General features: G+C 53.8%; 53 protein-coding genes, 1 tRNA gene and 1 pseudogene (2 of these 55 cut by a window edge). 53 read left to right on the top strand and 2 right to left on the bottom strand.

Annotation, left to right across the window (positions count from 1 at the left end):
* On the bottom strand, positions 1-408 hold the 5' portion of the coding sequence (locus I2E77_RS04385) for a phosphatase PAP2 family protein (RefSeq protein ID WP_243252522.1). The gene continues 123 nt to the left of window position 1, outside the view; the window shows 408 of its 531 coding nt (coding positions 1-408); its start codon is at positions 406-408; its stop codon lies beyond the left edge, outside the window.
* Between the two features lie 330 nt (positions 409-738).
* On the opposite strand from I2E77_RS04385, the gene I2E77_RS04380 reads away from it, so the two are divergent.
* On the top strand, positions 739-3,369 hold the full coding sequence (locus I2E77_RS04380) for a calcium-translocating P-type ATPase, PMCA-type (protein WP_195450683.1): 2,631 nt from the start codon (positions 739-741) through the stop codon (positions 3,367-3,369).
* Between the two features lie 75 nt (positions 3,370-3,444).
* Here I2E77_RS04380 and I2E77_RS04375 read toward each other — a convergent pair whose 3' ends face one another.
* Positions 3,445-4,443 (bottom strand): SDR family oxidoreductase, encoded by a 999-nt coding sequence (locus I2E77_RS04375; protein ID WP_087230922.1) that lies wholly within the window; start codon positions 4,441-4,443, stop codon positions 3,445-3,447.
* A gap of 145 nt (positions 4,444-4,588) precedes the next feature.
* Here I2E77_RS04375 and I2E77_RS04370 point away from each other — a divergent pair, with 145 nt between their 5' ends.
* The 52 genes and pseudogenes from I2E77_RS04370 to I2E77_RS04115 all read left to right on the top strand — a co-directional run.
* A complete protein-coding gene (locus tag I2E77_RS04370; protein WP_140400321.1) occupies positions 4,589-5,104 on the top strand; it encodes a hypothetical protein in 516 nt (171 codons plus the stop codon).
* A 43-nt stretch (positions 5,105-5,147) separates the two neighbouring features.
* Positions 5,148-6,836 (top strand): cadherin-like beta sandwich domain-containing protein, encoded by a 1,689-nt coding sequence (locus tag I2E77_RS04365; protein WP_087230928.1) that lies wholly within the window; start codon positions 5,148-5,150, stop codon positions 6,834-6,836.
* A 70-nt stretch (positions 6,837-6,906) separates the two neighbouring features.
* Positions 6,907-6,983: transfer RNA gene (locus I2E77_RS04360), tRNA-Met, on the top strand.
* 356 nt (positions 6,984-7,339) lie between these two features.
* A complete protein-coding gene (locus tag I2E77_RS04355) occupies positions 7,340-8,032 on the top strand; it encodes a hypothetical protein (RefSeq protein ID WP_087233670.1) in 693 nt (230 codons plus the stop codon).
* 72 nt (positions 8,033-8,104) lie between these two features.
* Positions 8,105-8,800 (top strand): hypothetical protein, encoded by a 696-nt coding sequence (locus I2E77_RS04350; RefSeq protein WP_087327425.1) that lies wholly within the window; start codon positions 8,105-8,107, stop codon positions 8,798-8,800.
* A 2-nt stretch (positions 8,801-8,802) separates the two neighbouring features.
* Positions 8,803-9,996, top strand: coding sequence for an antirestriction protein ArdA (locus I2E77_RS04345; RefSeq protein ID WP_071434940.1), 1,194 nt, complete (start codon positions 8,803-8,805; stop codon positions 9,994-9,996).
* Positions 9,993-11,114, top strand: a complete 1,122-nt coding sequence (locus tag I2E77_RS04340; protein ID WP_071430801.1) for a DUF6329 domain-containing protein — start codon at positions 9,993-9,995, stop codon at positions 11,112-11,114. Before I2E77_RS04345 ends, I2E77_RS04340 begins: the two co-directional genes overlap by 4 nt.
* A gap of 263 nt (positions 11,115-11,377) precedes the next feature.
* Entirely contained in the window at positions 11,378-12,388 is a 1,011-nt protein-coding gene (locus I2E77_RS04335; RefSeq protein WP_071430800.1) for an LPD28 domain-containing protein, read from the top strand.
* Positions 12,389-13,486, top strand: a complete 1,098-nt coding sequence (locus I2E77_RS04330; RefSeq protein ID WP_139193380.1) for a DUF4314 domain-containing protein — start codon at positions 12,389-12,391, stop codon at positions 13,484-13,486.
* Between the two features lies 1 nt (position 13,487).
* On the top strand, positions 13,488-14,657 hold the full coding sequence (locus tag I2E77_RS04325) for an antirestriction protein ArdA (protein ID WP_328245464.1): 1,170 nt from the start codon (positions 13,488-13,490) through the stop codon (positions 14,655-14,657).
* Positions 14,657-15,694: a hypothetical protein gene (locus I2E77_RS04320; protein ID WP_071430796.1), complete on the top strand. Its 1,038-nt coding sequence runs from the start codon at positions 14,657-14,659 to the stop codon at positions 15,692-15,694. The genes I2E77_RS04325 and I2E77_RS04320 overlap by 1 nt, the downstream gene beginning before the upstream one ends.
* Before the next feature lie 149 nt (positions 15,695-15,843).
* Positions 15,844-16,182 (top strand): hypothetical protein, encoded by a 339-nt coding sequence (locus tag I2E77_RS04315; protein ID WP_071430794.1) that lies wholly within the window; start codon positions 15,844-15,846, stop codon positions 16,180-16,182.
* Positions 16,179-17,159 (top strand): DNA adenine methylase, encoded by a 981-nt coding sequence (locus I2E77_RS04310; RefSeq protein WP_207738183.1) that lies wholly within the window; start codon positions 16,179-16,181, stop codon positions 17,157-17,159. The genes I2E77_RS04315 and I2E77_RS04310 overlap by 4 nt, the downstream gene beginning before the upstream one ends.
* A gap of 2 nt (positions 17,160-17,161) precedes the next feature.
* Positions 17,162-17,605 (top strand): hypothetical protein, encoded by a 444-nt coding sequence (locus I2E77_RS04305; RefSeq protein WP_071430792.1) that lies wholly within the window; start codon positions 17,162-17,164, stop codon positions 17,603-17,605.
* Positions 17,598-18,323: a DUF3849 domain-containing protein gene (locus I2E77_RS04300; RefSeq protein WP_071430790.1), complete on the top strand. Its 726-nt coding sequence runs from the start codon at positions 17,598-17,600 to the stop codon at positions 18,321-18,323. Before I2E77_RS04305 ends, I2E77_RS04300 begins: the two co-directional genes overlap by 8 nt.
* Before the next feature lie 22 nt (positions 18,324-18,345).
* Positions 18,346-18,705, top strand: a complete 360-nt coding sequence (locus I2E77_RS04295; RefSeq protein WP_076944460.1) for a SpoVG family protein — start codon at positions 18,346-18,348, stop codon at positions 18,703-18,705.
* 80 nt (positions 18,706-18,785) lie between these two features.
* Positions 18,786-19,292 (top strand): YodL domain-containing protein, encoded by a 507-nt coding sequence (locus I2E77_RS04290; RefSeq protein WP_071430788.1) that lies wholly within the window; start codon positions 18,786-18,788, stop codon positions 19,290-19,292.
* Positions 19,293-19,435: 143 nt separating this feature from the next.
* Positions 19,436-19,690: a DUF6133 family protein gene (locus tag I2E77_RS04285; RefSeq protein ID WP_071430786.1), complete on the top strand. Its 255-nt coding sequence runs from the start codon at positions 19,436-19,438 to the stop codon at positions 19,688-19,690.
* A complete protein-coding gene (locus I2E77_RS04280; RefSeq protein ID WP_071430784.1) occupies positions 19,690-20,094 on the top strand; it encodes an A24 family peptidase in 405 nt (134 codons plus the stop codon). Before I2E77_RS04285 ends, I2E77_RS04280 begins: the two co-directional genes overlap by 1 nt.
* Before the next feature lie 10 nt (positions 20,095-20,104).
* Entirely contained in the window at positions 20,105-20,935 is an 831-nt protein-coding gene (gene cpaB / locus I2E77_RS04275) for a Flp pilus assembly protein CpaB (RefSeq protein WP_071430782.1), read from the top strand.
* Entirely contained in the window at positions 20,932-21,738 is an 807-nt protein-coding gene (locus I2E77_RS04270; protein WP_195450682.1) for a ParA family protein, read from the top strand. Before cpaB ends, I2E77_RS04270 begins: the two co-directional genes overlap by 4 nt.
* A complete protein-coding gene (locus I2E77_RS04265; protein WP_195450681.1) occupies positions 21,738-23,234 on the top strand; it encodes a type II/IV secretion system ATPase subunit in 1,497 nt (498 codons plus the stop codon). Before I2E77_RS04270 ends, I2E77_RS04265 begins: the two co-directional genes overlap by 1 nt.
* A complete protein-coding gene (locus I2E77_RS04260) occupies positions 23,231-24,160 on the top strand; it encodes a type II secretion system F family protein (RefSeq protein ID WP_071430776.1) in 930 nt (309 codons plus the stop codon). The genes I2E77_RS04265 and I2E77_RS04260 overlap by 4 nt, the downstream gene beginning before the upstream one ends.
* Before the next feature lie 4 nt (positions 24,161-24,164).
* Positions 24,165-25,037, top strand: coding sequence for a secretion protein F (locus I2E77_RS04255; protein ID WP_071430774.1), 873 nt, complete (start codon positions 24,165-24,167; stop codon positions 25,035-25,037).
* Between the two features lie 11 nt (positions 25,038-25,048).
* A complete protein-coding gene (locus I2E77_RS04250; RefSeq protein WP_071430772.1) occupies positions 25,049-25,444 on the top strand; it encodes a DUF4320 family protein in 396 nt (131 codons plus the stop codon).
* A complete protein-coding gene (locus I2E77_RS04245) occupies positions 25,441-25,974 on the top strand; it encodes a hypothetical protein (RefSeq protein ID WP_235396415.1) in 534 nt (177 codons plus the stop codon). The genes I2E77_RS04250 and I2E77_RS04245 overlap by 4 nt, the downstream gene beginning before the upstream one ends.
* Before the next feature lie 86 nt (positions 25,975-26,060).
* On the top strand, positions 26,061-26,648 hold the full coding sequence (locus I2E77_RS04240) for a DUF6550 family protein (RefSeq protein ID WP_071430768.1): 588 nt from the start codon (positions 26,061-26,063) through the stop codon (positions 26,646-26,648).
* A 77-nt stretch (positions 26,649-26,725) separates the two neighbouring features.
* Positions 26,726-28,480 (top strand): hypothetical protein, encoded by a 1,755-nt coding sequence (locus I2E77_RS04235; RefSeq protein ID WP_071430766.1) that lies wholly within the window; start codon positions 26,726-26,728, stop codon positions 28,478-28,480.
* A gap of 24 nt (positions 28,481-28,504) precedes the next feature.
* Positions 28,505-28,852 carry a DUF3852 domain-containing protein gene (locus tag I2E77_RS04230; protein ID WP_071430764.1) on the top strand — a complete coding sequence of 116 codons (348 nt, stop codon included), beginning with the start codon at positions 28,505-28,507 and terminating at the stop codon, positions 28,850-28,852.
* Between the two features lie 9 nt (positions 28,853-28,861).
* Positions 28,862-29,287: a hypothetical protein gene (locus I2E77_RS04225; RefSeq protein WP_071430762.1), complete on the top strand. Its 426-nt coding sequence runs from the start codon at positions 28,862-28,864 to the stop codon at positions 29,285-29,287.
* A 95-nt stretch (positions 29,288-29,382) separates the two neighbouring features.
* Entirely contained in the window at positions 29,383-30,282 is a 900-nt protein-coding gene (locus I2E77_RS04220) for a conjugal transfer protein TrbL family protein (protein WP_071430760.1), read from the top strand.
* A gap of 98 nt (positions 30,283-30,380) precedes the next feature.
* A pseudogene (locus I2E77_RS04215) lies at positions 30,381-32,331 on the top strand (DNA cytosine methyltransferase).
* Positions 32,332-32,448: 117 nt separating this feature from the next.
* Positions 32,449-32,784 (top strand): hypothetical protein, encoded by a 336-nt coding sequence (locus tag I2E77_RS04210; protein WP_071430758.1) that lies wholly within the window; start codon positions 32,449-32,451, stop codon positions 32,782-32,784.
* Between the two features lie 60 nt (positions 32,785-32,844).
* Positions 32,845-33,102 (top strand): hypothetical protein, encoded by a 258-nt coding sequence (locus tag I2E77_RS04205; protein ID WP_071430756.1) that lies wholly within the window; start codon positions 32,845-32,847, stop codon positions 33,100-33,102.
* A 1-nt stretch (position 33,103) separates the two neighbouring features.
* Positions 33,104-33,505, top strand: coding sequence for a hypothetical protein (locus I2E77_RS04200; protein WP_195450680.1), 402 nt, complete (start codon positions 33,104-33,106; stop codon positions 33,503-33,505).
* On the top strand, positions 33,502-34,083 hold the full coding sequence (locus I2E77_RS04195) for a hypothetical protein (protein ID WP_071430752.1): 582 nt from the start codon (positions 33,502-33,504) through the stop codon (positions 34,081-34,083). The genes I2E77_RS04200 and I2E77_RS04195 overlap by 4 nt, the downstream gene beginning before the upstream one ends.
* A gap of 13 nt (positions 34,084-34,096) precedes the next feature.
* The gene (locus I2E77_RS04190) at positions 34,097-35,929 is read left to right on the top strand and encodes a VirB4 family type IV secretion system protein (RefSeq protein ID WP_071430750.1); all 1,833 of its coding nucleotides are present in this window, start codon (positions 34,097-34,099) and stop codon (positions 35,927-35,929) included.
* Positions 35,929-37,122 carry a hypothetical protein gene (locus tag I2E77_RS04185; RefSeq protein WP_087233696.1) on the top strand — a complete coding sequence of 398 codons (1,194 nt, stop codon included), beginning with the start codon at positions 35,929-35,931 and terminating at the stop codon, positions 37,120-37,122. The genes I2E77_RS04190 and I2E77_RS04185 overlap by 1 nt, the downstream gene beginning before the upstream one ends.
* A gap of 14 nt (positions 37,123-37,136) precedes the next feature.
* Entirely contained in the window at positions 37,137-37,394 is a 258-nt protein-coding gene (locus I2E77_RS04180) for a DUF6103 family protein (protein WP_071430746.1), read from the top strand.
* Positions 37,391-38,425, top strand: a complete 1,035-nt coding sequence (locus I2E77_RS04175) for a hypothetical protein (protein ID WP_071430744.1) — start codon at positions 37,391-37,393, stop codon at positions 38,423-38,425. Before I2E77_RS04180 ends, I2E77_RS04175 begins: the two co-directional genes overlap by 4 nt.
* Before the next feature lie 310 nt (positions 38,426-38,735).
* Positions 38,736-39,140 carry a hypothetical protein gene (locus I2E77_RS04170; RefSeq protein ID WP_071430742.1) on the top strand — a complete coding sequence of 135 codons (405 nt, stop codon included), beginning with the start codon at positions 38,736-38,738 and terminating at the stop codon, positions 39,138-39,140.
* 3 nt (positions 39,141-39,143) lie between these two features.
* Positions 39,144-41,102, top strand: coding sequence for a MobP3 family relaxase (gene mobP3 / locus I2E77_RS04165; RefSeq protein ID WP_071430740.1), 1,959 nt, complete (start codon positions 39,144-39,146; stop codon positions 41,100-41,102).
* A 12-nt stretch (positions 41,103-41,114) separates the two neighbouring features.
* Positions 41,115-42,038 carry a DUF3991 and toprim domain-containing protein gene (locus tag I2E77_RS04160; RefSeq protein WP_071430738.1) on the top strand — a complete coding sequence of 308 codons (924 nt, stop codon included), beginning with the start codon at positions 41,115-41,117 and terminating at the stop codon, positions 42,036-42,038.
* Positions 42,020-43,870 (top strand): type IV secretory system conjugative DNA transfer family protein, encoded by a 1,851-nt coding sequence (locus I2E77_RS04155; RefSeq protein ID WP_071430737.1) that lies wholly within the window; start codon positions 42,020-42,022, stop codon positions 43,868-43,870. Before I2E77_RS04160 ends, I2E77_RS04155 begins: the two co-directional genes overlap by 19 nt.
* Positions 43,867-44,124, top strand: a complete 258-nt coding sequence (locus I2E77_RS04150; protein ID WP_071430735.1) for a helix-turn-helix domain-containing protein — start codon at positions 43,867-43,869, stop codon at positions 44,122-44,124. The genes I2E77_RS04155 and I2E77_RS04150 overlap by 4 nt, the downstream gene beginning before the upstream one ends.
* Before the next feature lie 384 nt (positions 44,125-44,508).
* Positions 44,509-44,751: a helix-turn-helix domain-containing protein gene (locus I2E77_RS04145; protein ID WP_071430733.1), complete on the top strand. Its 243-nt coding sequence runs from the start codon at positions 44,509-44,511 to the stop codon at positions 44,749-44,751.
* Positions 44,752-44,757: 6 nt separating this feature from the next.
* Positions 44,758-47,247, top strand: a complete 2,490-nt coding sequence (locus I2E77_RS04140) for a hypothetical protein (protein WP_087233699.1) — start codon at positions 44,758-44,760, stop codon at positions 47,245-47,247.
* A 1-nt stretch (position 47,248) separates the two neighbouring features.
* On the top strand, positions 47,249-49,609 hold the full coding sequence (locus I2E77_RS04135) for a phosphoadenosine phosphosulfate reductase domain-containing protein (RefSeq protein ID WP_071430729.1): 2,361 nt from the start codon (positions 47,249-47,251) through the stop codon (positions 49,607-49,609).
* A gap of 13 nt (positions 49,610-49,622) precedes the next feature.
* Positions 49,623-53,828 (top strand): hypothetical protein, encoded by a 4,206-nt coding sequence (locus tag I2E77_RS04130; protein ID WP_071430727.1) that lies wholly within the window; start codon positions 49,623-49,625, stop codon positions 53,826-53,828.
* A gap of 11 nt (positions 53,829-53,839) precedes the next feature.
* Positions 53,840-56,170: a BREX-4 system phosphatase PglZ gene (gene pglZ, locus I2E77_RS04125; protein ID WP_071430725.1), complete on the top strand. Its 2,331-nt coding sequence runs from the start codon at positions 53,840-53,842 to the stop codon at positions 56,168-56,170.
* Between the two features lie 12 nt (positions 56,171-56,182).
* The gene (gene brxL, locus I2E77_RS04120) at positions 56,183-57,634 is read left to right on the top strand and encodes a BREX system Lon protease-like protein BrxL (protein ID WP_076944459.1); all 1,452 of its coding nucleotides are present in this window, start codon (positions 56,183-56,185) and stop codon (positions 57,632-57,634) included.
* On the top strand, positions 57,624-57,671 hold the start of the coding sequence (locus I2E77_RS04115; protein WP_071430723.1) for a hypothetical protein. 150 nt of this gene lie beyond the right edge of the window; the window shows 48 of its 198 coding nt (coding positions 1-48); its start codon is at positions 57,624-57,626; the stop codon falls past the right edge of the window. Before brxL ends, I2E77_RS04115 begins: the two co-directional genes overlap by 11 nt.

Genomic DNA, 57,671 nt, shown 5'->3' with positions numbered 1-57,671 from the left:
AATACGGCTGAAAGCAATCAGAAAAGCCAATACAAGAGCCGCAATTCCAGCCTTTTTGTGGTGAAAACACAGCATGGTTGCCACAGCAAAGGAGGAAGAAGAATGGTTGGATGGGCAGGAATAGCCGCTTGGCGGAGGGATCAGCAAAAGGACGTTGGGGTTGTCCACAAAGGGACGGGGACGCGCGATGATGGGCTTCAAAATGAATTCCCCTAGAAGAAAGGTGGCTGCCAATGTTAACAGCAGCATCCCACCACAACGGCGGTATTTTTTGGTCAGAAGTAGGGCGGCAATTAGGCATAGCCAAACCAGCCCATGGTTTCCTAGCATTGTAACAATGGGAAAAAAGACGTCGGTAAAAGCGGTGTGCAGGTTTTGCTGCACAAAATTCATGATGGCATAATCCAACCCCTCGCCCCCTTTTAAGGATTTCTTTTGTTCTGAAATAGGGACACGATCAATAGCCCCTGTGTAATGCTTTCTTTTGAAAGGATTAGAAAAGGCAGCAGGCAAATAAGGGACTCTAGAAATTTCAACCATAAAAAGGAAAACGTGCCAACCGCTGCGTTTTAAAAATCCTATATAGGCATTATAGCATACCCTATTTGGGATGCAACAGCGAATTTATGGGGGAATTGCCCGGATCGGAGGATAATAGTTTGCATACCCCCCGCATAGAATGAAAAGAAAGGCAATGAAACGTTACGCGCCGCCCGGCGGCGATAGGAGGGAGAACGGTTGGAGTGGCAATGCTTAACAAGGGTAGAATGTGAAAAACGGCTGGGAACCAGCGCGCAAAACGGGCTTCCTACCCGGGAGGCCAGAAACCGGTTAAAGGAATTTGGGAAAAACGAATTGGAACCACCGAAAAGAAAAAGCCTTTTGCGGCGGTTCTTGGCGCAATTTTCGGATTTTATGGTGATTGTCCTGCTGATTGCAGCGGGAATATCGTTTGTGACCTCGTATTTGCAGAAAGATCAAGATTATATCGATGCCATTATTATATTAGCAATTGTTGTCATCAATGCGATTACCGGCCTGGTTCAGGAAAGCCGTGCAGAAAAGGCAATTGAGGCGCTGAAAAAGATGAGCAGCCCACACGCCCGCGTGATACGGGATGGAATCGAACGGAACCTGGCTGCCGCGGAGATCGTCCCCGGCGATCTTGTTCTATTAAAGGCAGGGGATTTGGTCCCGGCCGATCTGCGGTTGACAGAAGCGCATGATTTGAAGGCGGAGGAAAGTGCTTTAACCGGGGAGAGCCTTCCGGTGGAAAAACATGCGGGACGGACGTATCCCCCTGACACGCCGCTGGGGGACCGGCGGAATCTGCTGTATGCCAATAGTTCCATTACCTCGGGCCACGGGAAGGGCCTGGTGACGGCAACAGCCATGCAAACCGAGGTTGGGCGCATTGCGCATATGATTTCGGACCAGGAAGCGCCCCAGACGCCGCTTCAGCGCAAGCTGGAACAGACGGGAAGATGGCTGGGGATTGGCGCTTTAATCATCTGTGCGGTGATCTTCCTGATGGGGCTGTTCCAGCATATCAAGCCGTTGGAGATGTTTTTGATCTCCATCAGTTTGGCAGTTGCGGCAATTCCGGAGGGCCTTCCGGCGGTTGTGACCATTGTATTGGCCATCGGTGTCCGGCGGATGGCGGCAAAGCGCGGGATTGTGCGCCGGATGCCGGCGGTTGAGACGCTGGGAAGCGCCAGCGTCATCTGCTCTGACAAGACGGGGACCTTGACGCAAAACCGGATGACGGTGGTGGAACTGGCAACCGCCTCCGGGAAGCTGCGTATGGATTCGGCCGAGGGCCAAAACCTTTTGAAATTGGCCGTGCTGTGCAATAACTGTACCGTCTCCGGCGGCGCTGTACACGGCGACCCCACTGAGGCCGCACTGGTGCATGCCACTCCTGTTTCAAAAACGGAACTGGATGCGCTGTATCCGCGGGTTTTGGAGATCCCCTTTTCCTCCGAGCGCAAGATGATGACCACTGTACATAAAATTGGGAATGGGAAATACCGGGTGGTCTCCAAAGGGGCGCCGGATATCCTGATGGCCCATTGCACCAGCCGGTCAGCCGCGGCGCAGAACGAAGCGATGGCGCGCCGGGCGCTGCGTGTGTTGGGCGTTGCGTATAAAGATCTTCCGTCGCTGCCAACCGATCGTGCCAGCTTGGAAAAGGACCTGATCTTTTGTGGGTTGATCGGGATGATGGACCCACCGCGCCCCGAAGCGAAGGAGGCGGTGGCGCTCTGCCGGAAAGCCGGGATCCGTCCCATTATGATCACAGGGGACCACGCTGCCACAGCAGCGGCTATCGCAAAGGAGCTCGGTATTTTAACGCCGGGGACTTCGGTAATGACCGGGGAGGAGCTCAACCGGATTCCCCAGCAGGAACTGACGCGGGATATTTACCAGTATGCGGTTTTTGCACGTGTATCGCCAGAACACAAGGTGCGCATTGTGCAGGCATTCCAGGCCCGCGGCGAAGTGGTCGCCATGACCGGCGATGGCGTCAATGATGCGCCGGCTTTAAAGACCGCGGACATCGGATGCGCGATGGGGCAGTCCGGAACCGATGTGGCGAAAGCTGCGGCGGATATGATCCTGGCGGATGACAATTTCGCCACCATTGTTTCGGCTGTGCGCGAAGGGCGCGGCATCTTTGAAAACATCAAGAAGACAGTCCATTTTTTACTTTCCTGCAATATCGGGGAGATCTTGACCGTGTTTGTCAGCTTCCTGCTGCATTTGCCGACGCCGTTGCTTGCCATCCAATTGCTTTGGGTGAATTTGGTGACGGATTCATTGCCTGCTCTGGCTTTGGGCGTGGAACCGATCGACCGGGATATTATGGAGCGCAAGCCAGTAAAGCCCACGCAGAGCATCTTTGCCGGAGGGATGGGGTACAATATCCTCGTAGAGGGATGTCTCATCGGCGCGATGTCCCTCTTGGCTTACAGCATCGGGCGGATCTTTTTCGATATCGACCCTGCGTCCCCGGTCATTGGGCGTACGATGGCATTCGCCGTGCTCAGCTTTTCCCAAGTGGTACACACGTTTAATATGCGGTCGTCACAGTCCGTTTTTCGAGCGGGGATTTTCCGCAACAAAAAGTTGGTTTTGGCGGCAGTCGTGTGTGTTGTTTTGCAGCTGAGCGTCATCGTCATTCCGCCATTGGCCCAGATTTTCAAGACGGTTGCCCTGGTACCCCAGCAATGGCTGATTGTCACAGCGCTGGCCTTTGTCCCACTGGTTGTTGTGGAACTGGAGAAGGCGGTTGGGCGTGCAGCGGAGAAGAGAAATGAACGCCGCAGAAAGGCCAAAGGGCATTCTGCACCGTCGATCCATATATAAACAGCACACAATGGCATGGATGATAGGGCAAATAGAAAGGGCGGCCTAACCATACGTTAGGCCGCCCTGATCTTTTTAAAAGCTCCGTACACAAGAGGAATATGCCTTAATGACGCGGTCGCACCAAGCGTCGAATTCTGGGTCTGCCTTTTGGCATTCCGGATGGGAGCGCACATATTCCACCGTGCGCCTTACGCCTTCATCAAAACGCACCGTGGCGAAAAAGCCCGGCACAAGCCGTTTGATTTTGGAATTGTCAAAGATCACCGAGTTTGCTTTATCCCCCAAGAGCGTCCCTAAAAGCTCCGGACGGAGCGCAGACAGCAGGTCGGACGAGATATGCTGCAAAATAGGCTCAACGCCGAGCGCACGCCCGATCGCTGCAAATGCTGCATTCCATGTGAGCGTCTCATCGCTGGTGATATGGACCGCTTCCCCAATCGCATGAGGGTTCCCCATCAGGCCATAAAACCCTCTGGCGAAATCCGTATTGTGGGTAAACGTCCACAGGGAAAGCCCGTCGCCATGCACAATGACCGGCTTCCCCTCCAGCATCCGGGCAAGCACCTGCCAGCTCCCTTGCGCGCCATGGATGGCGACAGGAACGCTGCAGTCCCCATAAGTATGGCTGGGGCGGACAATGGTGACGGGGAAGGCGGTGGAACGATAGGCTGCCATCAGCAAAGTTTCACAGGCGATTTTGTCGCGCGCATACTGCCAATAAGGGTTGTACAGCGGGGTACTCTCTGTAATAACCGGGTGTGCCAGCGGCTTTTGATAGGTGGAGGCGGAGCTGATAAAGATGTATTGGCCGGTCCGCTCTTGAAAGAGGCGGATATCGCGTTCCACCTGTTCTGGACGGAATGCAACAAAATCCACGACGACGTCGAAGGAACGGCCCTTCAAAACGGAAAAAGCGCGGTCTTCATCGTTTACGTCACAAATCAGGCGTTCAGCGCCTTCCGGGCCATTTCCGCTGCGTGTGAGAAGCGTGAGTTCTACGCCCTTCTCGATGGCCAGGGAGGAGATGGCGCTGCTGATGGTTCCTGTCCCGCCGATAAAAAGTGCTTTCATGTTGCATGCTCCTTTTCTTTGTATTATAATAGTAACGATATTTTTACGTATATTTTCGACCTCATTGCCCATGGTAACATAAATACATGATAGAATCCATCGCTTTTTAAAAGACAGTGATGATTTTTCGAAGGAAGGAATGTTCGTGCTAAGAGATTTGTCGGGCCTCCAGATATTCCTCTGGAGTGTAATTATCATTGCAGCATGGCACGTGGCGGTATTCTTAGCTTGCGTTAAGATCCCCACCGCTTTTTTTGATGCCACTAAGTCGCGCTACTTGCCGAAAAAATGGGAGAAGGGCGGGCGCTGGTATCGGGATAATTTGAAGATTCAACTTTGGAAGGATAAATTGCCGCAGCATATCGGGAAAGGCGGCTTCTCCAAGGCACATTTGACAGATGTCTCTATTGAATATCTGGATGAGTTTATTATGGAGACCTGCCGCGGGGAGTGGATGCACCTTACCAACTGCCTGTGCGGAGTCGTGATGCTAGTGGTCAATTCCCTAGGGATTGGGCTTCTGTTTGCGTTTTTGATTTTGTTGGGGAATTTGCCGTTTGCCGTGATCCAACGGTATAACCGGTTCCGCTTGCAGATCCTCAGGAAACGCCGCTTGCGGGAATTGCGCACGACGGAGGCCATGGAAACAGTGACGGCCTGATTACCGGGAAACGATAGGAAACAGAAAATGGAGGAGGTACACAATGCTGCAACGGGTATTGGGACTCCTCCTTTCAGTTATTGCCCTTTTTCATTTAGGAACGGTGGCGGCTGCAGCTTCCTTGGAGACGGAAACACCGTTTGTATTCTCGGTAGATAGGGAGTCCTACTATGGTGGGGAACGCATAGAATTGACCGTGGATACCACAACGGCCCAAAAGGACATTGCGGGCTTTTGCGTTTCCATCGCGTACGACGATACCCGCCTTTCCTTTTTGCGTGTAGAACCGTCCAGCCAGATCAAAAATAAAACCTTGCAGACAGATGGGACGAACAATCCTGTGCGTAGCACGTATGTGTGTAATGTGGATTTAGGCCATGCACCCGCTCTGTCCGGAACCATTTTAACTTATGTTTTTGAGGTGAATGAGGGGGCTCCGGCTGGCGAAACAGAATTGGAGGTCGTGGTCGATCAAGTTTGTAACTGGCAAGGGGAACAGCTGGATTCCCGTTGTGAAGGGAAGGCGCCGCTTGAAGTGCTCCCGCCAAAATCGGACAGAGCATTTTTGGAGAGTTTGGAGCCATCCTCGGGAAAGCTGTCCCCATCCTTTTCAGCCGATATCTATCATTATACCTTGGATGTCCCATATCGGGTGTCGAGCGTTACATTTGACGCGCAGGCAGGGGAGAATGGAACGGTCAGTGTCAGCCGGAAAACGCTGCAAAAAGCCGGATCAACGACTTCGATTACCATTACCGCCACTTCGGAGAATCAAAAACAGAAGACGCAATACCTTGTGGACGTCAACCGGGCCGAAGAACCGGAGGAACCCGAATGGGAAGCTTATTTGGCCGAACTGATCCCATCGGCCGGGGAGCTGCGTCCAGCCTTTTCGCCAGACGTGACCGAATATGCGTTGGATGTCGGCGCGGACGTACAGTCTTTGACCTTTCAGGCAAGGGCGGGAGAGGACGGTTCGGTCAGTGTCAGCCGGGAAAAGCTGAATCGCGCGGGGACTTCGACGGAAATCAAAATTACCGCTGTGTCATTGGACAAAAAGAACCGGCAGGTGTATACGGTTACTGTGAACCGGGCGTTGGAAGAATCCGCTTCCGCCGCATCATCCCCGTGTTTTCTCACCGCGTTACAGCCGTCCGAAGGGACTTTGGAGCCGCCATTTTCCCCGGACATTTTGGAATATACATTACCCGTGGATTCGGATGTGCAGTCCGTGACCTTTCAGGCGAACGCCTCGGAAGGGGCAACAGTTTCCATCAATCGAAAGACGCTCTATAAGGCGGGAAGCACCACGGAGATCGTTGTAACCGTACGTTCGGAGGATCGCAAAACAACAAAGCAATACACGGTGTCCGTTGTTCGTGCGGAAGAAGGCGGTTCGGCTTCGGAAAGGGCGGGGGCCGGCGGCACAGGGATGGCGGGCGGCAATTCCGGCTCGAATGTCGCTGCAAAATCGAATGATGGGGAGTCCCCACAAAGCGGAGAAGAGCCTTATATTCCTTTCAAGGTGGGCGAAACAGAGGAAGCGGCAGAGAGCGCTGCGGAGGCTGGCGTCCCTTTGGGCCAAACGGAAGAAGGAACAAGGGAAACCGTTTTTCGAGAAAATAACCAATTTTCGGCTTTTGTGGCAGGAATGGTTGCCGCAGTTATCTGTGTTGCATTGGGGATGGGGCTGGTTTTCCTCTATGAAAAGGGGAAAACGAAAAAATTATAAAAAAGACTTGCATTTTATATGGAAGTGTAGTATAATAATTTCTGCACTCACAGAGAGGGTGCGGAAATATCGCGGAGTGGAGCAGTCCGGTAGCTCGTCGGGCTCATAACCCGAAGGTCGTAGGTTCAAATCCTGCCTCCGCAACCACATTGTGCGACCAAAAAAGATATCGCACCGAAAAAGCCCGGAACCATGCGGTTTCCGGGCTTTTTTCGTGTCCAAATTTTACTGCACAAGAAAAAGATATCATCCGGCCTTTCCCCTATGGGGTGAGGACTTGAACTAAATCCCGGCGCTTTTCAGCCCGCTTTCGAGGTGAAAATACGGAAATAATTCGTGTTCTCCAAAAAATATTTTGTTAATTTTTTGTGAACGAAGTGGATTGTACCAAAATGTAGTACAATCCACTTCGTTCTGAAGTTCTGTGGCCGTCACCTATATTCAGGTGGCGGCTTTTTTTATTTGCGCGGGCGTATAAATTGAAATGACTGGAGGTCTTTCTGATGGAGCATCACAACAAGATGGATAGAGAACAATTTTACCGAGAACTTTGCACGGTGCTTGGCCGGGAAGGCTTCACCACGCAGCCGGAGCAGGATGATCTTCTCCCGGTGGAATGGGATGGTCTCCCCCTCTGCCGGATCACAGAGGGCGGAGGGGTTCGCTACTGGCAGGAGGATGTGGCAACGGCGGAACGGGAACGAGCCTGTGAGCGAGTCACTGATCTGGCCTGCACAGTGCGGGAGTACATGACGCTGCTGGAACAGGCTCCGCCCCTGCAGGCCCAAAGCCTGACCGGCGACTACCGCCTGCTGGCCGACTTCAACGGCACAGTGCTGGCTGCCCACCCCACCCGGCTTGGCGTCCATTTCGTCACATGGGACTGGAGCTGTGACCGCACAGGTCTCAACCAAGGCCATTACTTTCAGGATAACTATACGGGAGCCAAGCAGGACTTCGCCATCCGTGCCGGTCTCGTCTCCAAACAGCTGATTTTTAACGAAGCACAGCTCACCGAAATCTATCGATGCTGCACCGACACACTGGATGCCGGAGTTGATTTGACTGTCGACCAGGAACAATGCATTAAAAGTGTTCAGGAACAGATCCTACGTGGAATGCCCAACATCCTGGAGCGCATGCGAGAGCAGGAGCAGCACTCCTTGGATTCTCAAAGCCAGGAACTGACCATGTAATACACCGAGCGCCGGAGTTTTAGAAATAAGACTCCGGCGCTTTTTTATTTCACCGAAAGGAGCACACCACCCATGACGCGCTACTTCATGAGAGATACCCCCTTATACCAGATGGAGCAGATGATGATGACCCCGCCCCATTTCAAGCCCAGAGGTCACGGCCTACGCCGACCTACATTTCACTATCAGTCTGAAGATGTCGATTGCCAGTACTGCACAAACTACTCAAAGGAAAATCCCTGCCCGCTGTGTGAATGCACTTGCCTGGGGGAACGAATCGAGACCGGGTCGCTCAGCCTTGCGAAAGTAATTGAGGACTGCCTCCGTGGCAAGCTGAGAATGAGGCTTTGGAAACGGTTGGCACAGGAGATCTACCCATATCCTCTGCAAGCCTTCCATTCTGACGAACACCGTAGCCGTTGGATGCACTGGCGAACACGTTGCCGCCGATTGTCGCAGCGCAACCAGGCCGCACTGTTTCTCCTGACAGCCTACGACGATATCTGGCGCAGGATGATCTGGAAGTTTGATGCCTGCGGATTTGATTTCCAGTCCCTCCGGCTGGCCGGCATCCAGCCGGAGCTTTACAGCGTTTATCAGGCGGCCAAAGCCATTTCCACCGGCAGCCAAAACATTACCATTGCCGATCTCGCATCCCCCGAATTGGTCACAGATGAGGCGTTCCACCTGATTATCTGCGCTCTGCTTCTGGCCAAGTACGGTGATGCGATTTTGAATTTTGAGAAAAAGAAAGGTGATGCAAATTGATCATGAAAGCAGTTCTGAGCAACGCCGACCACCCGGAATATGGTGTTGCGACGATCCCCCTGCCCATTCCCAGAAATCAATACGACCACTGCGTTGCGCTGTTGGAGTCACTGGAAATCGGCCATGTATCGGATGCCGACTGCCATGTGGACGCACTCGACAGCGCCTGGCCTGTGCTGTATCGGCTGGAAGGTGCCAGGGTCAATCTGGACGAGCTGGACTATCTGGCTAAGCGGCTGGACAGCTTTGATGTGGGCGAGTTTTCGCAATTTCAGGCCATGGCCGAAAAACTGCAGCTCACCAGCATGAAGGATCTCATCAACCTGACCTTTTGCTGCCAGCAGGCAACGGTGATCACGGACTTCACAAATTTGAAAGAGGTTGGCCGTGATCACTACATGAACATCCATGGCGGGTGTGCCAGCATGGAGGAACTGGAGCAGTTGGACGGAGAGGAAACCGCCATCTTGCTGATTGAGGGCAACGAGGGAACCATCACCCGCTACGGTGTGGTCTATGACAACGGTATGCAGCTCTCGCAGCTCTACGATGGAAAGCACCTGCCCTGCTATCACTATGAGGCCGATCTGACCGCTATCGGAATATCTTCCCGACAGGAACCGGAGAACACCCAAAATGTCACCTGGATATACCTCCCTGCCTCCAAAGGCCAGATTGAACGCGCCATGCAGCGCAGCGGCATTGCGCCTGAGAATAGGTGTCTTTGGATGAGTGAAAGCTCATTTCCCGAGGAAGTGGATGTGGTACTGGACTTCCGGTGCGAAAACATACACGAGCTCAATGAGCTGGCGCTGGTCATGGACAAGCTTTCATATGACGCCCGTGAGAAGCTGGGGGCCGCAGTCAGCATGGCCAAGCCGGAGTGCGCCGGTCAGATCCGGCATCTGGCGGAAAACCTGGATCTCTTTGCATTTGCCCCCGGCGCACATACCCCTGCGGAATACGGAAAATACATGATCCAGAAATCCGGTCATTTTGAGTATGACCCCAATCTGGACGAGTTCTATGACTACGAGCGGTATGGCCTGCAGCACATGGATCAGGAGTCCGGCGTGTTTACTGACCGCGGCTATATCGCCTACCAGGGTGCGCTGAGTCTGGAGGAACTGATGGCGGATGACCCGGCAGAAGCCTATCAGCGGGAACAGGACTTTCAGATAGGGGGAATGGCATGATCCAACTCTTCATGAAACGAAGCGGCAGTCCGGCCATTGTCCCGCTCCATTTTCCCGCATCGCATGACGCTATGACAGAAGCGGTCAGCCGGCTTGATGAGGCCAGCAGAACGGGCAAAACAGAGATCGTCGAGATCAAAAGCGTGATCGCTAATCTGCCGTCGTACCTCAGCGGGCTTGACCCCGATTCCAGAACGCAGCTTGCACAGCTGAATCAGCTTTCCAGCATCATTGCCAAAATGGACTCCCGTGAACGGAACATCTATGCCGGCGCATTGGATGGCAGCAGCATCAATGACCTGAGTGATATGATTCGTGTGGCGGAACAGGTGCCGGACTACATCCTCATTCCCAATGTCAATTCAGATGTGACACTTGGCCGTTATGTCGCTGTTGCAGGCCAGATTCAGGGCGATCCCAGATTCCCTGAAGCCGCCTGGCCCTACCTGGACTTTGCGAAGATCGGCGCAGAATACTATGCCGACCATGGCGGCGCCTATACCCATGCAGGCTATGTGCTCCGCAAGCAGGATGATGCGCTTGTCAGAGAGAAAAAGTCGAAGGTCCAGCTCGACCTCTCCTCCGCTAAGGCGCAAGCGATCGTCTGCCTTCCGGCAACGAAAGAGGAATTGGAGCGAGTAAAAAGAACACTGGGCATCGATTGTTTTGCCGAGGCAGCAATCACCAGAGTGTCGTTTTCTGTTCCCTATATGGACGAGCATATTCCCACTACAGGGGTCTGCGTGGAAGACGCAAACGAATTGGCCTGGGCCATTGAGGGGATGCAGTGTGACGATGGTGAGCTGCTGAAATATCTGTCGGTTCTTTCTGTGGAACAGCCAGGGACCATGCAGGAGGCGCTCCGCTATGCCATGAATCTGGACGACTACGAGCGCATCCCGGAGGACGCCTATGAATACGGGCAAACGGTCCTTCGGCGCATCGGTGCCGATGATGAACTGATCGATACCATCGACGGGTATATGGATTTCGAGAAGCTGGGCGAGGACGCCATGGTGGAGGACGGAGTCCGGCGCACGGAATTTGGCCTGATTCGCCGGTGCAGCAGCCCCTTTGCTGAGGAAACGCAGGCGATGGAGATGGAAGGGCTTTCCTGATGCCCCACGAAACCGAACTGCTCTGCGTAAAGCTGGCGGCGTATTCTCTCCTCGATATGCAGGTGACCTGAACAACACGATCCAATGATTGGGAGGAATGTGAATGAAGAAGAAAATAATGATCACAATAGCATCTATGGCGGCACTGGGAGCCGCTGTCGCCGGGTATCTCCACTTTTCCGGCAAGATGCCTTTTGGCCATAGCCATTTCCGCTGAGCTGTGGTATGTTGTGTAGCTATACCAAGGGGAAAGAGGTGAAATAATGAGCGTCAATGCGATGACTGAGGAGTATGAGCATATCGAGCTGTTTGGGAAGCCTGCCCTGTTCACCAATGCGCGAGTAGACACCCACACTGTGCCGGACGGTTGGCATGTATATGATCTGCGAGGCAGTGACAATGATCCGGGCTCACCCTGTACGCTGGAAATTCTGGTTGTGGTTAATCACGCTGGTTCTATCGTTGTGCCGGAACCGATTTCCTTTCCGGATAATCAGGACTACCGTGAGATTGGTGATGCGCTGGATTTTCTCGGCGATGAGATCACACTCACGGAATTTTGCAAACAGTATGGGTTGAAGACTCCACCCAAATATAAACTCAGGCCCGCTTCCCGTGAGGAGGCGGGCCTGTTCTATTCTCAGGTGGAAGAAGAACGGGACCTTCAGGCCGGTACAGTGGGCCATGTGCGGATGGATTTCGGTTCTTCCGGAAAAGGATTTCACCATTCCTGGTGGCCCCATAACGAAGACCAATTCAACACCGGGGAATTTAAGGATGACCTTCAGGAAGTGGTGGACACCCTTCGTGCCGATGGCCCGTTGAAGGACCTGGCATCGATGAGAGCCTACTGCTATCGGAACGGCGGGGCCATCACCGAGGACGGCCGGAGTTATGGCTACATCGCAGAAACGGAGCATTACCGCTACTGCCTGCGCTGCACCCCGTTTCCCGGCGACTACCAGGGGTATCTCTACTGCTATGACCTGCGTCAGCAGCAGATGGCCCAGCAGAACAGGGCCGTGGGGCGTGCGACCTTTGCCAATGGGGAACAGCGGGAGTATCACGATCCCCAAACCTATCTGGCTGCCATCCGGCAGGAACTGCCGTATCGGGATGTGACGGGTTTCCGGTATGAGACTCTGACGGATGACCCGGCTGTCCGCAAACAGGTGGATGACATCCTCTTCGACCTTTATGGCGAAGAAAATCCCCATTCTCTTGCGGACTATGAAAACAATCCCGGCCAAAATATGAATATGGGAGGAATGTAAATGTCAGCACCAAAAGAATGGCTGGACTTCCTGCGGGAACAGTTCCCCGCAGGTTCGAGGATCAAGCTCAGAGAGATGAAAGACCCGTATGCCCCGCTGGAGCCGGGCAGCACAGGGACTCTGGACTACATCGACGATGCTGGGCAGTTCCACATGAAGTGGGACAACGGCAGAACCCTGGCGCTGATCATCGGTGAGGACAGCTTCACCGTTCTGCCGCCCGAGCCCACCACCCTGAAGCTGTATATGCCCCTGACCGCCGATCTCTACACCCGCAACGAGTATGGGGAGATGGAGGACGACAGCACCCCGCTGGACGGAAGGCTGCTGCGGTGCTATGAGGGCGAGATCCTCAGAGCCCTGATCAACAACCGGATGCCGGAAGAAGCCGAGAGCGGCATCATGCACTGGTATGGCAAGGATGACAGCGTCAACCAGAAGGTCAAATCCGCCGTGTTCACCGTCGAGGAGCGGAACGGCCGGCTATGGGGCGTGGCTGAGTGCCGGGTGGTCGGCGCCCTCACCCCGGAAGATCTGACCACCCTGAAGGAGTACGTCTCCGGCCAGGCCTCGGATGGCTGGGGCGAGGGTTTCGAACAGCGGGAGATCTGCGTCGGCGACGACGAGCTGTATGTCCACCTGTGGAGCATGGAGGACAATTGGGACATCCGAACCGAGGCGGAGCAGTTCGCGCCCAGAGTGGCAGACGGCCTGCCGGAGATGTGCTTCTCCACCCTCAGGTCCACCGGCGATCTCATCTGCATCCGCCGGGGCGAGACCGGCTACTACCCCTCCGATTGGGACACCGGCGACAAGGAGAAAAATGTGGAGCTGGCGGACGAGCTGAACGAAAAACTGGGAGTCAGCCCCATTCAGCGGCAGGCCATGGAGGTGGGCAGTATGTGCGGCTGGGATGCCCCCGGCGCTGACCCCGCCAAGTACCAGGAAGACTATGTACAAACCGGGGCCCCCGCCGAAGCCCGGCACAGCGGGTTCGGTGGGGAGAGGAGTTCCGGCAAAATGAGTGAGCCTTGTCCCCCGGACGAGGCGAATGATATGGAGCATGGAACGACGATGGGAGGGATGACCCTTGGATAAAGTGTTTCGTGTGGAGCTGTTCGGGGAGAAGACGAACCGGTGGTGCGAGCTGGAGCTTCCGGCTACCTACTACGGCCTTCTGGATGCGCTGGACAAGCTTCAGATGACGCTGGGCGAAAAGCCGAGATGGGAATTCCTCGAACACCATGGCTTTGTCTTCCTGCAAGACCATTTGGCCCATGAATGCGATCTCTATCAGCTTAACGCTTTGGCAACCTGTCTGGGACAGATGAACGGCAGAGAAAAGACTGCCTTTGAAGGGCTGTTCAACATGGAGGTGGCCAAAAAGTACGGCCCCATCAGTGTTGCCACCATGATCGATCTGGCCTACAGCACAGACTGCTGCCACGTGGTCAACGCCTCAACGGATGAGCAGCTGGGCAGATTCTACGCCGAGAATGATTTCATCCCCGCACTTGACAAAGTCCCCGACCCCATCTTCGAGTACCTGGACTTTGAGAAGCTCGGCAGAAACGCCCGATTTGAGGAGGGCGGCGTCTTTGCAAACGGTGGTTATGTCACGCAGCACAACGAGCTGAAGCAGGTATATGACAGCCTGGCCTTGATCCCCGAAGCGCCGGAATATGGCATCCGCCTGACGGTCGGCAAGTGTCCCTCCCACTCCGATGAGCAGCCGGACAACAGGATGTGCCTGGATCTGCCCGCTACGCAGGAACGGCTGGACGCTGTTCTGGAGGCTTACGGAGGCGCCTCATGGTCGGAAATGTCTGTCCAGGTGGAGGACAGCGCGATGCCCGCGCTTCTGGAAAGCATGGACTGCAATGATGTTCACGAACTGAACGAGTTGGCCAAATGCTTCAAGGAGATGGTCGCGCAAGGAGACCTCTCCACATACAAGGCGGTTATCCTTGCGGCGGATTGTCACGATATCGCTGCCGCTGTCCGAATTGCGGAAAATCTGGATGACTACCTGATCGAGCCGGATCAGCGGACCCCCGAGGAGGTGGCCGTAGAGGAGCTTCGCTTCATTGTGGATGAGCATTCCCGGTCTATTTTGCAAAAGCACATTGTCCTCTACAGCTACGGCAAGGATGTCATGGCGTCAAACAACGCACTGCTGACCCCCTATGGGCTGGTCCAGCGCAGGGATGGCGAGCCGATCCGCAGCGAAGAAATGCAGGCAGAGAAGGCCGGAATGGAGATGATGTGATGGCAAATCGGCAAACCAGGCGGCTCCTTGATCTCCTGGACGGCTTTGAAATGACCAAGTCCCAGCACGACTGGCTGGAGCGGCGGTTCGAGAACATGACGGTCAAAGAAAGTCTCCTGTTCCGAGGGGCCATGCAGATCGAGCAGCCGAGGATGACCTGCGATGTGATGCTGATTGCCAGTCAATTGGATCACTACGACCTGTTCTACGGCGCCGGGGACGATGCCCGACTTGGCAAATTTATCATGGAACAGATCCAGCGCCCTGCCTCCCAGGCACGTGCATTTCTTGACCCGGAGAAAGTGGGGGCAGCTTACCGCCAGAAAGGTGGGAACACCTTCTGCGACGGGCACTTCATCAGGGTCACCTCCCTGATCGATCCGTTTCTGGATGGCGCCCCGACGCTGAATCCCGACAAAGGCGACTACGGTATCCGAGTCAGGCTGGCAAGCCGCTTCAATACGGACGGCGTGTGGGTGGGATTCCCGGACACCGGCGAGTATATGGATGCCGCACACCCGGACGAGCTTCTCCTGGCGCTGGACGCACTGGAGGTGGAGTCTTTGAGCGAGTGCATTGCTGTGGATGTGGGCTGCTGCCTCCCGCAGCTGAAGGACATCCTCTCTCAGTACGGCTCCGCAGCGGAACTCGTCCGTCACGCCATCGACTTCGGCTATGTCTGGGCGGAACAGGGGCAGGGAGGACCCCAGTGGCTGGATAAATGGCAGGCTGTGATGGAGCTGGAGGATTGCCACCGTCTGGATTACGCCCTGGATCTGGCACAGAACCTCCACTGCTATCACTTCATGCCCCGTGACATGGAACTCGCCGATTTCGGAAAAGAGCTGGCGAAACGGGACGGCGTATACCCCAGGGACGAGCTGCTTGCCTCCTGCTTTGATGCGGAGGGGTATGCCAACCAGAGGATGAAGAACATGGGTCTGTCCGCCGCTGCGCATGGCTTCGTATCCTGGAACGGCACAGAGCTGGTCTATGAGTACAGTCAGCCGGATATGGAGCCGACCATGTCCATGTGAAAAGCCACCCACAGACCAGCCGCCGCAACGGAGGTGATGAAATAAGAAATGAAATAGCCTGAACACCACAGGGGCCGTTACCCGAAAGGGACAAACGGCCCCTGATTTTTTGCGCTCTTTTCGGGTGACAGCCCCGGAAAGGAGCCCGCATGACCACGACAAACCCCATCGCTGCGTACCTGAAGACCTATCACAAGGGAGCGGAAAGGGTCGTATCCAGCCGGGAGCTGGAGGCAGCTTTCCAGATCCGCGGCCCCGACCTGCGCCGGTTGATCAACAGCCTGCGTGGGGATGGCGTCCCCATCTGCAGCTCGGCTTCCGGCTATTATTACGCCGGTACTGAGGAAGAACTGCGCAGAACGATCCGGCAGCTCCGGAGCCGGATCAAGAAGATCGCCCACGCGGAACGCGGTCTCACCAAGGCGCTGGAGCAATCCATCGACAGCGGACAGATATCCCTTCCGCTGGAGGGCGGTGATACCGCTTGAAAAGCTTCATCCCCTGGGTGGGCGGTAAAAGCAAGCTGCTGTGGCTGATCCGAAAGCTGTCTCCCTCGCGGTATTCCCGGTTTATTGATGTGTTCGGCGGCAGCGGCACAGTGACCCTGAGCCGCCCCATCCAGCCGGGATGTATGGAGGTCTACAACGACTTCAACAGTGACCTGACCAACCTGTTCTGCTGTGTCAAAAACAGGACCATGGCGCTTCTGCTGGAGTTGGGTTTTCTGCCGCTGAATACACGCGACGATTTCAATGTGCTGTATAAGTTCTTCTCCAAAGAGGAATTCACCGATGACTATCTGGACGAGGAGATGGAGCTGACGGAGCGGTATCTGGAGCCGCCGGATGCCGAGACCATCCGAAGGATGATGCTGGAACGGGCGCCTCGCGGCGATGTGCGGCGGGCCGCCGACTTTTTCAAGCTGATCCGATACAGCTTCAGCGGCGGTGCCAAGTCCTTTGCCGGAAAATCCTGCGACATCCGCCGTTTCTTCTACCTGATTTGGGAGTGCTCCCGCAGGCTGGCAAATGTCGTCATCGAAAACAAGGACTGTGTGGAGGTCGCCCGTCAGTACGACCGGCCAGACGCATTTCTGTATTTTGATCCGCCCTATTACGATGCGGAGGACTGTTATGCGGCGGTGTTTCCCAAGGAAGATCATCAGCGCCTCCACGACGCCCTTCTGGAGTGCCAGGGGTATGTGATGGTGTCCTACAACTACTGCCCCTTCATCGTGGAGCTGTACAAGGAGTTTTACATCTTCCACACCACTCGCCCCAACAGCATGTCGCAGAAGGCCGGAAGCGAGTATGAGGAGATCGTCATCACCAATTACGACCCCCGCCGCCACAATTCCGCAAGGCATTGGCAGCTCAACCTTTTCAACCTGTCTGCCGCGGATGAGGAGGAGGGAAAATACACCCTGATCCATGAACCCACAAAAGAACTCAAACAGGAGGAATGAACATGACATTTATCAAGTACACAAGCGACGGCAAGGCCGTCATCCAGCCCGCCGCCCTGACCTTAAGCGGGCTGGACAGGGAGGAAACGCTGGAGCTGCACACCCTGGAAAACGCCATCGTCCTGCTCAAGCAGGAGATGGAGCCTGCGGAGAAGGCTGCCGCCACGACAACTCTGCTGCGACTGGCCCACAGCCTGATGGAGGATATGCTGGCCGACTGGGAGGCCCAGGAGGACGATGGGGATATGTGCGACGGCTGCCACGGCTGCGATGAAGATATGCTCCCCATCCCCGCCGAAGCCTTTGCGGATGCCGGCATCCTGTACGATAACCTCTGTGTGTTCAGCGTGGACGGCGCTGTTCTGGTGGTATCCGATGACCACAAGACCACATGGAGCGATGCGCTGACCAAGGCGATCCTTGAAAGTGGGAAAGCCAATGACTAAAGACCACGCCTACCTCTATCTCAGTTCCTTCGCCGAGGCCAAACGGCAAAACGAGGTGGCCCTCTGGCGGGCAAGCCACTTGGAGAACATCGCCTGTAAGCAGGCCATCGAGGAATCCATCCGCCGGGGCTTTGATGGGATGCACCTGGACCGTGACTGCGCCAGAAGTGTCATCGATAATTTCGGATTCAAACGTGTGGGGTGGGTGCTGTCCGCCACGCTTCAGCAAAAGCAGTACGACGGACGATTCAGCCCGCAAAACAAAGCGTGGGCCGCCTCCACCTTCATCCCGCCCAGCGACCGCAATTATGAGTTTACCGTGGAGAGCCACCCCGCCGTGCTGGACGGCTTCGTCAACGACTTCCGCAAGGCACAGGCAGAGCTGAAGCTGTTCACCGGCTCCCAGTGCGACGATATGACCGGCCAAAATCTGGAGGGCAAGGTGCTGGTCATGAGTCCGTTCACACTGAAGGAGTCCTGCTGGGCGCCGGAAAATCAGCTCTGGCTGGCCACCGGCGGCTTTGGCTGCGTCCCCACCGCCGCAGGCAGAGCGGTATACGCCACCTGTCTTGGCGATGGAGAGCAGACACGCTGGAACCGCAGCGACTTTATCGGCATTCTCCGGGAGGAGCATCTGCCCGACTGGGCCAGAGAGCGGCTGGAGCAACTCCGGCAGGAATCGCCCGCCGGTCTCGAAATGAGTCATCCATCCATGTAAAGAAAGAAAGGAGATTTGTCACATGGCAACACAGAAGAAAAAGCAGCAGGAAACCCCCACGCCCCAGGTGGAGGCGCGAATCGACCGTATGGTGGATGGGGACTTCAAGACCAAAGCCTATGCCAGCGCCACCATCGGCGGCGCCTTTGCCGTCCACGGCATCCGGGTCATTGAGTCCGACAAGGGGCGCTTCATCTCCATGCCCCAGGAGTCCTACAAGAAAAATGGCGAAACCAAATACAACGACACCTTCCACGCCATTACCGCCGAGGCACGGACCGCGCTGGTGGAGGCGGTCAACGACGCTTACGAGCAGAAGCTCCAGGAGCAGCAGGAGCAGAAAAGCGACGCTCCCGAGCAGGCTATGAGTCAGCAGATGTAAACCGGTTGTCCGGAAGGAGGTGATGCACCCTGATTCGTTTCACAGTAGACAACCAAAACCGCCTGATCTTCTATGGCAATATGGTGGGCTATGTAAAGGACAGCACCGCCGTTGTGGACGAAATGTTCCAGACCGATGAGCTGTCCCGTTATCTGGCCAGAATGAACCTGGCTCCCCAGTGGGAGGAGGGCGTATTCGACCGCCTGACTGCCGGTGAGGTACCCGGTGAGGAGCTGGGTCAGCCGCAGAAGGGCTGCCGCATCTGGCAGCTCCGAAAAGATGTGGATGTCACCATGCGTTTCATCGGATATGAGGATCTGGTCAAAAAGTTCGGAGAACCGGATGCCGGCAACTATACCCAGGTATTCGAAGGGAATCTGGGAACCAATGATCTGGAGCGGATCTATGCCATCTGCAGGGATAGCCCTCCTCCCGGATACCGGGGATACCGAATGGCACTGTCCGATGTGGTGGAGCTTTACGACGCTTCCGGCAGCGAGTTTTATTACTGCGACCGGGTGGGCTTTCGTCCCATCCAGTTCAGCCAGAGTCAGGAGCAAGCAGAATGTATTGAAATGACCATGTAGGCCGGACGTTTGCCCATCGTCCGGCCTTTACCTTGTCAGGGCGTAGCCGCAGCCCTCCCGCATCAGGAAGACTGTGACCGAACCTACATCATCAAGCCATCCACAAACAATCAAAATTGATTTACTTACAGGAGGTATTTTTCATGAAGAAGCTGTTTAAGAACATCGCCAACACCGCCAAGACCACCGCCGCCAGCTACAAGTCTTCCATCGCCGCCTTCCACAGCCGGGCTGTCAGCGGCAACGCCGGCGAGGGCTACATCGATACCGCCGTCAAGGTGCTGATCGCCGTCGTTCTGGGCGCCCTGGTGCTGGCCGGTCTGTACGCTGTGCTGGACGACACCGTCATGCCCACCGTCACCCAGCGGATTCAGGAGATGTTCAACTACGCGGGCTGATGCTCTGGGTACAGGCACTGGTCTTCTGCGGCGGTCTCATCTATGCCGCCGTGGATGACCTGAAAACCAGAACGGTCTGCGACATCGTCTGTATCATCATTGCTGCGGCGGGGCTGATCACCATCAGCCCCGCCTCCCTTTTGGGGGCGCTGCTGGCAATGGCCCCATTTTACCTCTGTGCAGGTCTCGGCCTGATGGGGGGCGGCGATTGGCGGTTAGCCGCCGCCGTTGGATTTGTTCTGGGAGTTGACCGGGTAATCACCGGCTTGTGTCTTATGGCCGCTGCGCTCCTTTTCGTTTCCTTTGCCATGCGGGTGATCCCGGCACTGCGGGAGGGCGCATCGGCAAAGCAGCCGCTGGTTCCGTATTTCGCGGTGGCTTTCATCCCCGCATATTTCTTATAAGGAGGCTCATATGAAAATCTTTCGCAACCGCACCGTGGTCGGTGTGCTGTGTATCCTTCTTGCGCTCCTCATCTGCTTTGGGGTGACGCCCCTGTTCAGCCGCAGCGCCAGCGAGAAGACTGAAATCGTCCGCGTCACCGCCGACATCAAGGAGGGCGACGAGATCACCGCCGAGATGGTGCAGACCGTGGAGGTGGGCGCTTATAACCTGCCCTCCGGCATTATGACAGACAAGGATGACGTCATTGGCAAGTATGCCACCGCCGACCTGAAGATGGGCGACTACATTCTGGACAGCAAGCTCTCCTATGAGCCCGCCGCTGAGAACGCCTATCTGTACAGTCTGGACGGGAACAAACAGGCCATCTCGGTCACTATCAAGAGCTTTGCCACCGGCCTTTCCGGCAAGCTGGAGAGCGGAGACATCGTCTCCGTCCTTGTGGCCGACTACAAGGGTATGGGCGAAACCGTGATCCCGCCTGAGCTGCAGTATGTAGAGGTCATCTCCGTCACCGCTTCCTCCGGTTACGACGCCAACACCGGCGAGGCTGTTGAGGATGAAAAAGAGCTTCCCTCTACCGTAACGCTTCTGGTGACCACCGAGCAGGCCAAGGTGCTGGCCGGACTGGAACAGGAAAGCGAGCTGCATCTGGCCCTGGTCTACCGCGGCGCACCTGAGAATGCCGATGAATTTATCGCGGCGCAGGACGCTCTGATCGAGGAACTGTACGCCGAGCCGGAGGCTGAGGCGGCGGAGGGCGCTGAAAATGCGGAAAGCGCTGAAACCGAGGAAAGCGAGGGCGCTGATCCTGCCGCAGAGAGCGAGGCGGCTGGAGAATGAACTTCATCAAAGGAAGCCTGTTTCGTCGAAACACGGAGCCGGAGGAACTGGAACCTGTTGTGGAGTCCGGCGGTGGCGTTCTCGCCGTGTGGGGAAGCCCCGGCTGCGGTAAAACGGTTACCGCGGTGAAGATCGCAAAGCATCTGGCCTCCCAGAAGAAAAATGTGGCGCTGCTGCTCTGTGACATGACCGCCCCCATGATGCCCTGCATCTGCCCGCCCTCCGAGCTGGAGTGCGATAAATCCCTGGGCAGCATCTTTGCGGCCCAGCGCATCTCCGTCAACCTCATCAAGCACAACCTGACCACCCACAAAAAGCTGTCCTATCTGACCATACTGGGGCTGCGAAAGGGCGAGAACGAGTATACCTACGCGGCCTGCACCAAGCAGCAGGCCGAGGAACTCATCCGCGGTCTGCGTGAGATCGCCCCCTATGTGGTCATCGACTGCTCCAGCTATATCGCCAATGACATCCTCTCCGCCGTGGCGCTCATGGAGGCCGACAGCGTCCTCCGGCTGGCCAACTGCGATCTGAAGTCCATCGGGTACCTGTCCAGCCAGCTCCCGCTCCTCCGGGAACTGCACTGGGACGAGGACAAGCAGTATAAAGCTGCGTCCAATATCAAGCCTCTGCAGGCTGCCGACCGTATCGGTCAAGTGCTGGGCAGCGCTGCTTTCAAGCTGCCGTACTCTCAGGAACTGGAGGAGCAGTATCTGGAGGGGACGCTCCTGAATGACCTCTCCATGAAGGACAGCAAGGCGTTTCGCCGGGAGATCGAGAAAATCTGCAAGGAGGTGTTCTGATGCTTGGCGACAAGAGAAGCAATTCCATATTTGCTGCGCACCCGGTCGCCGCCCCGGTGGAAGCCAGGCCAGAACCGGCCGAGGTGCATGATATCGCCTTTGAGGAGGATACCGGACGGTCCATCTTTGCGGAAGCCAAGGTCGCCCCCAAGGCAAGCGAAGTCTTCTTCGCTCCCCAGGCCGAGGGGATGCCCTTCGGGGAGGTACTCAGTCAGGTGCAGTCCTACCTCTCCGGCGCCTATGCCACCCTGATTACCGACAGCGGGGATGAGGCCAAGGAGCAGATGAAGCGCCGCATCGCCCGGTATCTGCAGGACAACCGAATGGCTGTGGACGGCATGACGCAGGGCGAGCTGGTGGACGCTCTGTACACGGAAATGGCCGAATACGGTTTCCTCACCAAGTACATCTTTGCAGACGGCATCGAGGAGATCGACATCAATTCCTGGCGGGACATCGAGATCCAATATTCCGACGGCCGCACCGTCAAGCTGGAGGAACACTTTGACTCGCCGGACCATGCGGCCAATGTCATCCGCCGTATGCTGCAGAACTCCGGCAAGGTGCTGGACAACGCCAGTCCCATCATCACCTCCCGTCTGGCCAAAAACATCCGTGTTTCGGTCATTAAGACCCCCGTGCTGGACGAGGACGCAGGTGTTGCGGCCTCCATCCGAATCGTCAATCCCAAGAATCTGACCAAGGAGGACTTTGTGGGCAGCGGAACCGCTACGGAGGAAATGCTGGACTTTCTGTCCGCCTGCCTGCGCTATGGCGTGTCCATCTGTGTGGCTGGCGCCACCAGCTCCGGCAAAACCACCGTGGCGGGCTGGCTCATGTCCACCATTCCCGACCGCAAGCGGATCTTCACCATTGAGGACGGCTCCCGTGAGCTTCAGCTCATCCGGGAGCAGAACGGCAGGGTGGTCAATTCCGTCGTCCATACCCAGACCCGTGACAGCGAGAATGAGCGGCAGCGCATCGACCAGATCGCACTGCTGGACATTGCCCTTCGTTTCAACCCCGACATCATCGCAGTTGGTGAGATGCGCGGCCCGGAGGCCAATGCTGCCCAGGAAGCCGCCCGTGTGGGTGTGGCCGTTCTCACCACCATCCACTCCAGCTCCAGTGAGGGTACCTATCGGCGCATGGTGTCCCTGTGCAAGCGGGCCGTGGACACCCCCGACGATACGCTCATGGGCTATGTCACCGAGGCTTATCCCATCGTGGTCTATTGCCGCCAGCTGGAGAACAAGCAGCGCCGCATCACCAACATCTCCGAGTGCGAGATCCTGCCAGACGGAAGCCGCAGGCTTCATAAGCTCTATGAGTACAACATCACGGAAAACCGTCTGGAGGGCGACCGTTTTATCATCGAGGGACATCACCAGAAGTGTGAGGAGATGTCCGGGAGCCTGCAGCGCCGGTTCATCGAAAACGGCATGCCCCGCGGTGAGCTGGAGCAGTTTATCCAGAGGAAGGAGGAAACTGCATGACAACGATCCAACTGATCGCCTGCGTGGGCATGATCGCCGGGCTTTTTATGGTGCTGGGGATCTCCCCCGCAGAAATGAGCGACAGCATCTTTTCCCGGCTGACTGCCGCCCCCGGCAGCATCCGGGCGGACATCAATGAGACGACCAAGCGCAAAAAGGCCGGTTTCTTTCGCCGGGAGATCACAGAAGCCCAGGCGGTATTGGCCGCATCCGGGCGGGAGGGAAAATTCCCCATGGTGTGCATGGCATCTCTGGTGCTGTTTGCCCTGGGCGCCTGCATCGCCATTCTTGCCGGGAACGCCTTCCTCGTCCCCGTACTGGCCGTCGGCTTTATGCTGATGCCGTTCTGGTATGTCAAGCTGACGGCCGGAGGCTTCAAAAAGGATGTGGCCGCCGAGCTGGAAACGGCGCTGTCGGTCATCACCACCGCCTATCTGCGCACGGAAAACTTCCAGCAGGCGGTGGAGGAAAATGTCCGGTACCTGCACCACCCGGTGCAGGAGGTGTTCCAGCGGTTTCTCACCCGCATCAAGCACATTGACCCGGACATGGACGCCGCGCTTCATGACCTGAAATATGCCATCGACAACGAGGTATGGCAGGAGTGGTGCGAGGCGGTATCCGCCTGCCAGACAGACCGCAGCCTGAAAAGCACCCTGACTCCCATCGTCAGCAAGCTGTCGGATATGCGGGTAGTCAACGGAGAACTGGAAAATCTGGTCTTCGGCCCCCGCAAGGAATTCGTCACCATGGCGATCCTGGTGCTGATCAATATCCCGCTGGTGCGGTTTATCAACACGGACTGGTATCACACTCTGGTGGACACCATCCCCGGCCAGATGGTCATCGCCGTCTGCATCGCAGCTGTATTCGTGTCCTTTGCCTTTGTGGTGAAGCTGACGCAGCCCATCGAGTATCGGAGGTGAGGAAATGGGCGCACTTTTATTTCTGTTCGGCGCCGCACTGGCCGCCGGACTGTATTTTGTCCTTGCCGACCTGCTGAAAATTCCCCGGCTGGCTGCGGAACGGGCGCTCATCTCTGCTGGGCGGCGGGAACGCAGTCTGGTCAAATCTCTGGAGGCGCTGATCCTCGGCTGGGCATTGAAGCTGGCTCCGCTGATCCGAATGGACGAATACAAATACCGCCGTCTGGAGAGCAAGCTCACGGCGGCAGGGTTGGATATGACGCCCCAGGTCTACTCGGCTTATTCAATTCTGAAGCCCTGCCTCATCCTGCTCGGCATCATCCCGTGCCTGCTGATCCTGCCCATCCTGAGCCCCCTCATCGTGGTGCTGGCCGTTCTGACCTGGTTCAAGGAGAGCCGCCGTGCTGACGAGCTGGTCAAGGCCAGAATGGAACTGATCGAAGGCGAGCTGCCCCGGTTCGTCGCCACCATCCATCAGGAGCTGGCTGCCAGCCGGGATGTGCTGCGGATTCTGGAAAACTACAAGAAACACGCCGGGCCTGACTTTGGTCGTGAGCTGGATGTGCTGACTGCGGATATGCGGTCCTCCTCTTACGAGGCGGCGCTCATCCGCTTTGAGGCCAGAATGGGCTCAGCCATCATTTCAGACATCGTCCGCGGCCTCATCGGCATCCTCCGGGGCGACGATGGCAGGATGTATTTTCAGATGCTCTCCCATGATCTGAAAGCACAGGAGCTGCAGCGGCTCAAAGCCAAGGCCGCCAAGATCCCGCCCAAGATCCGGGTATTCAGCTTTATCATGCTCCTGTGCTTTATGATGACCTATATCGTCATCATCGTGTACCAGATCGTCAACTCCCTGGGGAGCCTGTTCTAAAGGAGGTCGCCATGAGAAAATTACTGAAACGGCGCTCCGGCGAAGGCTATATCGATGTTTGCGTCCTGGTGGTATGCGCCATGCTGGTGCTGGCGCTGGTGGTCCGTGTGCTGCCGGTCTATATCACCAAACAGCAGCTGGACACCTATGCCGTGGAGCTGGTGCGTGAGGCGGAAATTGCCGGCCGGGTCGGTACGGAAACCACTCGCCGTGCGGCGGCGCTTACCGACAGCACCGGGCTTGACCCTGACATCCGGTGGTCCGCCACCGGACGCATCCAACTCAACGATGAGGTCACTGTGACCCTGACGCTGGAAACGGATATCGGCCTCTTCGGGGGGCTGGGCTCATTCCCTATTACGCTGACTGCGGAGGCCACAGGAAAGTCGGAGGTGTACTGGAAGTGAGAAAGGCTATTTTTCGCCGTCGCTCCGGCGAGGGCGCCCCCATGATCCTGGCCATTGTGCTGGTCTTGCTGATGCTGTTCTGTGCCGTGGCGGAATTCTGCCGGTTATGGATCATCGCCCAGGGCGTGAAGGAAGCCGCACAGCAGGCAGTGATCTCCACCGTCAATGACAACTATGACGATGTGTACCACGCCGTGCGGGAGGGCTATGCCGCCGGATGGTATCCGGACGGCACAGGCCGCTGGGATGAGAGCATCGACACCGGCGATGTATACGGTCAGCTTTCCGAAACCCTGGGCCTGGAAAATACGGCACAGGGGTACCAGAAGCGTTCAGGCGGAGAGATCGAGTACATAATCTCCGGTTTGTCTGTGGAGTTGGAGAACAACGGCCTCAGTTCCGGTCAGAGCGAGGGTTACACCGCTGTGGTGGAGATTCACTTGGAGGTTCCGGTACGCTTTCTCGGAAACCTTCTGCCCTCTGCCAACATGACTTTGCACACGGAAGCAAAGTATATCCCGCTCTTCTAAAAAGGTTTCTCCTTTGCAATAGACTTCCGCGAAAAGATGTGGTATTGTCCACTTAACAAGAAAAATGTTCAAGGGAGGTATGCGCTATGACAGAAAAGACGAAGAAAATGATCCTCATCTCCATCGGCTGCCTGCTCTGTGCGGCCGTTGCGATTGGAATCGCCGCCCGGTTTGGCGGCAAAGCCGAGATTCCTTCCGGTGTGGTATCCGATGAGCCGGCGCAAAGTGGCGACCCGGATGTGAGTATCAACAGCGACGGGCAGACGGATGTGGACATCCAGGTGGAGGTGCCGGACGCATCCGAAACCGATCCCGCCCAGGGCGCCGACTCCAGCGGTTTGGAGCAGACCATCCAGGCCGACCCGGTCAAACCGGAGCAGCCTGAAAAGCCGGAAGCCCCAGATGGAACCTCGACACTGCCGGAGAACCACGACGCAGAAGATGTGCCGGAGGAGGAACGCAGGACCGAGGACGAGGAGCCGCCCACCTATGAGGAGCCGCCCACAGTCACCCCCACCGAAACAGAGCCTGCTGCCGGAAGCACCAACAGCGCCGGTCAGGTCTATGTGCCCGGCTTCGGTTATGTGGAGAACAGCGGCGAGAACACCGTCATCGAAGGAAATGATATATACGAAAACGGTAATAAAATCGGCACAATGGGTGGCGGAAACTAACCAAATATTGTAAAGAAGGCGCAGTCAATCCCGACTGCGCCTTCTCTTTTGCCCAAAAATCCGAAAGGAGGTCCTCTATGAAGCGAATTCTTGCGCTTATTCTTTCCGTCGTCCTGATGCTGGGAATCGCTGTGCCTGCTTACGCCATTGGCGATGAGAATATTGATAGCGGCGGAGGCAATCTGGGCAACGGAACATCCACCAGCTATTGGAACCCCGGCATGGACGGCGTCCGCATTTCTGTTGTTGAAACAAGTAGCCATGCGGTCATAGGAAACACGATAGATTGGAGCAACAAAATGCCGGGTACCAATGTGATCCACTTTGGAAAGATAAGCAAGCTATCTTATAACAGCGGTGCATCTCTACGGCCAATTGTAGGCGGATATACTTGCATACGTCCAGCCCAAAGCCTTCCCCGCATTATCTCCTCCGGCAGCTATCCGGCCAGCATTGATGCCATCCGCAGTTATTTTACGGATGAACAGGTCATTCGGGCCATTGCCGGGTATGTTGGGATGGATTTTGACACCCTGATTTGCGGTGATTATAAAATCGTCATTGAGCCGATTGCATACCTGGTTTACGGCGGCGCCAACTACGCTATGACCGCAACCGAAGCTGCCCTTTATGATAAGACAGTTGACGGTGATCTTCGATACTGGATGGGCTCGCTGACCCATCAGAACCTGCCGCTGGCCATCTTTCTGGAGGAAGCAGACCTGGGGTATCCCGCCTGGTCGGGCAGCACCACCAGCAAGGTGAGCAACGACCAGATCATCTCCTCTCTGGGCATTGGCATTGTCCGGTTCAACGACGAGCTGGAGCCGCCGGAGATCGACGAGTTTGACTACGAATACCGGGTGGACACAGATGTGATCACCTCCGTGGAGGTGTCCGGCGGTCAGTCTGACCCGGACAACCCGGTCACCGTGCAGTTTGTGATCGAAGGCAGCACCTATACGGTCAGCAATGTCTATTACCCGGAGGGAGACAGCCAGCTGGTCTGGGTGAAATGGCATACGCCGGAGGAACCCTGTGTCTGCACCATCCGGGTCCGAGTCCAGGGCGGCGGCACGGCCCAAAGCACCATCACTGCCAATATCGTTGATCTGGACGGGAACGATCCCCCCAATCCCGTGGCCGATGACCGAAACGATGACTTTACCCTGGTGAGCATCCCGGAGAAAGAGGAAGTGACCTCTGCCTCCTGGGGCATCTGGTCTCCCTGGTGGCAGGAGAATTGGGTGTGGGTTGAAAACTGGGAGAAGTGCTGGCACACGGACCGGTGGACGGACAGCGAGGGCAAATCCCACACGGACCGCTGGTACCACTGGGTGGACAACGGCTGGTGGGAGGATCAAGGCTGGTGGGAGTTTGATTATAGCGGCTACTCCGCCAGCCTGTCGGCTTCCATGGCCATTACGCCGGATAGCATGTCCCCCACAGCAAGCGCCACGACCGCCAAAAGCGGTTACGGCATCCAGCAGACTGTGACTGCCAATGTCAGCACGACCCAGAGCTCTGCCGTGACTGCGGCGCAAAATGCCGTGACCTATTTCCCGGAGTTCAACTACGAAGGATTCTGGCGGCTTCTGGATCGAAGCGTCAGCGGCAAACGCTCCGCCTTCGCCTTCAAGAATAATCCCTACAGCACATATAACAGGCCGACCCATTTCACCCCCATCTGGTATCCCGATGGAAGCTATACGCCGTACACCTGGCTCCTGGACTGCTGGACGCCGGCAGGCATGCTGTCCATGAACCTAACGGATTCCATTCGGATTTCGGGCGACCTATGGGAAGACTGGCATATCGCCCCCGCAAATTAACAAACTCACAATGGAGGTTCATCTATGCGTAAATATAACTGCAAACGCCTGATTGTTATGATGATCGTGGTGCTGGCTATGGTCTGCCTGACGGCAACCACGGCCTTTGCCGCAGGGACCGGGGATGTGGCCGGCGCCGTGGAGAGTACCTGGACCACCGCATCCGCTCAGATCAAGACTGTGGTCAACAACGTGGTGTTTCCCGCCATTGACCTGATCCTGGCGGTGTTCTTCTTTGCCAAGCTGGGTACCGCTTATTTCGAGTATCGGAAGTCCGGTCAGTTTGAGTGGGCGGCTCCGGCCATCCTCTTTGCCTGCCTGGTGTTTACTCTGACGGCTCCCATGTATCTCTGGGACATCGTGGGCATCTGAGGAGGGCATATGAACTTTTTTGAGCAAGAGCTTCACAGGATCGTTGCCCCGAAGTACCCTGATGCCACTTATGTAGGCCGGGCCTGCTATGTGCGTCTGAATGAGCTGAACCGGGCAAAGATCCAGTTCGTCACTGGAATTGTGGCAAATCAATACCATGCCCTTCGCATCTCCATTCTGAACCGGAACGAAGGCCAGGTGGATGCGCTGCTCCTGAACCTTTCCGACATCCTCGGGAAAAAGCAGACCAACAACCCGAACTTCAAAAACGGGATCACCCCCTACATCTGGGATGACTACGGGAAAGCGGACTGGTATGTCTACCATCCCAACAGCCGGGACTACCGGCAGCTCACGGAGGCGGTTTCCGACTACCTGGAGGTATTTCAGGAGCAGACCCAGACGGCTGACCCTCAGTGGCAGCAGACCATGTAAGTAAGTGACCCAGGGGCCGTACCAGCTGTGCGGCCCCCGGCCCTTTATCCCAGGCAGTTGGTGCGGCCTCGCCCCGAAAAGAGGTGAGCGAACCATTGTTTATTTGGGATTTTGTTGCCGACACCATCCTCGGACAGATCGTTGACTGGATCTATGGCCAGGTCATGGGCTTCCTCGGGAACTTCTTTGCCGAGATGGGGAACATGGGCGTTGAGCTGTTCGAGATGAGCTGGGTGCAGAGCGTGGTACTGTTTTTCTCCTATCTGGCCTGGGCGCTCTACGGCACCGGCCTGGTGGTGGCCTGCTTTGAATGCGGCATTGAATACTCCTCCGGCAGAGGAAATGTCAAGGAGATCGCCCTCAACGCCATCAAGGGCTTTATGGCGGTAAGCCTGTTTACCGTGGTGCCGGTTCGGCTCTATGAACTCTCTGTCACGCTGCAGGCCAGCCTCACCGCCGGAATTACCGGATATGGGACCTCCATTGGCGAGGTGGCGACCGAGATTGTCGATACGCTCAGCGGAGTGGATTCCCTGACAGGCATGACATCCGGCTCATACTTTGGGTTTGCATCCATCACCAGCCCGATCATGCTGCTGTTCTGTATTATCCTGATGGCCTATGCGGTGATCAAGGTATTCTTTGCAAACCTGAAGCGCGGCGGTATCCTTCTGATTCAAATTGCGGTAGGCAGTCTCTATATGTTCAGCGTGCCCCGCGGCTATACCGACGGCTTCATCCAGTGGTGCAAGCAGATCATCGGCCTGTGCCTGACCGCTTTCCTGCAATCCACCATATTGATAGCCGGATTGATGGTGTTTAAAGATAATGCGCTTCTGGGCCTTGGCCTGATGCTGTCCGCCGGTGAGATCCCCCGTATCGCCGGAGCCTTTGGCCTGGATACCACCACAAGAGCCAACATCATGTCTGCGGTCTACACCGCCCAGGCCGCAGTCTCCACCACAAGAACCATCGTTCAGGCGGTAGCCAAATGAGAACAAACAGCATGGGGCCCCCGCACAAGCCCGATACCGCGGCTTGTGTGGGGAGAGGAGGCGCAGCGGAGCGAGTGAATTTTCGTGTCCGCACGGAAATGAACGATGCGAAACTTGCGCCGACGATGGGCAGCCTGTTTGACGGGATCGGGGGATTCCCGCTGGCCGCCATTCACAACGGCATCGTTCCTGTGTGGGCCAGCGAGATCGAAGCATTCCCGATAGAGGTGACCCGGCTTCGATTTCCCGATATGGTCCATGTAGGCGATATCACAAAGCTTGACGGTGCGGAGCTGCCGCCGGTGGACATCATCTGCGGCGGCTCTCCCTGTCAGGACTTGTCTGTGGCCGGAAACCGCGCCGGTCTCTCCGGCGCGCGCTCCGGCTTGTTCATGGAACAGGTCAGACTTGTAAAGGAGATGAGAAATGCAGAACGATTACGAAACAGAACAGCTCTCTATATACGACCTCGATTTATGGTGTGGGAGAATGTTCCCGGAGCCTTCTCCAGCGGAACTCCCAAAGGAGAGGACTTCCGGATCGTCCTCGAGGAGATCGTCCGAATTAAAGTCGGTGGTGTTTCAGTCCCTCGACCTGACACCGGGCGCTGGGAATCTGCTGGGCGAATCGTATTGGGAACTGATTTCTCCCTGGCGTGGCGATGCCTTGACGCTCAATACTGGGGTGTCCCCCAGAGAAGAAAAAGAATCTTCCTTGTCGCAGATTTTGCAGGACGATCCGCCGGACAAATACTATTTGACCCCGAAAGCCTGCCTGGGTATCCTGCGCCGGGCCCTTGAGCGAGGAAAAGAGCTCCCCAAGAAGCTCAAACGGGCGCTGGAAATCCAATCTGGAGTCGCTCCACCGGACGGCGACGCCACCAAGTTGGAAGCGTACCATATCAACCAGAGGGATGAAGGTATCAACCTGCACGGAGTGTCCGGCGCCCTAATGGCCACTAACAATATGCAAATGCAGACCTTTGTCACACAGCCAGACAAGGATGATGTGGAAGGCTTTGATGGGTACAATGGCGATTTGACCGGCGATGTTGCGGCAACGCTTGGCGTAAACTGCGGGATGTCCACAGGCCGAAACGGTCTGCTCCAGCCGATTGCCTTTGCGGCAAATCAGAGAGATGAAGTCCGGGATCTGCACGATGTGGCCGGAGCCTTGGGCGCCCAACCGGGAATGAAGCAGCAAACCTTCATTGCGGAAGGTGTAGTGGCCAAGGGCAACGGCGATTGTTTCCTGACGCCGGAGCGCCATACATCCCTGAGTGCAGGGGGCGGTCAGGCCGGACAGGGCTACCCTTGCGTCCTGACTGCCGGTTTCTCTGCCGGTGCAGGAGCATCCGCCGGAGGCATCGGCTATGGCGAAGAACTCGCCCCCACGCTGAAGGGCAGCGCTGGCGGGAACTGCATGCCATCGGTTTTGTGCCTCAACGACCAGGGCGGCAGCGTCATGGAATGCAGTGAAAATGTGACAGGGACTCTCCGAGCCCAGGAACACGGACACCAGCCGCTGGTCTATGAGAACCACGGCATCGACTCCCGCTACACCGGTCCGCATCGGGTCGCTCCCACCATGTCCGCACGGTACGGTACCGGCGGCAACAATGTGCCGTTGGTAGAGCAGGAACCGGTATTCTGCATCACCGGCAACGCCATCGACAGGCAACCCAAAAACGGTGGGAACGGCATCGGCTATCAGCAGGACATCGCCTATACCTTGACCGCAACCGACCACCATGCGGTATTCAGCAGGCAGCGGGTGGATGTGTTCAAGGACGGCGAGGTGGTCAGCACCCAGAGTGCCCGTCAGCATAAGGATGCCACAGATCTTGTGCTGCAAGGGACAGGCCGGCCAAAGCTGATTCGCAGGCTGACCCCACTGGAGTGTGAGCGCCTTCAGGGCTTCCCGGACAATTGGACAGCCATCCCCGGCGCCTCGGACTCAGCCCGCTACAAAGCACTGGGCAATTCCGTTGCCATTCCGTGCGTGGACTATGTTCTCCATGGCATTTCGCTGGTGCTTCTGGCAAGCTGAATGTGCCTTGTTGCTTCTGCTTCGTTTACGCTTGCTTCTTTGTTGGGTTGTGTGAATAGCTATTTGTCCTTGGGTGCAGTATGCTTTGCCTGCAAAATACAGAAAGGAGAACGCTCCATGAATGCGAAAAAGAATCTCTGTGCAATGATTCCCGCAGACCTCCACGCCAAGGTCATTGCGGAGAAAGAGCAGCTGGCGCTGAGCACCTTGGGAGAATATGTGGAACTGGTACTCAAAGAACACTTCGAAGGAGGAAAAACGATCATGGCAGCAACCAAAACCTTGGCATTCCAAATCTCTGAGGAACTGGATCAGCGGCTGAAGAACTTCATCGCCGCCGAAAAGAAGCGCGGCCGGAAGATCAGCCAGAAGGAGTTCGTCATCGGACTCATCGAACAGGCGCTGGCCGAATATGAGGCGCAGAACCAGACCGAGGAAACGACCAACGAATGAGATACCGCATGGACGCCGGGGAATGAACCCCGGCGGCTTTTTTCTTGGAGGTGAACTATCCTGTACATCTATCCCGATAACCTGACCGCCAAAGCAATGCTGTGGCTTTGGGAACTCAAGGATGTGGGCGTCATCGGCGTAGGGCTTTTGCTCTCCGTCCTGGCGCTGACCCAGACCGGAATTTTTATTCCGCTGGTGCTGACGGCGGTCTACGCCTTCCTCAGCATCCGGTTTGACGGCACCAGCATTCTGGACTTTATCCGGTATGCGGTGGCCTTCCTGATCACCAGACAGCAATTTTATGAATGGAGAATGTGATATGAGCTATGACGAAACCATGTTCGGTACGGCGCCTCCTTTCTCTTTTGAGGAAACCGAAGGATACGAAAAAAAAGATCTGTCTGCTTCGCTGACCCTTCGGTGGAGCCGGAAACGCAGACGCTGGGAGTGTGACAATGCGTATTTCTGGCACGAGTCCCAAAACAAGTGGTGCTGCCGCAGTGAGGACGGCAGATATTATCACGGCTTCCGCAGTCTGCGGGCCCTTCTGAAAAGCTATGTGGGCGGACGCCTGTGTGAAAGCTCCCGCTGCGATGGTGCGAGAAATGTCCGGGCAAAATACTGGTTCCGCCAGCACCCCAAGACGGTGACCTGCCGCGTCACCATCCGCTGCACCGGCCTGTTTCCGGCGCTCTTTTCCAAAGGAGGGATCACAGTATGAGCAGAAAGAAAAAAGATAAGTCGGCCCAGTCTACCCGGCAGCTCATGGGGATCGACAGCGTCAAAGACTACTGCATCGCCACCCGCATGGGCGACCTGGTATTCTTCATCATCAAGCCCACCAACATCAGCGTCCTGCCGGACTCCAGCATCAGCGCCAGAATCTACGCTCTGCTGAATGTGGTCAAGGGACAGGCCGAGATCGAGATGCTGGCGCTCAACTCCAAGGAGTCCTTTGAACGGAACAAGACCTTCTATCAGGAACGGCAGACCTGCGAGGAGCTCCCTGCCATACGCAGGCTTCTGGAGCAGGACAGCACACACCTGGACCGCATTCAGGTGCTGATGGCCTCCAGCCGGGAGTTTTATATCATCATCCGGCTGCGGAAGGAAAAGGATACGGATGTGTTTCCGTACCTCAGCCGCATCGAGCAGAGCATCAATGACAACGGATTCACCACCCGCCGGGCCGCCGAGCAGGATCTCAAACGGATGCTGGGCGTCTACTTCGAGCAGAATGTGACCACCGAGCAGTACGAGGACTACGACGGTGACCGCTGGGTCATTGTGGGCGAATAAAGGGAGGAATTCCATGGCAAAGAAACGAGTAAACCCCGCACCTCAGGGCCGTGAGGAGGCGAACATCAAGTCCTTCCTGGACATGATCGCTCCCTCAGTGGTCAGCTTCATGCCGGACCACTTCATCTGCGGCAACACCTACCGCTGCGTCTGGGCCCTTCGGGAATACCCCACCAGCACGGACGAGCAGGCCATCCTCCGCCACCTGGGAGAAAAGGACGGCATCACCCTGCGGATCTACACCCGGCAGGTCACGCCCGCAGAGGAAAAGCGAATCATCCAGAACGCAGCCAACAAAAACCGCATGAACAGTTCCAACACCAATGACCTGCAGCAGACGGTCACCGCCGAGAGCAACCTGCAGGATGTGGCGACCCTGGTGGCCGCCATGCACCGCAACCGTGAGCCGCTGCTCCACTGTGCGGTCTATATCGAGCTGACCGCCTCGGACTACAACACCCTCAAGCTGCTCCAGACCGATGTGCTGACGGAGCTGGTACGGAGCAAGCTGAATGTCGACAAGCTCCTGCTCCGCCAGCAGCAGGGCTTCCGCTGTGTCAATCCCAGCGGTCACAATGCCTTCGGCGTCCAGTTTGAACGGGTGCTGCCCGCCTCCAGCGTGGCAAATCTCTATCCCTTCAACTACTCCGGCAAACTGGACCCCAAGGGCTTCTACATTGGCAAAGACAAATACGGCAGCAACATTCTGGTGGACTTCGACCAGCGGGACGAGGATAAGACCTCCGCCAACATCCTGATCCTGGGCAACTCCGGTCAGGGCAAATCCTACCTCATGAAGCTGCTTATCCTGAACCTGTTGGAGTCCGGCAAGTCCATCATTTCCCTGGACGCCGAACACGAACAGCAGGAGATGTGCGAGGCGGTGGGCGGCTGCTTCGCCGACCTCATGGCCGGACAGTACATCATCAATGTGCTGGAACCCAAGTGCTGGGATGACGGCGGCGATCCCAATGCCACCGACGCGCCGGAGGCCTTTCGCAAAAGCACCCTGCTGGCCCAGCACATCTCCTTCCTGAAGGACTTCTTCCGGGCCTATAAGGATTTCAGCGACGCGCATATCGATACCATTGAGATCATGCTGTCCAAGCTGTATCAGAAGTTTGGCATCACCGAGCGCACCAACTTCAGCCGGATGCGTCCGGAGGACTATCCCATTCTCTCCGATCTGTACGACCTCATCGAGCAGGAATTCAAAAACTACGATGCCGGTCAGCATCAGCTCTATACTGAAAAGCTCCTGCAGGAGGTGCTGCTTGGCCTGCACTCCATGTGCAAGGGGGCCGACGCCCAGTTCTTCAACGGACACACCAACATCACCTCCAGCCGCTTTCTGGTGTTCGGCGTGAAAAGGATGCTCAGTGCCGCCAAGAATGTCCGCAACGCCATGCTCTTCAATGTGCTGTCCTTCATGTCCGACAAGCTTCTGACCGTGGGCAATACCGTGGCGGCTCTGGACGAGCTGTATATCTGGCTGTCCAACCCCACTGCTATCGAGTACATCCGCAACTGCCTGAAGCGTGTGCGAAAGAAAGAATCCGCCATGCTTCTGGCCAGTCAGAATCTGGAGGACTTTGACCAGGAAGGCGTCCGTGAGATGACAAAGCCCCTGTTCAGCATCCCGCCCCACCAGTTCCTGTTCAACGCCGGCTCCATCGACAAGCGATCCTACATGGATATGCTTCAGCTGGAGGAGTCGGAATACAACCTCATCAAGTTTCCTCAGAGGGGCGTCTGCCTGTATAAGTGCGGCAATGAGCGATACCTGCTGGAGGTTCATGCTCCGTCCTACAAGGAGAAACTCTTCGGATCGGCAGGTGGTCGCTGATGGCTGTGCCTGCGGCAATCGCAAAAGCCGCCGCCATGCTCCTCACCAATGAAAAGACCCGAAAAGGTGTGGGCTGGATTCTGGTGGCAGTCTTTTCACCGGTCATTCTTTTGATCGCCCTGCTCTGCGCCATTGGTTCCGGCGGTTCAGAACACAACAACTATTCGGTGGAGGCGTGCTTCTATGGAGGCGAGTTCTCCGCCGAAGTCCCTGCGGAGTTCCGGTATCACATTGAGGAGATGCGCTCGGCCTTTTCTCTTCTGGACTCGGCGGTGTCCTCTGCCAATGGGCAGATGGACAGCGGCAACAGCCTTGACCCCATCCGTGTCAAGGCTGTTTTTTATGCCCTCTGCTTTGGGGAGGACGCCCCGTCCACACGGGCGGCGAACAGCTTCGTGGGGTGCTTCTACACCACCGAAACCCGAACCCGAACCGTGGAAGTGACTCTGGAGGACGGGACTACCAGTACAGAGGAAGAAGAATATACCGTCGCGGTGCCGATCTCGCTGTACCAGGCATACGCCAATCTGGAAGCCCATCTGGGCAGAGCAATCACGGAGGATGACAAAAGCAACATCGACCACATCTATACCATGATAGCCGGTGCCGTGGGTGGCGGCAGCTACAGCGGCGAGTATCTCCGAGGGGATGGGAGCAGCATTGAGCTGGACATCTCCACCTTCACCGATCCCACCACCAAGAATGCCGCTGACCTTGTGACCTACGCCATCCATGCCTGGGAGTCCGGCTGGGGTTATGTCTGGGGAACCTACGGCAGTGTCCTCACCGATTCGCTCTTCGCCTATAAGTTGGAGCAGTATCCGGATGGCGTTGGTACCTACGCAGACTTCATCCGGGCCAACTGGCTGGGAGGACGGACAACGGACTGCGTCGGTCTCATCAAAGGCTATGGCTGGCTGAATCCCGAAACCCTCACCATTGACTATGCCACCAACGGCATGCCCGACCTGGGAGCAAACCAGATGTACTACTCCGCATCGGTGTCCGGTCCCATTGATACCATGCCGGATACTCCCGGCCTTGCCGTCTGGCACGACGGACACATCGGCGTCTACATCGGAAACGGCGAGGTCATCGAGGCCATGGGCACCAAGTACGGTGTGGTCAAGACCAAGCTGGAAGGCCGCGGCTGGACCCACTGGCTGGAGATCGAATACATCAACTACAACTGAGAAAGGAAGTGCCAATGAAACAAGTGAACCTGACCATCACCTTCGATGAGGAGAAGCTCTCGGCGCTCAAACGCTACATGGGCAAGAAGGAGCTTGACCTGGACCGTGAGATGACGGATGCGCTGGTGAAACTCTATGAAAAATATGTGCCCGCTCCGGTGCGTGAATACATCGACGAGAGCGATGTAAACGCCGCTGCTCCGAACAAGTCCCGCCGCAGCCCGAAGCCTGTCACGCCCAAACCCGCAGAAGAAGTGGAGGCGTCGCAGTGAACAGCAAAGACATCACCCTCTGGATTGACGAGCGTTGGTACGACGCCCTCAGCAAGCATCTGAAAGATGAAACGCTGGAGGAGCATCTGGAGAATGTCCTTGATGAAATGTGCAACCAGCTTCCTCAGCGGGAGTACGAGCGCATCAGCCACGAGCTCTGGGCAGAGCAGCAGGCGGAGAAGGAGGCTCGGGAGGCCACACGGCGCTTCGCCGTTTTCCATGTCACGGAGGGCGGCAGTGCCGACTACTTCCTGACGGAAGAACATATGGAGTTCCTGCAAACTGCCCGACGCCTTCGCAGCTATATCCGCAAGGCAGACGGCGACGCCCCCGCACACTTCACTGAAATGTTTCCCCGTGGAGAGAAACTGTCCCGTGAGCAGTTCGAAACATATGTGTCGGAGCGGCTGGATAACACCGGCAGAGTGGTCGGTGCATTCGACATTGACCTGGACAGCGGCTACCTCGATGCCCTCAACATCATGGACGGCTGGAAGCGATTCCGCATTCAGGATGTCAGCACCGCCGTCTACTTCGCCACGAAGAAAAGCGCCGCGTCACCGGACGAACAGTGGCGCACCTTCCTGGATCGTCTGCAGGGAAAAGAGATCACATACGAAACGGAGCCCCAGTATCTCACCGGTATCCGGACGCTCCACGCAGAGGACATCTCCTTTGCGGAGGATATTATTCAGAACGACAACCTGCTGGAGTTCTACATGGAAGTATCGTTCCATGCGGACGAGGTGTTCGGAACCAACGTCTGTACCACCGAGAACGATGACTGGCTGAACATCTATGCCAACTACGATCTGGATGCCCGCCGTGTCTGTGACACGCTGGAGGTGTATCTGCAGCGGGGCAACGGCGATGAGGAGGCGTTCAAGTATCGCCTCAGCGCCGAGGAACAGGCCCTGCTCCTCCCCAGGATGAACACCTACTGTCAGGAGTACTGGGGCCAAAGTCTGGAGGAGTGCAGTGCGAACTATCTGTCGGAGCAGAGTCCGGCATCCCCGGAGATGCAGATGTAGCGCCGTGTTGCCCCCTGTGGGCCGCTGTGTGCGGCTTTCAGCGGCTGACCGACCGAGTACCCCGCCCTGGGGAAACAGGCGGGGTTTGTGCCGCTTTTCGAGGGAGGTGGAGGCCGACGAAAGGCAAGCAGGAGAAAGGCCCGACGCTCCTTGTGCGCCGAGCCATTCACAACTGCCCGCAGTGCGGGCAGTTTCAGGCTTTTGGATAGGCCGTTCCTTTTGAGCCTAAACAGCAGCAGGAACGCTCCATTTTACGAGAACGCCGCTGTACCAAGGGTTTTACAGCGGTTCCAACAAACAAGGAGGTACTATGGTAAAAGGAAAACAGAAGGTAACTGTATGGATGACCCCATCTGTGAAGGAGCAGATTGAGGACACCTATCGGTCAGATAACTGTAGAACCCAAAGTGAGTTCATCGAAAAAGCAGTGGAATTCTATCTTGGCTATCTGCATACCAAGAACGCCGGCGCCTTTCTGCCCGAAGCACTCTCTGCCATGATGACCGGCACACTGGATTACTATACCGGGCGCATGGGCTCGCTCCTGTTCAAGCAGGGCGTGGATCTCCATGTGCTGGGACAGATCATCGCTTACGACACCGACATCGACGAAGGCGAATACCAGCGCCTGCGCGGAAAAGCCATCCGGGATATGAAGCGCACCAACGGGCGCATCTCCTTCAAGGACGCACTGGACTTCCAGAAGTCGGTGTAACCCATGGCAAAGCTCGTACAGAAAAGCGGCTATATCCAATCGGACAAGGCCGGCGGGTACATGAAGTACATCGCCACCCGTGAAGGCGTGGAGAAGCTGTCCGGAAACGGTCCGGTTACCAAAGGCCAGCGGGAGCTGATCCAAAAGCTGCTCCATGACTTTCCCGATGCTGCGGAGCTGTTCGAGTACGAGGACTACTGCAAGACCCCAACGCTTGGAACTGCCTCCGCATTCATCACCATGGCGCTGGATGCAAACCTTCATGAGATGAACTCAGAGAGCGGATACATGTCCTACATTGCCACCCGTCCTCGTGTGGAGCGTCACGGCGCACACGGCCTGTTCAGCTCCGCTCCGGCAGTTGACCTGAATGCAGCCATGTCCGAGCTGGAGGCCCATGAAGGAAATGTGTGGACCATCATCTACTCCCTGCGCCGGGAAGATGCCGCCCGCCTGGAATACGACAACGCGGATGCGTGGCGCACTCTGCTCATGATGCACACACAGGATCTGGCCAGGGCTATGCGGATACCGGTGGATCACTTCCGCTGGTACGCAGCCTTCCACAATGAGGGACATCACCCCCATATCCACATGATGGTCTGGTCGGACAATCCCAAGGAGGGCTTCCTGACCAGAGAAGGCATTGCGGCCATGCGCTCCAAGCTGACCAACACTATCTTCCGGGATGAGATGAATCAGATCTACGAGCGGAAGGATGTAGCCTACAAAGATCTGGTCGAGACAGCCCAGGACACCATGCGGGAGCTGATCCACAGGATGAATCACCAGCTCTGCGACAACCCCGTCATCGAGGAGCAGATGCGCCAGCTGGTGCAGGCTCTGGAAACCACCACCGGGAAAAAGCAGTATGGCTATTTGAAAAAGCCACTGAAAGCGTTGGTGGACACCATCGTGGATGAGCTGTCCCGACAGCCGGAAGTAGCGCAGTGCTACGAAATCTGGAATCAGATCCGGGACGAGCTGAACGAGTGCTACGGCAGCCGCACACCACGGGAGCATCTCCCGCTCTCCCAGCAGAGGGAGTTTCGCAGAATCAAGAACGACATCATCCGGGAGGCCGAGAACATCCGTCTCGGCCTCCCAACTTTTGAAGATGAAGCACTGCAGGACGAGCCTGAGCCGGAGGAAGCACAGGAGGAACATCGATCCACCAGCGTATACGATCAGGCACAGCGCTACCGTGCCGCCAAATCCGTGCTGCAGGATGTCTATGCGCTGGATGAGGAACACGCGGAAGCGGTTCGGGAGCTGGAGCAGCTCTGGGCAGAGGGATATACGGTGGCAGCCCACCAGCTGGGTAAGTTCTACCGGGACGACCTCTCCACCATGCGGGATCATGAAAAAGCCGAGCGGTGGTTTCGATTGTCCGCAGAGGCCGGAAATGACTTCTCGGAATACGCCCTTGGGAAACTGCTCCTTTCTCAGAAACGCACAGCGGAGGCATTGCGCTGGCTGGATAAGGCTGCCGGGCATGGAAACCAGTTTGCCCAATATCGTTTGGGAAAGCTCTACCTCGCCGGCGAGTCTGTAAAGAAGGATGTGAGAAAAGCTCTGGAGTACCTGACCGCTGCCGCCGAACAGGGAAATTCCTTTGCCCAATATACCCTGGGCAAGCTGTATCTCCTGGGCCGGGATGTGGAGCAGGATCGGGAGCAGGCCAGGGAGTGGTTCACACGCTCAGCCGCCCAGGGCAACCAGTACGCTCAATTCTTCCTCGACCGCTTCGACCAGTTCCGTGATCCGTCCGTGATGCTGGCGGCAACCAAGCTGCTCCATCACATGAGCCGGATCTTCCGGGATAATTCTGTACCGCCTCATAACCCGGCCGGAATCCGCATTGACTCCAAACGGCGCACACGCCTGATGGAGAAACGTATGGCCATAGGCCACAAGGCAGACGATCACGAGGAGCAGGTGTCGTATCAGCAGACCATGTAACAGGAGGGAACCATGTCAACCTATATTCACTTTACAGAAGAGCAAAGGCAGCGTGCCGCCGCTGTGGACTTGGAGGAGTTCCTCCGGTTCCGTGGCGAGAAGCTGATTCCGTCCGGCAGAGAGAAACGGCTGGCCAAGGACCACAGCGTCACCGTCCGCGGAAACGAGTGGTACGACCATGCCGAGGAGAGGGGCGGTCACGCCGTCAGCTTTGTGCAGCGCTTCTACAACCTCAGCTATCCCGAAGCGGTGACCATGCTGCTGGGCGGAGAAGTGGGTACCATCTACCCCTCTGCCGCAGAGCGGGTGGTGGAGCCGCCAAAGCCCTTTGTCCTGCCGCCGGTCCACTCCGATATGCGCAGGGTCTATGCCTATCTGGTGAAGCATCGGAACATTGACCGAAGTGTGGTAGCCCACTTCGCCAGGGAAAGGCTCCTGTACGAAGATGCGAAATACCACAATGCAGTATTTGTGGGCACAGATGAGGAAGGCGTCCCGCGTCACGCCCACAAACGGAGTACCAACAGCTACGGAAAAGCCTTCCGGCTCAATGTGGAGGGCTGCAATCCCCGCTACAGTTTTCACCATATGGGAACAGACGAAAGCCTCTATGTGTTCGAGGCGCCCATCGATATGCTCTCCTACATCACGCTCCATCCGGAGGACTGGCAGCGCCACAGCTATGTGGCCTGCTGCGGCACCTCCATCCAGCCGGTGGCGAAGATGCTGGAGCGGATGCCCCAGATTCACACCGTGCTGCTTTGTCTGGACAACGACGAGGCTGGCCACCTGGCCAACCAGCGCATGATGGCCCAGCTGGAAGCGGACTACACCGTGGAACGGCTCGTTCCGGAGAACAAGGACTGGAACGATGACTTGACTACAGTCAGAGAACAGAAATGCGAGGTGAACACATTATGCCAGAGTTTTGGATAACTCTGTTGGAGCAGCTCAAGGAGTCAAAGGTGGCTCTCCTGATTCTGGCCGGCGCCGGAATGTTTCTTGTCATCGGAGGACTTGCTGCGCTGTCCCACTGCTACACCCTGAGCGGCATCAAGTCCAGGACGGTGGGCGACGGACAGCACGGTACCGCGAGGTGGGCCACCGCAAAGGAGATCAAAAAGATCTATGCCCATGTCCCGTTCCGGGTCAGGGACTGGCGCAGCGGCCACAACCGCCCCGCGGAGCAGGGGCTGGTGCTGGGGTGCAAGGGCAAGAAGGGCGAGCTTACCGCTCTGGTGGACAGCGACGATATCCACTGCCTCATGATCGGCGCTTCCGGCATCGGCAAGACAGCCTATTTCCTCTATCCCAATCTGGAATATGCCTGTGCCAGCGGCATGAGCTGGCTGGCGCTGGACAGCAAGGGCGACCTTGCCCGGAATTACGGAACCATCGCCAAGGAGTGCTATGGGTACAATATCTCTGTTATCGACCTGCGTAATCCCACCCGCTCGGATGGCAACAATCTGCTGACGCTGGTCAACCGGTACATGGATATCGCCCGAAAGGAGCCGGGGAATCTGGCGGCCCGCGCAAAAGCAGAAAAATACGCCAAGATCCTGTCCAAGACCATTGTCAACCCGGACGGCGATGACAGCAACCGTGGGCAAAACGCCTTCTTCTACGATGCCGCCGAAGGTCTGCTCACCTCTGTCATCCTGATGCTGGCTGAGTTCCTGCCGCCCGACGAAGACCATCCCCAGGAGCGCCGACACATCGTCTCCGTGTTCAAGCTGGTGCAGGATCTTCTGGAACCCAGTGGCGTCAAGGGCAAGAGCCACTTCCAGCTTCTGATGGGCAAGCTGCCTCCGGACCACAAGGCGCGGTGGTTCGCCGGAGCCGCCCTCAACAGCGCCGAGCAGGCCATGGCCTCCGTCATGTCCACGGTCCTGTCCCGGCTGAATGCCTTCTTGGACAGCGAACTGGAGCAGATCCTGTGCTTTGACAGCGCCATCGACGCCGAGAAGTTTGCGTCGGAGAGGTCCGCCATCTTCCTGATCCTGCCGGAGGAGGACACCACCAAGAACTTTATGGCCGGTCTGATGATTCAGAATCTCAGCCGGGAGCTGTTTGCCGTGGCCGATGAGAACGGCGGCAAGCTGAAAAACCGGGTGGTGCTGTTCTGCGACGAGTTTGGAACCATGCCGCCCTTTGATATTCTGCCCCTGTTCTCCGCCGGTCGATCTCGCCGGCTGACGCTGGTACCCATCATCCAGTCGTTGGCGCAGCTGGAGAAAAACTACGGCAAGGAAGGCTGCGAAATCATTCAGGACAACTGCCAGGACACCATCTTCGGCGGTTTCGCCCCCAACAGCCAGACTGCGGAAGTCCTGTCCAAAGCCCTGGGCAGCCGCACCGTCCTCTCCGGCTCGGTGAGCCGAGGGAAGAACGATCCCAGCCAGAGCCTGCAGATGATGGAACGGGCACTACTCACCCCTGACGAGCTGAAATCCATCCCCAAGGGCAGCTTCATTGTCATGAAAACCGGTACCCATCCCATGCGGACCCGGCTCCAGCTCTTCCTGAACTGGGGCATCACCTTCGGGGAGCCGTACACTGTGCCGGAGCGGGCAAACCGAGCGGTGGCCTATGCCAATCGTGTGGATCTGGAACGGAATCTTCCGAAGTCTGCCAAGGCAGAGGAAGCAGCGGAACACCGGGGCTATGCGGTGTCCGGACACGGCGGTATGGCGCATGAACCAGTACAGGAGAGAACCCGAAAGCGGGGTAAAAGTATCAAATCCATGGAGGAAGAAAACACATGAGCTACTTTGGAACCATCTACGCCGACACCGAACTGCCCTCCAGAGCAAGGGCAGTTTATATGTACCTGCGGGATCGGTCAGACGCTGAGGGCAAGTGCTGGCCCGGCATCAAGACCATCGCCTCGGACATGAAGCTGTCCCGCTCCACGGTCAAGCGGGCTGTATCCGATTTGGAAAAAGCCGGATATCTGGTCAAAGCCCCCCGATACCGTCCCAACGGCAGCAGTACCTCCAATCTCTATACTGTAAAATAAAGAGAAAGTGGTTTGTACCAAAAAGTTGTACAAACCACTTTTGAAGGAATCGAATTTTTAAAACCTTCCACCAAGGGGAGGCTGCGCTCATGTGCTGGACCCAGGGGCGGTTCATTGTGAACCGCCCAGAAGGACTCACTCTAACTGAGATTTAATGCAGAGAAAGAAACTAACGGAAGAACGGCGGGGACTTGTCGGCAATGCGCTCCCGGCAAGTCCCTGCTTTTCTTCTGCCGGAGAGATTGTGCGTTCGCATAAAATTGCGATACGCTCTTGAAGATAATAGAGATTAGCGGTAAAATATAAGTCAAGTGTGTATTAAGGCCCGTTCTTTGAGAATCACCTTACAAAATATCTGTATTATCTGGAAGAAGGAGAGAGTACATGGCGCTTTCTTATAACCGTATGTGGAAGTTACTTGTAGATAAGAAAATGAGCAAAGCGGATTTGAGAAAAGCCGCAGATATTGCGCCGAATACAATGACAAAGCTACGGCGAGATGAAACGGTAAATCTCGCTATTTTGGGCCGTATATGTGAGACCCTCGACTGTGATTTCGGCGATATTATGGAATATGTAAAAGAATCAAAAAATAGTTCAAACACGCAAACATCTTCAAAGGAGTAGTTGTATATGGCAGAGAGGCAACCGTCCTGGGATAAATATGAAGCCGCTATCCTGTTAGAAGGGATCCTTGCCTCTATGAAAGGCGAGCTCACACGCTCAGACGCAGTTAAGGCAGTATCTCACGATTTAAGAGCAATGGCAGTTCATCGGGGCATAGAAATTGATGCGGTGTATCGTAATACAAACGGAATCTCATTTCAAATGAAAAGCATGGAGTCAGCATATTTGGGACGCACAGTTTTCAAACCGGCTACCAGACTTTTTACAGGGGTTGCAAGTTTGTATCATGACTCCCATGACGAGTATCAAAAATTACTGAAGGAGGCAAGAGCAATGATAATCGATGGAAAAACCGTTAAAGATGATTTCATGCGGTATCTTGCCGAACAAGTGTCTCCTGCCCAGCTTTCTGACTTTTATATTTGTTATTCTGAAATCGAAACCTTTTGCTTGAAAATAAAAGTCCTGCAAAAACCGTTGTTCCAGACAACAGACATCGAAACCATAAAGAAAGTTCAGCGCACAATTGAACAAAATAAATTCTTCAGAATAACCCGCAGAAAGCAGATCAATAAAATTGTTGCTGCAGGGCGATATTACTACAACTACATAAAAGAAGGGCTCTATTCTCGTATTGGCATTGAGGAAACAGCAGTTGAGGAATCCAACACCGCCACTCAGACATTTCAGCCACAACACACACATAATATCGCAAACGATACAATGTCAAAATCTGTTGCGAGTGAACAGTCGGATGAGATAAACAGCAGAAGTTTTTCTCGATACCTGTCGGAAACACTGAAAATGGCCGATGCTACCAGTCGGAGTTATTCTTCGGCAATAAATAATTGTGAGGTGTTTGCAAGAGAACACCAACTGCCTTCTTGGCAACTTTACACTTCTGATCGGCAAGCTGCGCAGGAAACGATTCGCTTACTCTTAAACGATGCGGATTTTTTGAGTTACAATGCGAGGCAGCATAATCGCTTCCGAGCGGCTTTGCAGAAGTTTCTTATGTTCATTGGGGCTGAGCCGCAACAGACTGTTCCTACAAAAGCGGACATAGATTCTGCGAGTCCTTACAGGAATGAAGGTTATGAGCAAGTGCTCAGAGAATATTTCATGAAGGGATTCCGTATGGATTCGCCTCTTGAGATACGCAAATTTAAGAGGTATTACACAGCAACCCATGCCACAGAGCTGACTGACTCTGATGATGACATCAGCAACAAAATCAAGCAACTATGCATTCTTTACGAGGGGAAAGCCTTTCTCCCAGATGTCATGTTGAGCGAAGATCGAAAGGAAGAACTGCTGGATTACATCGAGAGCGCCTTTGCAGACGGGAAAGCAGCTATTTATTATCAAGCGATTTTTGCCGAATTTTCTGATGTGTTCTTGGACTACCATATTCACGATGCCGATATGCTGAAAGCGTACTTGACCTCTATCGGAAACGGAAGATTTTTCATCAACAGAAGTTTTATATCGAAAACGCCCGATGTCAGCATGGACCCGCTATCGGAAGTTCGCTCTTGCTTGCAAAACTTTGGAAGACCGGCGACTTATGATGAGCTTTTTGCTGCACTGCCGCATCTTCCACAGAGTAAAATAAAGTTGATCCTTGCCAGCAATGTTGAATTCGTCAACAATGGCCGCAGCGAATACTTCCACGAAAGTATTGTCCATTTGTCTGATGAAGAATTGGATGGAATTGCTGAAATCATCCAGAGGACCATTGACGAAAGGGATTTCATTGGTGGTAATGAGCTTTATGATGCAATCCGGGCAAAATATCCCTATATCATAGAGGAAAATCACACCCTCTCCGTGTATGGGTTCCGGGATGCACTAAAGGCAAAATTAGGTGATAAATTTTCGTTCAAAGGAAATATCATCAGCCGCTCGGGTCAGGAAATCTCGATGGTGGATGTGTTTGCAAAATATGCAAGAAGTCATGATAGTTTCACGCTGTCTGAGCTTCAGGGATTGGCGGATAGCCTCGCTACGACCATATACTTTGATACCGTTTACGAAAACAGCCTGAGAATCAGCCGGGATCAATTTGTATCGAAAGCAGCGGCCCAGTTCCCCGTTGCTGACATAGATGAGGTGCTGGACCGAATCTGTACGGAAAAGTATATTCCCTTGCCGGAAGTAACGAACTTTGGCGCACTCCCCTATGTGGGATTTCCCTGGAACAGCTTCTTGTTGGAACATTATGTGGCAAGTTACAGTCAGAAATATCTGCTCCTACATAGCAGCTTTAATGGAACTGAATGCGCCGGTGCAATTGTGAAGCGTTCCGCAGGCATCGGCAGCTTTGATGACTTGATCATTGACCTGCTGGCCAACAACAATCAAATAGAGATGAAAAAAGCCCCCGTGCTTCAATATCTGAGTGACAATGGATATCTTGCCCGCCGTAGATACTCAGAAATAGAATCGCTCATTATCAGAGCAAAAGCACAGAGGCAAAGGAAGGACACCGACTAATATGTACTCATATACCTGGGATGCCGAGACGGGCGGACTGCTGCTGAACAGCTCACCGCTTTCCTTCAGTAAGGAACCTCGTCCGGTGTATTACAAAGAACTGGATATTCTTGGATTTGACCGGTATTGGAATTATGCAAAGAATGACTCCTACCCCTATATGTGGGCGGAAGCCAACAATTATTTCTACCGGGGACGGCAGGTTGCCAAGACCAAAGGCGGCAGTCTTTATACCCCACCTGAAATTGTGATTATGGACGAGCCAGAGCCCGATGGACAACCTCTCCGCTTTGTTGATATTCCCGCTATGGTCGAAAAGAACCGGGATTTGTTGGAGAAACTGGCCGCAGAAACAATAAAGAAAATATACAACATTTATGTTGAATACATGGATCGGGTCGATGTCTTCTATGTGGCGTTCAGTGGCGGCAAGGATAGTGTAGTAGCCCTCGATCTGGTGCAGCGTGCTTTGCCGCACAATAAATTCAAAGTGCTATTTGGCGATACGGGAATGGAATTCCCGGATACATATAAAATAGTCGAAGAGATTGAACAGCACTGTAAAGACGCAAAGATTGAATTTTTAAGAGCAAAGTCTGACTTCGACCCGAAAGTCACATGGAGGGAATTTGGACCGCCAGCGCAGACGATGCGATGGTGTTGTAGTGTGCATAAAACTGCGCCTCAAATCATCTTACTGAGAGAGTATACCAATAATCCTCATTTTAGGGGAATGGCCTTCACAGGAATCCGAGGAGATGAAAGTGCTTCTCGAAGTGAATACGAAGGTATTAGTCACGGAGAGAAAGTTCGTGGACAATATAGCTGCCACCCAATCCTTGAATGGAACTCCGCCGAATTGTTTTCCTATATCTATGAGAGACAACTCTTGATAAATGATGCCTATAAAAAAGGAAATAGCCGTGCAGGATGTCTTGTGTGCCCGTTAGCCACATCGAAAAATATGTATTTTAAGGAACAAGCATACAGCTTTAGTGATGAGGGATATCGGACAACCACAACATTCAATAACATTATTCTGGAAACAACCTCCAAAGAGTTGTCTAATCCGAGCGCCGTCAAGGAGTTTATGGACATTGGTGGATGGAAAGCACGAAGAAGTGGAAAAGAATTATCATTCGCCAAAAGTTATACAAATGAATCATTTGAACAAGGTGTACTTACAATTCAAGTATCCCGTATAGAAACTGATTGGAAGCAGTGGATTAAAACAATTGGCAATGTAACCTTTCTGGAGAATGGTAATGTCGAAGTGCTTTGCAGAGATAAGTTGTATCACATTGAGATTGCCGAAAATACCAACGGACTAACTGCTACAGTTGTGATAGGGAAAAATACCCAGAAAGACATTTATTTTATGTCAGAATTGAAGACTGTGTTCAGAAAAACCGCATATTGCATTGGCTGTAGAGTATGCGAGGCGAATTGTCCGCATGGGTTTATTTCTATGAAGGATGGCCATGTAACAATCGATGACCGATGCGTAAAATGCAAAAAATGTCACGATGTATTCCATGGTTGCTTAGTAGCCAACTCGTTGCGATTGCCGAAAGGAGAAAAGAAAATGGGGAGCATTGACAGGTATGGAAATATGGGCATTGAACTCGATTGGGTTAGATCGTATTTCAAATTAAAGGATGAATTTTGGACTTCTCCTCACAGCCTTGGAACCAACATGGTTAAAAATCTCAAGAGCTTCTTGAACGATGCCGAAGTTACTGCTAAATCTAAATTTGCACCCTTTGGTAAAGTTATTGATAATATTGGAATAGAGAATTCCGACGCTTGGGCATTGATTCTTTGCAATTTGACATACACATCGGAGTTTAATTGGTGGGTCAAAAACATTGATTTTTCCACAACGCACACCCCTGATACCATTTATGCAATGCTGGATGACTCAATGAGTAAAAATTCTCGTTCACACATTGTCTCCGCATATAAAAACATCCTGATTTCTATTCCTCAATTAAGCAATGAAATCGGCCTGGGTGTCTGTGACTACACGCTAAAAAACGGAAAGCGTTTTTGGAATAGCGTGGTTCGCATCCCCTGGGAAAATCCGAATCCGCTTGTCATTCTTTACAGCTTATATAAATTTGCAGAGGCTTGCGGGGATTACCACCAGTTTACATTGTCCCGCCTCTTAAACCATGACCTCGAAAGTGACGGTGTTAGTCCTACTGAGATTTTTGGTCTTGACCGCAATCAGATGGAAAAGATTTTGAATGGTTTGACTATCAACTATCCAGATTTCCTCAACGCCAGCTTTACACTGGACCTGGATAATATCACTCTCAACAGCGAAAAGACATCTCAGGATGTGCTGAATCTGTTCTAAGGAGGAAGATGCTATGCCGATGTTGGAAAAATACCGTCATTATTTCAATATTGATCCGGATTATTTCCCCGCCGTGAACGAGGCGGTCATCACGAAGAACCCGGAAGTGTGGAAAAAATTCTTCCCCCACGAGACCTTCGTGAAACTTCTGAAGAACACGGTCAGCGTCCTGGAGCGCAAGCAGAAGCTCTGTCTATGGGTGGAAGGTGCCTACGGAACCGGTAAATCCCATGCCGTTCACACGCTCAAAAAGCTGCTGGATTCCAGCGAAGAAGAAACCCGTGAATACTTCCAGAGACATAAAATGGACAACGACCTGTACAACCGCTTCCAGGCCGTGAAGTCCAGCGGTCGTATCTTGACCGTTCACCGCTATGGTTCCGCTTCTATCCGCAGCGACCATAATCTTGTCTTTGCCATCCAGGAAAGCATTGAAAAGGCGCTTGTTGATGCCGGAATTGAAAACAAGGGCGGGAATGCGCTGAAGGATGCTACCATTGCATGGCTCTCTGACAAGGATAACAAAAACTACTTCAACGGACTGATCACTGGCACTTACTCTGACCTCTTTGGCGGAGATGACGCCGATACGGTGATTGAGAAGTTGCGCACCTTCTCCGGCGAGGCGCTGGCAAGGATTATGGACAATATCTTCAAGGTAGCCGATGAGCGTCAGGTAAAAGCTCTGTCGCTGAGCGTGACCGATTTGGGCAACTGGATTCGTGAGGTCATCCGGGCAAACAGTTTGAAGGCGATTGTCTTTATGTGGGACGAGTTTACCGAATATTTCTACAACAACGCCCGCAATCTCACCGGATTTCAGGAGCTTTGTGAAATCAGCGAAACCGATCCCTTCTATTTTGTGCTGGTGACCCATGTGACCCAGGGCCTGTTCCATGAGCGCGACCAGGACTTCATCAAGCTGAACGGACGCTTTGTCAGTCCGCACAGTTTAATCAGCCTGCCTGAAAATATTGCATTCCAACTCATGGGTGCAGCCATGGAGAAGAATAAGGACGAAGTTGTTTTGGCAGATTGGGAGGTAGCCCTTGGCGACCTGACTGATAGAACACAGGCATCCCGTAAGCTGGTGAAGTCGGTGGCTCGGATCACCGACAAAGAGATGATCGATATTCTCCCGATACATCCCTATGCCGCCCTGCTTCTCAAGCATATTTCCTCTGCGTTTGATTCCAACCAGCGCAGTATGTTTGACTTTATTAAAAATGACCGTGGCGATGAAATCAAGGGGTTCCAGTGGTTTATTGACAATTTCGGGCCAGAGGACGACAACCCGCTGCTTTCCGTCGATATGCTTTGGGAATTCTTCTATGATAAGGGAAAAGAATATCTATCGCATGATATTCGCTCTATTCTGGACTATTACAATCGTGCTGGGAATCAGCGCCTTGATTCTGACCAAAAACGTGTACTCAAAACGGTTCTTCTGTTGCAGGCAATTTCTCAATATGCCGGCGACTCTGTTGAGCTGTTTATTCCCAACGAAAAGAACCTTGACAACGCTTTTGAAGGGACTGATATGGAAGGCTCCGCAGCGAGATGTGCGGATCAGCTTGTTCGAGAAAAGGTGTTGTTCTCCAAGTCCCTTGGCGGTGGAAAATTCCAGTATGCTGCTTACAACCATGAAAACGAAATTGATGTAACACCTTTTGAGGAACAGATCGACCGCAAGAGCACCTCGGCTTTTATCACAGAGGAACTTGCTGACAGAACTCGTATCGTGGATGCAATCAGCCTTGGTGGAGCTTTGAAGCTTCGCTATGAACTGCGCTATGTTTCGTCTTCCGACTTTGATTCTACAATCAAGCAGCTTCGCAACACGGAAGAAAAGTATGCAAATAAGATCGTTGCTGTTGTATGCTTTGCGAAAGATGATGCAGAAAGTGTGGTTCTGGGCAAGAAAATACATGACGCCCTTGCTGCTGGCACCTACAACATGATTTTCATTGATGCCAGCCGTACTCCGTTTGGTGCGGATGGCTATGGCGTGTATCGTCACGATATGGCGTTATCTATGTCCCAGCAAGGAAAAGACCCTGCATTAGTTACTCAATATGCCAACAATGCAAAAGATTCTCTGAAGAAATGGAAAACCCGCATTGCAGGCGGTGAGTTTATGGTTCACACCGCAGATAAGCCGGATGGGGAACGTGCTACTACGCTGGACGCTCTGTACGGCCTTCTTGCAGAAATCAACAAGAAAAAGTTCGTGTCCTGCCTTGAGGGCTCTTACAATGTCATTGCCAATATGTATACACCGAGCAGCTTGAAGCAAGGTGTTGAGTGCGCATTCAATGAGAAAACAGCTGGTACCTTCCTGTCCGGCAGTCCCGCCACAAAGTTGGAAATCGCTCTTGACGGCGCATGGAAGGTTCCCGAATACTGGCTTTCCAAGCCTCATCTCTTGATTTCCAAAATCAAGCTGTGTGTTGATGAAATTGTAAACGATGGCTTCCAGAACGGTGGTGGCCGTGTATCTATCAAGCAAATCTATGACGTTTTGAAGGCGGCACCTTATGGTTTTATGCCCTGTAATCTGTCTGCATTTATTATGGGCTTTGTGCTGAAGGAATACGCCTCTGGGACATATAGCTGGAGCGATGGGCTTACCAACGACATTTTGAATGTTGGCAAACTCAAGGAAATGATTGACGAAGTTATTCGCCTTGAAATCACGCCGAATCCTCGCTATAAGGATAAATATATCGTTGCGATGACCCCCGCAGAGAAGGCTTTTAACGAAATTACTTCTGTGGCATTTGGGATTCCGCTTAATATGTGTACTTCGGTTCCAAACACCAGAGAACGCATCCGCAACAAGATGAAGGAATTCTCCTTCCCGATTTGGACTTTGAAGTATATTCTGGACAAAGAATCGCTTCAGACGGAAACCTCCGTGTTGTCCGAAATCATTGATTCTTTTTGTGGAATTGCCAACAGCAATAACATGGGTACAGCGAAGAGCGATAGCGATATTGCCATGGCAATCGGAAATCTTGCCCTTTCCAATCCAGATGCCGCAAAAGATTTGCAAACGATTTTGACCAAGGAAAAGTGTACCCAGGGTATGGCTGCCTACCTTGAAACCTTTGAAAATGGTACGCTTGTCTCTCTTGCTAAAACAGTTGGCGATGGCGGTCAATACCTCAATGTTCTCCGCAGGAAGTTTGATGCGGATGCGGCGAATTGGGTTTGGAATGTCGAAACCGCACAGCAGAAAATCCGTGAGGTTATTCTGGAGTATCAAATCATTGTAGAAAGCAATAAGATTATCTCCAAAAGCATCTCCTATGATGCGACCATACGGGAGTGGTGTGACAAGTGCGGATATATTCGCATCTCCTATGCAGCTGCAAAAAATTATCTTGATGAACTTGGGCCATTCCTCGGAATGCTCTATAACCTGAAAAAAGCAGGAACGCTGCTGGATTCCCAGAAGCAGTCTTTCCTGGAACTTGTTCAGGCAAACGGAAGCGCATTCCGCAACTTCTACAACAACCAGGTTGATCTGTTCAACCGTGTGTGCGGATACTATCTTGATGGGCTTTCAGAAGACGAAATCAAGGATGTGTTTGACACGATGCCTGCTGGCTCATTCACCTACGAAAAAGCAGACTATCTGAATCAGGTTGAAGCGAAGGTTGGGGCCTATAAGGAAGGCCAGAAAAACACACAGTTAAAGAAACTGTGGAGAGAGAAAACTGGGACTGACTCTCCTCGTGACTGGTCGAAAAAACACAAGATGCCTATTCTGTGTCTTATCCCTGACAACGAGGTTGCAAAAGCAAAAGCTGCATTTGGAGCTGTCAACCGTGCCAAAGCGGATGAACAGGCAATCGACCGTGCCATGGAATATTTTGCGTCTGCAAAATTCTTTGACCTTCTGGATGATAGTGCCGCTTTGGACAAAGCGTTTAGAGACAGTATCATCGGAAACTATGCGGTTATGCTTCTAAATATTCAGGAAGTGAAAGATTACCTTGACTCTCACATCACAGCAGAGCCGTTTGAGTGGTTCGGCCTTCCCGAAATTGAAAAGAAGCTTCGTCAAATGGCAGAGGCGAAATATAACCAGGGTGGTTGTGAACGTGCCCTCGCCAAGATCGATGAGATGGATATTGCTGATGTGAAGAAGTATCTAAAGGACCTCATTCGGGATAACATGGTTGTTGGCATGGAGATTATCAAAGGGAACTGAGGAGGTGCAAAATGACCATCCAAGAAGTCATTAAAAAAATTGACCGCTATCTGAAGAAAGATAATGTCGAGCCTCTTATCGTAGATGTTCAAAACAAGGCAGATTTGGAAGCCATCATGCTCCACTATCAATTGCCCCAAAATGTCTTTCTTTGTGCCTCTGATGCGGCGTTTTGCAAACCTGATGAATTCCCTGTCATCCCCAACATTCTTGAACGCCTTGCTCATGAGAATACCAACTTTTTTGTCAGTGAGATCACGAGCTTCCTCAAGTTAAAAGGCGAAAAGGCCTTGGTGCAAGAATTAAAAGAACTTCTATCTATGAGCACTGAGGGCCATGCAGTTATCCTCACCTTTCAATGTGTGGAATACTTGCATACCCTTATTAAAAATGACAGGCGCCTTGATAGCAGAATTTGCGTTTTAGAGGGGATACCATCCGCTCGTCCTAAGCTGATTTTTACCGCAGAGGGCATTCAACCTACGGACGCAAGTGCGCTGGTAAAAGGGCTTCGAGGCATGGCCAAGGCGGTGGAATCAGCCGCAGCAGAGATTCTATACATCGAGACTGCAAAAAGCAAGGATCAGTATCCGTTTTCGCTCTATACGATCTCAGATTTGAAGAATCCTTATGAAGTATTGTGTCATTTGGACGCAATGACATCTGTACTGCCAGAAAGTTACGGAGATGAAGAGAACTGGCAGTATGCTTTGACAGAGTTTCGGAAATATTCTTCTTGGCAACAGTTGATTTCCGCCCAAATAGGGAGCGTCAACAATTTGGATATTGTTATCTCTACTTACAAACAAAAAGCTTCTAACAAGAAATGGCTTTGGTTGTACTTTATCGGGCTCAAACTGTTCCATGCGGGAAACAACTCCTACTTCAACAAGGCAATAGAAACGGCTACTTCCCCATCCGGGCTGATTCACAGCTTGTATCGTACTATCTTAGAGGAAGATCCGACCGACAAAGACTTTATTTCCCAATATAGACAAAGAAAAGACCTTTTGAATTCCATTGAAAACCCACTTGATGAGGTCAGTGGATTTTGCAAGATAGTCCAAAGCAAGGGGAAATATGCGCTCTGCTACCTGACAGACAATACCCTTCAGGAAAAGGAGCTTATTTTCAAGCTGTTGGATAGATACAGTGAGGACTTCGGGAGAGCAGAACTTCTTGATATATTGGAGCGAATTTATCCTGATCTTCGGGCGTATCTGACAGCGTACCATTTCAAAAGTGAACTGCTTGATAACTATTTCCAGGAGTACAAATATCAGAAGGTTGTCAATAAGATTTTCCCGGACTTCATGACACTTGTCGAAAAGCAAGCAGTCGATCGGGATTATAACAGAATTCTCCCGCCACGCAGTTCTGTGATAGAAGGAATTGATGTAACGGATACCCAGACTTATTTTACAGATGCAATGGGCGTGGAGTATCTTGGCTATATCATGTCCAGATGTCATGCACTTAAACTCATGGCGAAAGTTACTGTGTGCAGATGTGAGCTTCCATCCATCACCAGTCGGAACAAGGAATTTTGGGATGTCCTATCCACAGATCGATTCCCCATCATCTCTGTTGATAAGATAGATAAAATCAAGCATCACGGTGAGGAAGGCTATGATTATAGTCGAGAGGATCGTAAGCTCCCGATTCATTTGATTCGTGAACTGGAGCTGATTGATGAACTCCTGAAGAAAATCAAAACAAACCTCACAAACGGCGACTATCAAAAGGCCATCTTAATTGCAGACCATGGTGCCAGTCGGCTTGCTGTAATTCACGGAACCGAAAATCTATGGGAAATGCAATCAAGCGGGAAGCACTCTGGGAGATGTTGTCCGAAAAGTGAGGTCGATGAGAGGCCGGACAGTGCCACGGATGCGGAAGATTTCTGGGCGCTTGCCAATTATGACCGTTTTAAGGGAAGCCGGAAAGCGAATGTTGAGGTTCATGGCGGCGCAACATTGGAGGAAGTTACCGTACCGATTATCGAGATTTCGTATCTTAACGATGCCGTTGAAGTTAAAATAATGCCGATTGATTCAACTGCAACATTTACGGGTATCCCCGAAATTTTCGTTAGTTTCCGCAAGAAAGCTGCCATTAAAGTATTTTCTACGGAAAAGTTGGTGGATGTCAGCGTCGTAATAGACGGTCATACCTACGAAGCAAAACCGACTGCTGATAATTTCTATGTTGTTGAGGAAATGACTGAAATTCGTCGTGCCAAGACATACAGCGTAGATGTATTTGCCGGTGGAATGCCTGTTGCCACTGGCCTGCCACTTCGAGTGAAAAAAGAAAGCGGCAGCGAAAAGAACATTCTGTAAGGAGGGATACTCGTGACCGAAAAACTTCGGGATTGTTTCGATGAAATGGTCGTCTACAAGGATTTGAAGAAAAGCAACTTCTTTTCTGCGTTAGGTCTGCCATCGTTTTTGAGAGACTGGCTGCTCAAAAAGTTTGCTGATGATGAAGGTAATCTGGACATAGACGAACTTACGGATTTTATCCGCACCTATCTTCCGAATAAAGAAGAATGGGTCAGAATCAAAGATAGAATCATTAACGATAACGAGCGTGTCAAACTCCTGACCAAGATTTCTGTCGATATAAGCATAAAAACCGGAGAAATCACCTTTTCATTGCCCGACTTCGGTTTGACAAATAAAGAAACCATGATTGATGTGTCTACATGGGATCAGTATCGTGGAGAGCTTATCAGTGGGCAGGAGGTCTGGGGTGTGGTCGAGCTCGGCTATCGACCCCCGGATGACACTGCGAAGCCTAAAATTCCAGGGAAAATTCGCCTTACTGGATTTACAAATTTCTGCCCTTATACTATTGACCTTGATTATTACAAGGATGTTCGGAATGAATTTACAACTTCCGAGTGGATTGATGTGCTGTTAGGGGCCATAGATTACAATGCGGGCGGGTATGAAAGTGAGGAACAAAAGCTTTCCATGCTGACACGCATTCTTCCCTTTGTGGAGAAACGCCTCAATCTGATAGAGCTTGCACCCAAAGGAACTGGCAAGTCCTATGTATTTGGCCATGTGAGTAAATATGGTCTTCTAACAGATGGCGGAAAGGTAACTCGGGCAAAAATGTTTTATGATACCGCTCGGAAGACTCCCGGCTTTGTTACCGGCCACGACTTTATCGCAATAGATGAGGTAAAGTTGGTGCAGTTTGGCGATGTGAACGAAATGCGCTCTATCATGCAGGGATATATGGAGTATGGACAGTTTAACATCGGTGGCTACGAGGGGAAATCTGATGCAGGCATCATCTTCCTGGGTAACATCGCACAGGATAATATGGATGAGTGGCAGAATATGTTCTCCGAGCTGCCCTCACTATTTCAAGAAAGTGCATTGGTAGACCGAATCCATGGTTTCATCAAGGGTTGGGATATACCAAGAATGAATGATGATTTGAAGCTGTCCGGCTGGGCGTTAAATTCAGAATACTTCTGCACCATTTTGCACGAGCTTCGCAATGATGTGAGTTATAGAGCGATTGTTGATCAAATTATTGATGTTCCTGATAGGGCAGATACCCGTGACACGGAGGCCGTAAAGCGCATTGCAACAGCATATTTGAAGCTGTTGTTCCCGAATGTGCGGAGCGCACGGGACATCAATCCAAAGGGATTCCAGCAATATTGCCTTCGTCCTGCTGTCCGTATGCGTAAAATCATCAAACGGCAGCTTGGGATTCTCGATGTGGAGTTCAAGGGTAAGGATGTGCCTTCTTTCTCGCTGAAGGAGATTCCTTATGAAAATTGATTGTATCATCTGCGGTAAAAATAATCTTAACAAGAAC

The organism is Anaeromassilibacillus sp. 1001302B_160321_C8, from assembly GCF_015554745.1.
Classification (GTDB): Bacteria; Bacillota; Clostridia; order Oscillospirales; family Acutalibacteraceae; genus Anaeromassilibacillus; species Anaeromassilibacillus stercoravium.
The sequence above is the reverse complement of the archived record's forward strand: the minus strand, read 5'-3'. Positions and strand labels throughout refer to the sequence as shown.

What these genes read in the sequence shown, in the direction of transcription:
- I2E77_RS04200 (WP_195450680.1), top strand. Translation starts at nt 33,104, where the DNA reads ATGAGCTATGACGAAACCATGTTCGGTACGGCGCCTCCTTTCTCTTTT.
- I2E77_RS04295 (WP_076944460.1), top strand. Translation starts at nt 18,346, where the DNA reads ATGGCAACACAGAAGAAAAAGCAGCAGGAAACCCCCACGCCCCAGGTG.
- I2E77_RS04195 (WP_071430752.1), top strand. Translation starts at nt 33,502, where the DNA reads ATGAGCAGAAAGAAAAAAGATAAGTCGGCCCAGTCTACCCGGCAGCTC.
- I2E77_RS04315 (WP_071430794.1), top strand. Translation starts at nt 15,844, where the DNA reads ATGACCACGACAAACCCCATCGCTGCGTACCTGAAGACCTATCACAAG.
- I2E77_RS04290 (WP_071430788.1), top strand. Translation starts at nt 18,786, where the DNA reads ATGGTGGGCTATGTAAAGGACAGCACCGCCGTTGTGGACGAAATGTTC.
- I2E77_RS04180 (WP_071430746.1), top strand. Translation starts at nt 37,137, where the DNA reads ATGAAACAAGTGAACCTGACCATCACCTTCGATGAGGAGAAGCTCTCG.
- I2E77_RS04270 (WP_195450682.1), top strand. Translation starts at nt 20,932, where the DNA reads ATGAACTTCATCAAAGGAAGCCTGTTTCGTCGAAACACGGAGCCGGAG.
- mobP3 (WP_071430740.1), top strand. Translation starts at nt 39,144, where the DNA reads ATGGCAAAGCTCGTACAGAAAAGCGGCTATATCCAATCGGACAAGGCC.
- I2E77_RS04300 (WP_071430790.1), top strand. Translation starts at nt 17,598, where the DNA reads ATGACTAAAGACCACGCCTACCTCTATCTCAGTTCCTTCGCCGAGGCC.
- I2E77_RS04350 (WP_087327425.1), top strand. Translation starts at nt 8,105, where the DNA reads ATGACGCGCTACTTCATGAGAGATACCCCCTTATACCAGATGGAGCAG.
- cpaB (WP_071430782.1), top strand. Translation starts at nt 20,105, where the DNA reads ATGAAAATCTTTCGCAACCGCACCGTGGTCGGTGTGCTGTGTATCCTT.
- I2E77_RS04145 (WP_071430733.1), top strand. Translation starts at nt 44,509, where the DNA reads ATGGCGCTTTCTTATAACCGTATGTGGAAGTTACTTGTAGATAAGAAA.
- I2E77_RS04340 (WP_071430801.1), top strand. Translation starts at nt 9,993, where the DNA reads ATGATCCAACTCTTCATGAAACGAAGCGGCAGTCCGGCCATTGTCCCG.
- I2E77_RS04265 (WP_195450681.1), top strand. Translation starts at nt 21,738, where the DNA reads ATGCTTGGCGACAAGAGAAGCAATTCCATATTTGCTGCGCACCCGGTC.
- I2E77_RS04240 (WP_071430768.1), top strand. Translation starts at nt 26,061, where the DNA reads ATGACAGAAAAGACGAAGAAAATGATCCTCATCTCCATCGGCTGCCTG.
- I2E77_RS04345 (WP_071434940.1), top strand. Translation starts at nt 8,803, where the DNA reads ATGAAAGCAGTTCTGAGCAACGCCGACCACCCGGAATATGGTGTTGCG.
- I2E77_RS04335 (WP_071430800.1), top strand. Translation starts at nt 11,378, where the DNA reads ATGAGCGTCAATGCGATGACTGAGGAGTATGAGCATATCGAGCTGTTT.
- I2E77_RS04235 (WP_071430766.1), top strand. Translation starts at nt 26,726, where the DNA reads ATGAAGCGAATTCTTGCGCTTATTCTTTCCGTCGTCCTGATGCTGGGA.
- I2E77_RS04135 (WP_071430729.1), top strand. Translation starts at nt 47,249, where the DNA reads ATGTACTCATATACCTGGGATGCCGAGACGGGCGGACTGCTGCTGAAC.
- I2E77_RS04250 (WP_071430772.1), top strand. Translation starts at nt 25,049, where the DNA reads ATGAGAAAATTACTGAAACGGCGCTCCGGCGAAGGCTATATCGATGTT.
- I2E77_RS04285 (WP_071430786.1), top strand. Translation starts at nt 19,436, where the DNA reads ATGAAGAAGCTGTTTAAGAACATCGCCAACACCGCCAAGACCACCGCC.
- I2E77_RS04185 (WP_087233696.1), top strand. Translation starts at nt 35,929, where the DNA reads ATGGCTGTGCCTGCGGCAATCGCAAAAGCCGCCGCCATGCTCCTCACC.
- I2E77_RS04355 (WP_087233670.1), top strand. Translation starts at nt 7,340, where the DNA reads ATGGAGCATCACAACAAGATGGATAGAGAACAATTTTACCGAGAACTT.
- I2E77_RS04210 (WP_071430758.1), top strand. Translation starts at nt 32,449, where the DNA reads ATGAATGCGAAAAAGAATCTCTGTGCAATGATTCCCGCAGACCTCCAC.
- I2E77_RS04305 (WP_071430792.1), top strand. Translation starts at nt 17,162, where the DNA reads ATGACATTTATCAAGTACACAAGCGACGGCAAGGCCGTCATCCAGCCC.
- I2E77_RS04150 (WP_071430735.1), top strand. Translation starts at nt 43,867, where the DNA reads ATGAGCTACTTTGGAACCATCTACGCCGACACCGAACTGCCCTCCAGA.
- I2E77_RS04365 (WP_087230928.1), top strand. Translation starts at nt 5,148, where the DNA reads ATGCTGCAACGGGTATTGGGACTCCTCCTTTCAGTTATTGCCCTTTTT.
- I2E77_RS04160 (WP_071430738.1), top strand. Translation starts at nt 41,115, where the DNA reads ATGTCAACCTATATTCACTTTACAGAAGAGCAAAGGCAGCGTGCCGCC.
- I2E77_RS04190 (WP_071430750.1), top strand. Translation starts at nt 34,097, where the DNA reads ATGGCAAAGAAACGAGTAAACCCCGCACCTCAGGGCCGTGAGGAGGCG.
- I2E77_RS04170 (WP_071430742.1), top strand. Translation starts at nt 38,736, where the DNA reads ATGGTAAAAGGAAAACAGAAGGTAACTGTATGGATGACCCCATCTGTG.
- I2E77_RS04280 (WP_071430784.1), top strand. Translation starts at nt 19,690, where the DNA reads ATGCTCTGGGTACAGGCACTGGTCTTCTGCGGCGGTCTCATCTATGCC.
- I2E77_RS04130 (WP_071430727.1), top strand. Translation starts at nt 49,623, where the DNA reads ATGCCGATGTTGGAAAAATACCGTCATTATTTCAATATTGATCCGGAT.
- pglZ (WP_071430725.1), top strand. Translation starts at nt 53,840, where the DNA reads ATGACCATCCAAGAAGTCATTAAAAAAATTGACCGCTATCTGAAGAAA.
- I2E77_RS04140 (WP_087233699.1), top strand. Translation starts at nt 44,758, where the DNA reads ATGGCAGAGAGGCAACCGTCCTGGGATAAATATGAAGCCGCTATCCTG.
- I2E77_RS04320 (WP_071430796.1), top strand. Translation starts at nt 14,657, where the DNA reads ATGGCAAATCGGCAAACCAGGCGGCTCCTTGATCTCCTGGACGGCTTT.
- I2E77_RS04155 (WP_071430737.1), top strand. Translation starts at nt 42,020, where the DNA reads ATGCCAGAGTTTTGGATAACTCTGTTGGAGCAGCTCAAGGAGTCAAAG.
- I2E77_RS04255 (WP_071430774.1), top strand. Translation starts at nt 24,165, where the DNA reads ATGGGCGCACTTTTATTTCTGTTCGGCGCCGCACTGGCCGCCGGACTG.
- I2E77_RS04330 (WP_139193380.1), top strand. Translation starts at nt 12,389, where the DNA reads ATGTCAGCACCAAAAGAATGGCTGGACTTCCTGCGGGAACAGTTCCCC.
- I2E77_RS04230 (WP_071430764.1), top strand. Translation starts at nt 28,505, where the DNA reads ATGCGTAAATATAACTGCAAACGCCTGATTGTTATGATGATCGTGGTG.
- I2E77_RS04260 (WP_071430776.1), top strand. Translation starts at nt 23,231, where the DNA reads ATGACAACGATCCAACTGATCGCCTGCGTGGGCATGATCGCCGGGCTT.
- I2E77_RS04225 (WP_071430762.1), top strand. Translation starts at nt 28,862, where the DNA reads ATGAACTTTTTTGAGCAAGAGCTTCACAGGATCGTTGCCCCGAAGTAC.
- I2E77_RS04375 (WP_087230922.1), bottom strand. Translation starts at nt 4,443, where the DNA reads ATGAAAGCACTTTTTATCGGCGGGACAGGAACCATCAGCAGCGCCATC.